This is a genomic window from Pseudomonas sp. A (assembly GCF_056270345.1).
In genome coordinates this window covers 1865444-1923114 of the sequence record NZ_CM149873.1, presented here as the reverse complement: position 1 = coordinate 1923114, position 57671 = coordinate 1865444, and the positions used below count along the sequence as shown (strand labels likewise).

Below are 57671 nucleotides of genomic sequence, written 5' to 3'. Positions count from 1 at the left end.
TGCGCACCCAGCTGTCGGCGGCCCGCTACGGGCTTATGCACCAGCTGGCCTCGGTGTTCGTGCTGATCATCCTGCTGGTCTCGGTGCCCGCCAGCTTCACCCAGCTGTTCAACACCGACTGGGCCAGCGTGGTGTTCGGCGACTCGACCATGCTCGACCTGCTGCTCGAGGACCGCGCCTTCCTGCGCCTGATCCTCTACGTGCTGCTGACCTGGGCGTGCCTGTCGTCCCTGGGCCGACGCGGCCTGGCACCGGTGCTCACACCGGTCAACGACTTCATCGCGCGCTACCGCTGGCAGGCCCTGCTGCTGCTCGGGCTGATCGCCACCTACCGCATGTCCGACACGGTGATGGGCGTGATGGCCAACGTGTTCTATATCGACATGGGCTTCACCAAGGACCAGATCGCCAGCGTCAGCAAGATCTTCGGCCTGATCATGACCCTGGTCGGCGCCGGTGCCGGTGGCCTGCTGATCGTGCGTTTCGGCATCCTGCCGATCCTGTTCATCGGCGGCGCGGCCTCGGCGGCGACCAACATCCTGTTCCTGATGCTGGCCGACATGGGCCCGAACCTGGAAATGCTGGTGGTGACCATTTCGCTGGACAACTTCAGCTCGGGGCTGGCCACGTCGGCCTTCGTCGCCTACCTGTCGAGCCTGACCAACCTGAAGTTCTCGGCCACCCAGTACGCCCTGCTGAGCTCGATCATGCTGTTGCTGCCGCGCCTGATCGGTGGCTATTCCGGGGTGATGGTGGAGAAGTTCGGCTACCACGACTTCTTCCTGATCACCGCGCTGCTCGGCGTGCCGACGCTGGTGCTGATCGCCCTGCACTGGCGGCAGGAGGTTGGTCGGGGAAAGCCGGTGCCGGTGAATAACTCGACCGCCGAGCAACCCTGACCTGTAGGAGCGGCCTTGTGCCGCGAAAGGGCCGCATAGCGGCCCCGGCATTCAGAGCGTCCACATGACTATTGCAGGGGGCGCGCTGCGCCCCTTTCGCGGCGCAAGGCCGCTCCTACAGGACTCGGGTTTACTGAGTGACAGCCCCTTCCCCCGAACGCCTGCCCACCACGAACCACAATGGCCACAACGCCAGTGCCCCCGCCACGCCCGCCGCCACGGCAAAGTGCATCAGGCTCGCACCCGCGCCGAGCATCGCCAACACCGCGCCGCCCAGCCCCAGCAAGGCGATGGTGATCATCCCCAGCATCGCCGATACCAGGCCCTTGCTCTGTTCGCTGGAGAACAGCGTCATGCGGTACAGCACGGCGTTGGCCACGCCCAGGCCCAGCGCGTACAGCGACATGCCGGCCACCACGCTGGGAACCGTCGGCCAATACCAGGTCGCCGCGACCATCAGCGACAGCCCCGCCAGGTATGGCCACAGGGCCCCGCGCACCAGTGCCGGCAGCGGGTAGCGATCGGCGATGCGGTTGATGATCAGGTTGCCCATGATCAGCCCGCCGAACACCGGCAGCTGCCACAGCGCGTATTCCAGGGTGCTCAGGCTTTCGTCATGGATCAGCAACACTGGCGACAGGCCGATCCAGCCAATCAGCGGCAGCCCCACCAACCCCAGCGCCGCACTGCCGGCCACGAAGCGCCGATTGCCCAGCAACTGGCCGTAGCCAGCCAGCAACGGCAGCAGGTGGATGGGCGTAAACGGCAGGCGCGAACCGTCGCGCCGCTCCACGCCAAGGGTTTCCGGCATCAGCCGGTAGAGCAGCAACCAGCACAGCACCGCGCCTGCGGCAAACGCCACGAACAGCCAGCGCCAGTCCAGCCACTGCAGCATCAAGGTACCCACCAGCGGGCCGAGCAGCGGCGACAGCAGGGCGATATTGGCCAGCAGGGCCATCATGCGCACCGCATCGGCCTCGCTGAACGCCTCATTGAGCGCCGGATAGCTGACCGTGACCACGAAGCCCAGACCGATGCCCTGCAGCAGGCGCAGCAGGTTGAACAGGCCGATGTCCTGCGCCCAGAAGGTTGCAAGGCAGGCCAGGCCGAAGAAGATGCAGCCGACCAGCAGCAAGGGGCGCCGGCCATAGCGATCCGCCAGCGGGCCGATCAGCCATTGCAGCAGCACCCCGCCCAGCAGGTAGAGGTTTAGGGCGTGGGGAATGTATTCGGGACTGGCCTGAAGATCGCCAACCACCACCGGCATGGCGGGCATGACCGCGTCGCTGGCGAGGTAGGTCAGCAGTTCGAACAGCGCCAGGGTCAGACCGAACAGCAAGGCGCGCAAGGGAGTGATATACAGCAAAGGTTTCATGGCGGACATCGGGTTTGTAGGCAGGATCAAGGTATATGCCAGAAATGACAGTACCCGGCTGTGAACAAGTGTAAGGGTCTTGAAAAGCATCGCGGGGCAAGCCCGCTCCCACAAGACCGTTGCTGGCGATGTGGGAGCGGGCTTGCCCCGCGATAGGAAGCGACGCGGCGTTACTGGACCGCCGCCTCCTGCACCACGCGGATCACCCGCTGCGGAAACGGAATGTCGATGCCTTCGGCCTTGAGACGGTCGCGGGCATGCTCGTTGAGCATGAACAGCACGTCCCAGTAGTCGGCAGTCTTGACCCAGATACGCAGCGACACGGTGATCGAGCTGTCACCCAGGGTCGAGATCACCGCCTGTGGCGCCGGATCCTGCAGCACGCGCGGGTCCTGGGCCAGCTCCAGCAGCACGTTGCGCGCCTTCTGCAGGTCGGCGTCGTAGTCCACGCCCACGTCGAACACCACCTTGCGGGTCGGCTGGCGGTTGGTGTTGGTGATGATGCCGTTGGACAGGCTGCCGTTGGGCATGATCACGGTCTTGTTGTCACCGGTGCGCAGCACGGTGTGGAAGATCTGGATGCTGTCCACGGTGCCACTGACACCTTGCGCCTCGATCCAGTCACCGATGCGGAACGGACGGAACATCAGGATCAGCACGCCGCCGGCGAAGTTCGCCAGGCTCCCCTGCAGGGCCAGGCCGATGGCCAGGCCCGCGGCACCGATGGCGGCGACGAACGAAGTGGTCTCGATGCCGATCATCGAGGCCACGCTGACCATCAGCAGCACCTTCAGCACGATGTTGGCCAGGGTGCTGATGAAGCCCTGCAGCGCCGCATCGGCACGCAGGCCGACCAGCTTGCCCAGGCGGGCGCTGAGCTTGTTGATGATCCACCAGCCGATGGCCAGAGTCAGCAGCGCCAGCAACAGGCGGCTGCCGTACTCCATGATCAAGGGGAGCCAGGTTTGCGATTGGCGGACCAGCTGATCGACTTCAGCGTTCAAATCCATGTTTATCTCCTGATGCCGAACGGCAAGTACACAATGAGGCGGGCAACGCAAAGCAAGCGGCCCGGACCCCGATGGACATCACTGCGCCATCAAGGTTCCGGGCCGCCGCGGATCAGTCGCGGAAGTTGTTGAACTGCAGCGGCATGTCGAATTCCTTGGCGCGCAAGGCAGCAATGGCCTCTTGCAGATCATCACGCTTCTTGCCGGTAACACGTACCTGCTCGCCCTGAATGGCGGCCTGGACCTTGAGCTTGGCGTCCTTGATGTGAGCGACGATCTTCTTCGCCAGCTCCTTGTCGATGCCTTCGCGGAACTTGGCTTCCTGCTTCATTTCCTTACCGGAGGCATAGGCGTCCTTGGCTTCCAGGCATTTGACGTCGATCTTGCGCTTGACCAGCGCCAAGCGCAGGATCTCGATCATCGCCTCGAGCTGGAACTCGGCCTCGGCAGTCAGCAGTACGGTCTGCTCCTTCTCCTTGAACTCGAAGCTGCCCTTGCCTTTGAGGTCGTAACGGCGGTCGAGCTCCTTGATGGCGTTTTCGACGGCGTTCTGCACTTCGTGCTTGTCCAGTTCCGATACCACGTCGAACGAAGGCATGGTTGTTCTCCATAAAAAAAAGCGCGCTCGGCCTGAAGATGGAGCGCGTCGGGTTTGATGGTTAAAATGCGGACTCATTATAACGGGTTGCGAAACGCAGATGAGCAGCACCTGGCATATTCTCGGCGCCGGCAGCCTCGGCAGCCTCTGGGCCTGTCGCCTGGCCCGCGCCGGCAAGGCGGTCCGCCTGATCCTGCGCGACCAACAGCGTCTGGCCGCCTATGAGCACGGCGGTGGGCTGACCCTGGTCGAACAGAACGGCGCCCACCACTACGCGATCCCCGCGGAGACTGCCGACGCCCGCGGCCCGATCCATCGCCTGCTGGTCGCCTGCAAGGCCTACGACGCCGCGCCCGCCGTGGCCCGTCTGGCCCCGCGGCTGGCCAACGGCGCCGAGCTGGTGCTGTTGCAGAACGGCCTGGGCAGCCAGGACGAAGTCGCCGACCAGGTGCCCCACGCCCGCTGCATCTTCGCCTCCAGCACCGAGGGCGCGTTCCGCGAGGCCGACTGGCAGGTGCGCTTCGCCGGCCACGGCTTCAACTGGCTGGGCGACCCGGCCAATCCCAACGTCCCGTCCTGGTTCACAGACCTGCACGACGCCGGCATCCCGGCCCAATGGGCGCTCGACATCCCTACCCGCCTGTGGCGCAAGCTAGCGCTCAACTGCGCGATCAATCCGCTCACCGTACTGCACGACTGCCAGAACGGCGGCCTGCTTGGCCACCTGGCCGAAGTCGACCAACTGTGCGACGAACTGGCCGACCTGCTGCGCCGCTGCGGCCAGCCCGAGGCCGCCAACGACCTGCACGAGGAAGTGCAGCGGGTGATCATCGCCACTGCGGCCAACTACTCTTCCATGTACCAGGACGTTCGCCATGGCCGGCGCACCGAGGTCCACTACCTGCTCGGCCACGCCTGCCGCGCCGCCGCACGGCATGGCGCCAGCGTGCCGCATCTGGAAAAGTTGCGCCGGCGCCTGGCGGTAAACCTCGAGGCGCGCGGTTTGCGCAGCGACTGACGCCCCTTATCCACAGGACAGGACACCTCTTCACCCATGACCTTGCGTCAACGCCTGGAAAACCTCCCGGTCGGGCAGAAACTGCTGGCGGCCCTGCTGGTGCTGCTGGTGACCATCCTGCTGGTGGCCAACCTTGCCTTCATCAGCGCCGCCTACTGGATCACCCAGGAGAGCATGGCGCCCCAGGCCCTGCAGACCATCGGCCGGCTGGTCTCCAACCCGCAGCTGTCCGCGCGCGCCGGCGACTCGACACAGAACGCCACGGCGCTGCTCAAGGAGCTCGACAGCTACTCGCCGTTGCGCGCCGCCGCAATCTATGGCGGCGACGGGCAGATGCTGGCCCAGCTGCAGCACGGCGACCCGCTGACCCTGCCCAAGCGCTACCGCAACATCGATGGCTGGCGCCTGATGGAGTTTCGCAGCACCCAGCTGATCCGCCTGCCGCGCAGCGCCGCCCCGCCCGCGCACCTGCTGCTGGTGGCCAGCAGCGAGCTGCCCACCGCGTTCTACACCGGCACGCTCTCCGCCAGCCTGGCCATCCTGGTGTTCAGCATACTGCTGTGGCTGGTCATCGCCCGGCAGATCAAGCGCCTGATCACCGTGCCGATCAATCGCCTCGAAGAGCTGACCCGCCAGGTTACTCGCGAGGAGAGCTATGCCCTGCGCGCCAAACGCGGCAACGATGACGAGATCGGCAGCCTGGCCGAGGCGTTCAACACCATGCTGTCGCGCATCGAGGCCCGCGAGCAGCAGCTCAAGCGCACCCGCGACGAGTTCCAGGACGCCTACGACCAGGCCCAGGGCCTGGCCGAGGAAACCCGTCACACCAACCGCAAGCTGGAACTTGAAGTCCAGGTGCGCAGCAAGATCGAGAAAAAACTCACGGGCTTTCAGAACTACCTGAACAGCATCATCGACTCCATGCCCTCGGCACTGATTGCCCTCGACGAGCAGCTCTACGTCACCCAGTGGAACCACGAGGCCACGGTGCTCTCCGGCACACCGCTGGACGAAGCGCTGAACCAGCCGGTGTTCCTCGCCTTCGAGCCGCTCAAGCCCTTCCTGCCGCAGCTCAAGGAGAGCGTGGAGAAACACCGGGTGGCCAAGATCGAGCGGGTCACCTGGCCCAAGGGCGAGGACCTGCGCCACTATGCCCTGACCTTCTACCCGCTGATGGGTGGCGCTGGACGTGGCGTGGTGATCCGCATCGACGACATCACCCAGCGCCTGTCCCTGGAAGAGATGATGGTGCAGTCGGAAAAGATGCTCTCGGTCGGCGGCCTGGCCGCGGGCATGGCCCACGAGATCAACAACCCGCTGGGCGCCATCCTGCACAATGTGCAGAACATTCGCCGGCGCCTGTCGCCAGACCTGCCGCGCAACCAGGAACAGGCCGACGAGCTGGGCATCGACCTGCCGGCCGTCAACCGCTATCTGGAGAGCCGCGAAGTGCCGCAACTGCTCGACGGCATCCAGCAGGCTGGCGCCCGGGCGGCCAAGATCGTCACCCACATGCTCAGCTTCAGCCGCCGCAGCAACCGCCAGTTGGCCCCCTGCGAACTGCCGGCGCTAATCGACCAGGCCGTGGAAATTGCCGGCAACGACTTCGACCTGGCCATCGGCTTCGACTTCAAGGGCCAGGCCATCGTCCGCCAGTTCGACCCGCAACTGGGCCCGGTGCCCTGCACCGCCAACGAGCTGGAGCAAGTGCTGCTCAACCTGCTGAAGAACGCCGCCCAGGCCATCCACCAACGCCCGCAGCCCAGCGAACCTGGGCGCATCATCCTGCGCACGCGGCTCAACCCACCGTGGGCGGAGATCCAGGTCGAGGACAATGGCGTTGGCATGCCCGAGACGGTGCGCAAGCGCACCTTCGAGCCGTTCTTCACCACCAAGGAGATTGGCCAGGGCACCGGCCTGGGCCTGTCGGTGTCGTACTTCATCATCACCAACAACCACAAGGGGCAGATGGAGGTGCAGTCCACCCCCGGCCAGGGCACCTGCTTCACCCTGCGCCTGCCCCTGAGCCCGGCCCAGCCGAGCACCACCCAGACGGAGACATGACATGGGCTATCGCCTGTCGAAGATCTACACCCGCACCGGCGACAAAGGCGAAACCGGCCTGGGCGACGGGCGCCGGGTGCCCAAGGACCATCCGCGGATCGAGGCGATCGGTGAGGTGGACAGCCTCAACAGCCAGTTGGGCGTGCTGCTGGCCGGGCTGGCCGAGGCCGAGCTTGGCGAGTTGATCGAGGTACTGGCGCCTTGTCAGCACCGTTTGTTCGACCTTGGCGGGGAGCTGGCGATGCCCAGCTACCAGGCGTTGAACTCTGCCGAGGTGGAGCGCCTGGAGGCGGCCATCGACCGCTGGAACGAAGAGTTGGGGCCGCTGAAGAACTTCATCCTGCCCGGGGGTTCGATGCTGGTGGCCCAGGCCCATGTCTGCCGCAGCGCGGCGCGGGCGGCGGAACGGCGTTGCCAGCAGCTGAATGCGCTGGAACCGCTGGAGGGGGTGGGGCTGGCCTATATCAACCGGGTGTCGGATCTGCTGTTCGTCGCGGCCCGGATCATTGGGCGGCGCCAGGGAGTGAATGAAGTGCTGTGGCAAGCGGCCGAGAAGCCCGCCTGAACGCATCGCGGGGCAAGCCCGCTCCCACGCCAGATTGTGGACTGGCGTGGGAGCGGGCTTGCCCCGCGATGGCCTGATGTATCAGATCTCAGGCCAGAACGCCCGAATCCCCGCAACACCCTGCGCCCCAACCTCCCAGGCCCGCTCACGCTCGCTCGGCCCGACCCCGCCCAGCAGAAACACCGGATGGCTGATCCCGCCGATCATCCGCTGCGCCTCGTCCCACCCCAGCGGCACCGCCTCCGGATGAGTCTGGGTCGCCTGCACCGGCGACAGGGTGACAAAGTCCACCCCCATCTGCTCGGCCAGCGCCAACTCCTCAGCGCTGTGACAGGACGCCGCCAGCCAACGCTCCTTCGGGAATGGCCGCCCCTTGGCGGCATACTTGCGCAACTGCGCGGCGGTCAGGTGCCAGCCCGCTGACGGGAAGTCGCCCAGCCATTCCAGCGGCCCCTTGAGCATCAACTGGGCTTTGCCAGCACACAGGCCGACCGCATCCACCGCGACGTCGCGGTACTTGGGGTCGTACATGTCCGGCGCACGCAGCTGGATCAGCTTGATGCCGCTGGCCACGGCCTTCTGGATACCCTTGAGCAGCTCAGGCACCTCCAAACCGTCCGGGGTGATCAGGTACTGGTCGGGCAAGCGCGCCGCAGCGACGATCGGCTTGTTGGCCTCGGGGAACTCATACTGGCCAAGGTCACGCGGCGCCACCCAGGCCAGGGGCTGCCCCTCGGCGCCATGGGGCTCGCCGGTAAAGACGTGCACTTCACGCACATCCAGCAGCACTTGCTTGTCCGGATAGTCGTGGCTGACCTTGATCAACGGCCGCGAAGTCGCGACCTCGATACCCAGTTCCTCACGCAACTCACGGGCCAGCGCCGCCTCGACGCCCTCACCCTCCTCCACCTTGCCGCCGGGGAACTCCCACAGGCCGCCCTGGTGCTGGGTATCGGCGCGGCGGGCAATCAGGATCCGCCCGTCGGCGCCACGAATGACCGCTGCGACTACATGAATCCGTTTCACCCTTCACGCTCCGCCAGGCCAGCTTGTTGCCAGGCCTGGAAGGCCGGCCATTGGTAGATGGTCTCGATGTAGGCAGTCGCTTCGGCCGGCACCGCAGCACGGTAGGTACGCAGGCGTACGGCCACCGGCGCGAAGAAGGCGTCGGCCAGGGTCGGCCGGCCGAACAGGAACGGGCCGTTGTCCTTGGCGACCACGCGGCATTCGTTCCACAGGGCAACGATGCGGTCGATATCGACCTGCACGTCCAGCGGCACCTCATCCAGCGCCTGGGCACGAGACAGGTCGAACGGCATGGCGCCACGCAGGGCGAAGAAGCCGCTGTGCATCTGCGCGCAGGCCGAACGGGCCTGGGCACGGGCGGCGATGTCCTCGGGCCACAGGCGGGCCTCGGGGTGGCGTTCGTTGAGGTATTCGGCGATGGCCAGGGAGTCGGCGATCACGCCGTGCTCGCTCTGCAGCAGCGGCACCTTGGCGGTGGCCGAGAAGGCCAGCAGGCGCTGGCGGGTGTCAGGCTGGTTGAGCTTGACCAGGGTTTCTTCGTAGGGGACGCCGGCCAGCTCGAGGGCCAGGGCGCCGCGTAGCGACCAGGAGGAATACAGCTTGTCGCCGATGATCAGGTGATAGCTCATGATTGGGCTCCAGCGGAATCGGGATATTGGGGCTGCCTTGCAGCCCTTTCGCGGCACAAGGCCGCTCCTACAGGAGATCGCGTTCCCTTGTAGGAGCGGCCTTGTGCCGCGAAAGGGCCGCAAAGCGGCCCCTATGCATCAGGTCCGGTATTCGGCGTTGATCTTCACGTACTCGTGGGACAGGTCGGTGGTCCAGATGGTTTCGCTGCACTGGCCACGACCCAGCTCGATGCGGATGGTGATCTCCTCCTGGGCCATTACCTTGGAGCCCTGCTCCTCGGTGTAGCTCGGGCTGCGCCCACCCTGGCTGGCGATGCACACGCTGTCCAGGTACACATCGATCAGGCTCACGTCCAACGCCGGCACGCCGGCACGACCGACTGCGGCGAGGATACGGCCCCAGTTGGGGTCGGAGGCGAACAGCGCGGTCTTGATCAGCGGCGAGTGGGCCACGGCGTAGCCGACGTCCAGGCACTCCTGGTGGTTGCCACCGCCGTTGACCTGCACGGTGACGAACTTGGTGGCGCCTTCGCCGTCACGGACGATGGCCTGGGCCACCTCCATGCACACCTCGAACACCGCCTTTTTCAGCGCTTCGAACAGTGCGCCGCTGGCCTCGGTCACTTCCGGCACATCGGCCTTGCCGGTGGCAATCAGCATGCAGCAGTCGTTGGTCGAGGTGTCGCCGTCGATGGTGATGCGGTTGAACGACTTGTTGGCGCCGTCGAGCATCAGGTCCTTGAGCACCGCCGGGGCGACCTTGGCGTCGGTGGCGATGTAGCCGAGCATGGTGGCCATGTTCGGGCGAATCATGCCCGCGCCCTTGCTGATGCCGGTGACGGTGATGGTCTTGCCGTCGTACTGGAACTGGCGGCTGGCGCCCTTGGGCAGGGTGTCGGTGGTCATGATGCCGGTGGCGGCTTCGGCCCAGTGGTTTTCCGACAGGTTGTCCAGGGCGGCCTGCAGCGCGCCTTCGATCTTCTCGACCGGCAGCGGCTCGCCGATCACGCCGGTGGAGAACGGCAACACGGACTCCGCCGGCACGCCGGCAAGCTCCGCCAGCTTGGCGCAGGTGCGCTCGGCGGCGGCCAGACCCGGCGCGCCGGTCCCGGCGTTGGCGTTGCCGGTGTTGGTCAGCAGATAACGCACGGTGCCCTGCACACGCTGCTTGGAGAGGATCACCGGGGCCGCGCAAAAGGCGTTGAGGGTGAACACGCCGGCGACGCTGGAGCCTTCGGCGCAGCGCATCACCACCACATCCTTGCGCCCTGGGCGCTTGATGCCCGCCGAGGCGATACCGAGTTCGAAACCGGGAACCGGGTGCAGGGTGGGCAGGGGACCAAGACCAACAGCCATTAGAGCGCTCCTAGAAAATTGTGGGGAATTAGGGGGCGCTTTGCGCCCCTTTCGCGGCACAAGGCCGCTCCTACAGGGGTGTTGCGATTCCTGTAGGAGCGGCCTTGTGCCGCGAAGGGCTGCAAGGCAGCCCCGGGATCTCAAGCCAGTGGCGAATTCAGATCATTCAATCTGACCATGGCAATGCTTGAATTTCTTGCCCGAACCACACCAGCACGGCTCGTTGCGGCCCAGCTTCATGTCGTTGCGAACCGGTGCAGAGGCCACCGCGACTTCAGCGCCCTCCTCGGCCAGCTGCTCACCTTCCAGGCCCGGCGCTGCGGCATGCTGGAACTGCATGCGGCTGGCCAGTTCCTCGGCCTCGCGGCGCAGGCGCGCCTCTTCCTCGGCCGGGTCTTCGCGGCGTACCTGGACGTGCGACAGCACGCGGATGGTGTCGCGCTTGATCGACTCCAGCAGTTCCTGGAACAGGGTGAACGACTCGCGCTTGTACTCCTGCTTCGGGTTCTTCTGCGCATAGCCACGCAGGTGGATACCGTGGCGCAGGTGGTCCATGGTCGACAGATGGTCTTTCCACAGGTCATCCAGCACGCGCAGCAGGATCTGCTTCTCGAAGGTGCGCAGGGCGTCGATGCCGGCCTGGTCTTCCTTCTCGTTGTAGGCGTCGGTGATTTCCTTGATCAGCCGCTCGCGCAGGGTCTCCTCGTAGAGGTGATCGTCCTCGTCGAGCCACTGCTGGATCGGCAGCTTGATGGCGAAGTCGCTGGAAAGCGAAGCTTCCAGGCCGGCCACGTCCCACTGCTCGGGCAGCGATTGCGGCGGGATGTGCTGGCTGATGGTGGCATCGAGCACTTCCTGGCGGAACTCGGCGATGGTGTCGCCGATGTTCTCGGCGGCCAGCAGGCTGTTGCGCATGTGGTAGATCACCTTGCGCTGCTCGTTGGCCACGTCATCGTATTCGAGCAGTTGCTTGCGGATGTCGAAGTTGCGGCCTTCGACCTTGCGCTGCGCCTTCTCGATGGCGTTGGTCACCATGCGGTGCTCGATGGCCTCGCCGGACTGCATCCCCAGGGCCTTCATGAAGTTCTTCACCCGGTCGGAGGCGAAGATGCGCATCAGGCTGTCTTCCAGCGACAGGTAGAAGCGGCTGGAACCGGCATCGCCCTGACGGCCGGCACGGCCACGCAGCTGGTTGTCGATGCGGCGCGACTCGTGGCGCTCGGAGGCGATCACGTGCAGGCCACCGGCTTCCAGCACCTGCTGGTGACGCTTCTGCCAGTCGGCCTTGATCTGGGCGATCTGCTCGGTGGTCGGGTTGTCCAGGGCGGCCACTTCGGCCTCCCAGTTGCCGCCCAGCAGGATGTCGGTACCACGACCGGCCATGTTGGTGGCGATGGTCAGCGCGCCCGGAGCACCGGCTTGCGCGATGATCTCGGCTTCTTTCTCGTGGTACTTGGCGTTCAGGACCTTGTGGTCGATACCTTCCTTCTTGAGCAGGTTGGACATGTGCTCGGAGGTTTCGATGGTCGCGGTACCGACCAGGACCGGACGGCCATGGGCCATGCTTTCCTTGATGTCGGCGATGATCGCGGCGTACTTCTCGTCGGCGGTCAGGTACACCAGGTCGTTGAAGTCCTTGCGGGCCAACGGCTTGTTCGGTGGGATGACCATCACGTTGAGGTTGTAGATCTGGGCGAACTCGAACGCCTCGGTGTCGGCGGTACCGGTCATGCCGGACAGCTTGCTGTAGAGACGGAAGTAGTTCTGGAAGGTGGTCGAGGCCAGGGTCTGGCTCTCGGCCTGGATGTTCAGGTTTTCCTTGGCCTCGATGGCCTGGTGCAGGCCTTCGGACAGGCGGCGGCCCGGCATGGTACGGCCGGTGTGCTCGTCGATCAGGAGGATCTGGCCTTCCTGGACGATGTACTCGACGTTGCGGTGGAACAGCTTGTGCGCGCGCAGGCCGGCGTAGACGTGGGTCAGCAGGCTCAGGTTGTGCGCCGAATACAGGCTCTCGCCCTCGGCCAGCAGGCCGGACTGGGTCAGCATGTCCTCGATGAACTGGTGGCCGGCCTCGTTCAGTTCGACCTGGCGGCTCTTCTCGTCGATGCTGTAGTGGCCCTCTTGGGTCACCTGGCCTTCGACTTCCTCGATGTGCTGGGTCAGACGCGGGATCAGGCGGTTGATCTCGATGTACAGCTTGGAGCTGTCCTCGGCCTGGCCGGAGATGATCAGCGGGGTGCGCGCCTCGTCGATGAGGATCGAGTCGACTTCGTCGATCACGGCGAAGTTCAGCTCACGCTGGAACTTCTCGTCCTGGCTGAACGCCATGTTGTCGCGCAGGTAGTCGAAACCGAATTCGTTGTTGGTGCCGTAGGTGATGTCGGCGGCATAGGCGGCACGCTTTTCTTCCGGCGGCTGGAAGGCCGAGACGATGCCGACGTTGAGGCCGAGGAACTCGTACAGCGGACGCATCCAGTTGGCGTCGCGGCGGGCCAGGTAGTCGTTGACGGTGACCACGTGCACGCCCTTGCCGGACAGCGCGTTGAGGTACACGGCCAGGGTACCGACCAAGGTCTTGCCTTCACCGGTACGCATTTCTGCGATCATGCCTTCGTGCAAGGTCATGCCGCCGATCAGCTGGACATCGAAGTGACGCATGCCCATCACGCGCTTGCCGGCCTCGCGGGCCACGGCGAAGGCTTCGGGCAGCAGCTGGTCGAGAGTCTCGCCTTTGGCCAGACGCTCCTTGAACTCTGCGGTCTTGCCCCGCAGCTGCTCGTCGGAGAGGGCCACCATCTTCTCTTCGAAGGCATTGACGGTGCTCACCGTCTTGAGCATGCGTTTGATTTCACGCTCGTTCTTGCTTCCAAAAAGTTTTTTTAACAAAGGCGCAAACATATCGGCAGGATCTTCCACACGTAGGGATGGAGGGCGGCCCCGTGAGTCGCCCGTGCAGCCCTGAGGCCGCATGCGAACGAGCATTCTACCCGGAAACGATGGTGAGGAAAGTGGTGGATTTCCACGATGCTGGCACAGCGCTTTTAGGGGGCCTGACTAACATAGGGGCTTTTTGCGCAAGTTCAAGGTGCGCGAAGATGAAACGTATCGCGAATGACTTGCATCAAGATCCGGCGACCGCTCGCGGGGCAAGCCCGCTCCCACGCCCCGCCACACGCTGGCGTGAGAGCGGGCTTGCCCCGCGATGAATGCCCAACTGGTAGACTGTCGATCCTGTAACCCTCTGCAGACCTCCATGGCCTACAAACCCACCCCTGCCCGCCCCCCCGCCGACCTGTTGCGCAAGGCACGGCCACTGCGCCTGCTGCTCAACCAGGCCGAACGCCTCGAGCACCTGCAGCGCCTGCTGGAGAGCCAGCTGCAACCGGCCGCCCGCGAGCACTGCCACGTGGCCTCCTGGAAGGAAGGGACGTTGTTGCTGGTGGTAACCGACGGCCATTGGGCCACCCGTCTGCGCTACCAGCAGAAGCGCCTGCAACGCCAGCTGCAAGCCATGGAGGCGTTCGCCAACCTGAGCCGCATCCAGTTCAAGGTGCAACCACCGCTGGTAGCAGCAAAACACGAAGGTCACGGGCCTGAACTGTCGGAATCTGCCGCAGACAGCATCCTAGGTTCGGCCGAAGGCATCAGCGATCCGAAGTTGCGCGCAGCGCTGGAGCGCCTGGCGGCGCATGCGCAGGTAAAGGATAAGAGCTGAAAGGTCCTGTATATTTCTACATTGCCCACGCGGTCTTTTGCAGAGCAGGTTTGGTGCTGAAAACTCCAGATCCGCATTGTGCCTACAGATCATAAGTAACAGCCCCTAACCAAGCTGCTCAAAGTAATTCATTTTTCCGTTTTCCTCGAGGTTCATTCCTGGAGGGCATCGCGCCACAGTGCAGAATGGCCCCGATCAGGCACCCCCAACCTACGACGGGGTTCACGCTCAAGAAATCCGGATGATATCCAAAGAACAGAAAATAAGAACGATCAATCACGCGCATATAATATGTTATAAAAAACATGTTATAGAAAAAGCATAGGAAAAACAGGCCATAGCCAAGTCGCGCACCCGAACATTTGAAGCGCAGTGCATAAGCACTCCACACCCCCAAAACGACAGCCGAGACAAAGACCAGAGCCATCATCGTTTGCCAAACTCTATCAGCACCTGTTCCCCCGTCAGCATATCAATGCCAACTTCGAACATTATCGCGCCCTTACCCATTTCCTTATAGGCCCTGACCTTATCCGCCTGAACATATCTAAAAAGTCGCCAAGCCCCCTCTTTCAGAACCATACGGCTCAGTCCAAAGCCTGACAAGGCGATATCAGCAGACCCATAGGCGACATTACCATGTGAAGCGCGCCCTCCGGACAATTCCGCAAACTTTTGATAGCCTCTGCGAATGGGACCTACCGTGTCGTTTCGCCTACTGATAACATTCCTGCCATTCTCATAGACATTATTGACACCATGCAGTATCAGAGGTATGCCTCCTGCAACACAGCCAACACCCAGTGACAGCTTACAAACTGCCAAGCCGGTACCTACCTGTAACACCCCAGCAGCAACTCCCGCCACAAGCTTTAAATACTCATCAACTTGCGCATAAAGCTCTCTATGTTCACGTCTCAGCGCAATTGACCCTTGCTCAGCAGTAAGCTCTCCCCTTCGAACACCCTCCACAACAGCCTTGGAGCTGGATGAGACCTCTTGGATGAACTGCACCCTCAAACCGTCATCACTTATGTATCGAGCACCAATCTCACATGCATAACTGTTAAGTCTGCCAGCCAGATGGCTTACCTCCCAGAGCTCGCGTTCCCCCGAAGAGCCGTCTCTCCGCGCCCTGTTCAATCTCCTCCCCCCCAGTTTGCATAGCCGCTAGTACCAGAGATCAAATGTTGCCAACATATAGAGCTATAGCGAATGGCAAGGTACTCCTGCGGATCCTGATCATTGAGCAAGACCGAGTGCGGCATTTCTATACGCTGATCAACAAGTAGCCCACCAGTGAGCTCAATGTGAAGAAATCGCTCTTGCTTTCCACTAGCGTTTATCCGATAAAAATTAATCTTGCAGTCTACAATTTCACGACTGACCAGTGCTTCCGCGAGCAACGGGGTAGATTTATCGAGATGCTTAGTAATTAAAACGGGACGATGTGTCGCCCGATCAGTGTTATCTATATTCGAGAGATTGTGCGAAAACGAGAGCACCATGATTTCATCTGTATGCCCAGCCTGATACCGATTGCCAAGAGAGTCCTGAGTTGAGCATCCTGCCGAAAGCAGCCCTCGGAACCGCCCCTTGATAGCCATATATCCGTGATAAGCCATTCGCAAACTCCTTGTAGATGGACCTCACTAGACTGCACAGCCATATGTTTAATGTATGTAGGATGCGTCCGAAATAGCCAAAACAACATGATTCAAACTATGTCCGCAACGAGACGCATACAACATTTGTAAAACAGCGCACCCTCTGCAGCCGACGGCCTATGGAACTCCAACTGACACACTGTAGTTTTCACGAAGCATAAAAAAGGCCACCCGAAGGTGGCCTTAATCACACTAGAGAGAGTGTTCGAACTTACACGGCCGCAACAGGGCGCATGTACGAGATCGGTGCCGTGCTGGCATCTTCGAAGGTGACCACTTCCCAAGCGTCGGTTTCGGCGATCAGCTTGCGCAGCAGCTGGTTGTTCAGCGCGTGTCCGGACTTGTAGCCCTTGAACTCGCCGATCAGGCTGTTGCCCAGCAGATAAAGGTCGCCGATGGCGTCGAGGATCTTGTGCTTGACGAATTCGTCATCGGAACGAAGGCCGTCTTCGTTAAGCACGCCGGTCTCGTCGACCACGATGGCGTTCTCCACGCTGCCGCCCAACGCAAGGTTGTGCTTGCGCAGGTACTCGATGTCACGCATGAAGCCGAACGTGCGGGCACGGCTGACTTCCTTGACGAACGAGGTGCTGGAGAAATCGACGACCGCGCTCTGGGTCTGGCCCTTGAGGACCGGGTGATCGAAGTCGATCTCGAAGCTCACCTTGAACCCGTCGAAAGGCAGGAAAGTGGCGCGCTTGTCGCCCTCTTCCACTGTCACTTCGCGCAGGATGCGGATGAACTTCTTGGCTGCGTCCTGTTCTTCCAGGCCGGCCGATTGGATCAGGAATACGAAGGGTCCGGCGCTGCCATCCATGATCGGCACTTCCGAGGCGGAGAGCTCGACGTAGGCGTTATCGATGCCCAGGCCCGCCATGGCGGAGAGCAGGTGCTCGACCGTATCGACTTTGACGTCACCGTTGACCAATGTCGTGGACATGGTGGTCTCACCGACGTTGGCCGCGCGCGCCGGGATTTCGACCACAGGGTCGAGGTCGGCGCGACGGAAGACGATGCCGGTGTCGACAGGCGCAGGCTTGAGGGTCAGGTAGACCTTCTCCCCGGAGTGCAGGCCGACACCTGTGGCACGGATGGTATTCTTCAGGGTGCGTTGTCTAATCATGGCATTGGCCGCTTCAGCGCAAATTGCGAACAGGTATCAACAAAGGCTGGGGATGATAACAGACCCGGCCTTTGCTGAACACCAATCACCCTAATACCCCTGATAAATTCCATTAATCGGCCTGACGACGCAGGAACGCCGGGATATCCAGGTAGTCCAGATCATCCTGAGGGTTGAGTTTAGCTGCCGCCGCGGCACCCGCGTGGGCCTGGTTGCGCATCACGGTCGGACGCTCCAGGTCACGGTAGTTGACCGCCGATTGCTCCTGGCGAACCGGGGCCGGGTTGGAGGACTCATACACCTGCTGGGCAGTCTGCAGGGTGTTGTCGACCACCTTGACCGGTTTCTCGATACGCGCGCCCAGGCCAGTGGCCACCACGGTCACGTGCAGCTCGTCGCGCATGTCCGGATCGATCACGGTGCCGACCTTGACCATCGCGTGGTCGGAGGCGAAGGCCTCGATGATGCTACCCACGTCGGAGTACTCGCCCAGCGACAGGTCGGGACCTGCGGTGATGTTCACCAGGATGCCGCGGGCACCCTGCAGGTTGACGTCCTCGAGCAGCGGGTTGCGGATCGCCGCCTCGGTGGCTTCGCGAGCACGGTTCGGGCCGCTGGCGCAACCGGTACCCATCATCGCCATGCCCATCTCGCCCATCACGGTGCGCACGTCGGCAAAGTCGACGTTGATCATGCCCGGACGCTTGATGATGTCGGAGATACCGCGAACGGCACCGGCCAGCACGTCGTCGGCCTTGGCGAAGGCGGACAGCAGGCTTGCATCCTTGCCCAGGATGGTCAGCAGCTTCTCGTTGGGGATGGTGATCAGCGAGTCGACGCTCTCAGCCAGCATGCGGATGCCTTCGTCGGCGATCTGCATGCGCTTGCGGCCCTCGAACGGGAACGGACGGGTCACCACCGCAACGGTGAGGATGCCCATTTCCTTGGCCACTTCGGCGATGATCGGCGCCGCGCCGGTACCGGTACCGCCGCCCATGCCGGTGGTGATGAACACCATGTTGGTGCCCTGCAGCACCTCGGCGATGCGCTCACGGTCTTCCAGCGCGGCCTGACGACCGACTTCCGGATTGGCACCGGCACCCAGGCCCTTGGTCACACCCGTGCCCAGTTGCAGGATGGTGCGTGCGCCGATGTTTTTCAGCGCCTGAGCATCGGTGTTGGCGCAGATGAATTCCACGCCTTCGATGCTGCTCTTGACCATGTGGTTGACGGCGTTGCCGCCGCCACCGCCAACGCCGATCACCTTGATGACCGGACTTTGCGGGACGTTGTCTACGAGCTCGAACATTTTCCCTCTCCTTACAGTTCTCTAGTTGTCGCGCCTACCACTACTGCTTTGAAACTTAGAAGTTGCTCTGGACCCAACGCTTGAGTCGTTCAAGCACAGGGCCCTTCGGTTCATCGCCATAGCTGTTGTTGCTGCTGTTGCTGTTGCTGATACCGGTCAGGGACGGGTCCTCGGACTGCTTCTGCAGGCCGTAGGTGAGCAGGCCCACGCCGGTGGAATAGATCGGGTTGCGCACCACGTCGCTCAGGCCCCGAACGCTGTGCGGCACGCCCAGGCGTACCGGCATGTGGAAGATCTCCTCGGCCAGTTCCACGGCGCCTTCCATCTTCGCGGTGCCGCCGGTGAGGACGATGCCGGCCGGCACCAGGTCCTCGAAACCGCTGCGACGCAGTTCGGCCTGGATCAGGGTGAACAGCTCGTCGTAACGCGGCTCCACCACTTCGGCCAGGGCCTGGCGCGACAGCTCGCGCGGCGGGCGGTCGCCGACGCTCGGCACCTTGATGGTCTCGCCGGCACCGGCCAGCTTGGCCAGGGCGCAGGCGTAGCGGATCTTGATTTCCTCGGCGTACTGCGTGGGGGTGCGCAGGGCCATGGCGATATCGTTGGTGACCTGATCGCCGGCGATCGGGATCACCGCGGTGTGACGGATCGCGCCTTCGGTGAAGATGGCGATGTCGGTGGTGCCGCCGCCGATGTCCACCAGGCATACGCCCAGCTCTTTCTCGTCGTCGGTCAGCACCGAGTAGGCCGAGGCCAGCTGCTCGAGGATGATGTCGTCGATTTCCAGGCCGCAGCGGCGCACGCACTTCTCGATGTTCTGCGCCGCGTTGACCGCGCAGGTGACCACATGGACCTTGGCTTCCAGGCGCACGCCCGACATGCCCAGGGGCTCGCGCACGCCTTCCTGGTTGTCGATCACGTAGTCCTGCGGCAGGGTGTGCAGCACCCGCTGGTCGGCCGGAATGGCCACGGCCTGGGCGGCATCGAGCACGCGCTCGAGGTCGGCGGTGCTGACTTCGCGGTCGCGGATGGCGACGATGCCGTGGGAGTTCAGGCTGCGGATGTGGTTGCCGGCCACGCCGACGAACGCCGAGTGGATGCGGCAGCCGGCCATCAGCTGGGCCTCTTCCACCGCACGCTGGATCGACTGCACGGTCGACTCGATGTTCACCACCACGCCCTTCTTCAGGCCACGCGATGGGTGGGTGCCGATGCCCACGATCTCCAGGGTACCGTCCTCGCCGACTTCACCCACCAGCGCCACCACCTTGGAGGTGCCGATATCCAGCCCGACGATCATTTTGCCGCTATGCGCGTTTGCCATGGTCCTGCCTCTCTCTAATTCTTCGCAACGGCGGGTTGGGCCGTCGTCGGTGCATTCGGTTCCCGCCAACCAACGGCAAGTCCGTTGGAATAACGCAGATCGATGCGGGCGATATTGGTGATCTGGTCTTTAAGCGATTTGTCGTAAATGGCAATGAAACGGCGCATCTTCTCCACCAGATGGTCGCGCCCCAGCAGCAGCTCGACGCCCGGCCCGGCGCTGCCCGCACCGGTGGTCAGGAACCAGCTGCCTCGCTCGCGCAGCTCCAGGCGAGCGATGGAAAAGCCCATGGGGCGCAGCATCTGGCTCAATACCTGATACTGCTGCATGACTTGTTGCTGAGCGCGCTGCGGCCCGAACAGCTGCGGCAGGTGCTCGTAGTTGGCCAGCTCGCGCGGGGTGAAGGCCTGGCCCTGGTTGTTGAGCAAGGCCTCGTCGCCCCAGCGCGCCACCGGCAACTGTTCTTCCAGGCGGATCACCACCTCGTCCGGCCACACCCGACGCACTTCGGCGTGAGCGATCCAGGGCATCTGCTCCAGTTCAACGCGCATCGCCGCCAGGTCGACGGTGAAGAAGCTCGCCGCCACATAGGGGGCGATCCGCTGCTGCACCGACTGCTGGCTGATGTAGCTGAGGTCGCCCTGCACGTCGATCTTGGTGATCGGCCGGTCGGCGTACGGCATCAGGCGGATGGCGCCCTCATAGGCGCCAAAGCCCGCAGCCACCAGCAATACCGGCCACAGCAGGCGCTTGAGCCCGCCGAAGCTTGGCCGTGGCAGGCGCGCCGATACGGGCTCGTCGGCCACCAGTCGGCTGGCACCACGCGGCACCGGCTTGCTGCGGCCGGTAACGGGTGGTTGCTGACGTATCATCGCGCCTTGCATGGCTGGTTAACCTCGCTTCGCTACGCAGTCGGCCAGGATCGCCAGCACCAACTGCTGGAAGTCCAGGCCGGCGGCGCGGGCCGCCATGGGCACCAGGCTATGGTCGGTCATGCCCGGTGCGGTGTTGACCTCGAGCAGCCAGAACCGGCCCTGCTCGTCCTGCATCACGTCCAGACGGCCCCAGCCCTCGATGCCAACGGCATCGCAGGCGCGCGCGGTCAGGTCGATCAGTTCTTGTTCCTTGGCACTGTCCAGGCCGCACGGAATGCGATACTGGGTGTCATTGGCGATGTACTTGGCGTCGTAGTCGTAGAACACGTGCGGGGTGCCCAAAGCGATCGGCGGCAGCACCTGGCCACGCAATACGGCGATGGTGAACTCCGGGCCGTGGATCCACTGCTCGACCAGTACTTGCGAATCGTATTTGGCTGCGTCTTTCCAGGCGGCGACCAGCTCCTGCTCGCTGTTCACCTTGGCCATGCCGATGCTCGAACCTTCATGGGCAGGTTTGACGATCAACGGGAAGCCCAGTTCCTTGCCGGCGGCAATACAGTCGCTTTCGCTTGCCAGCACCGCGTGACGCGGGGTCGGGATGCCCAGGCTCTGCCACACCTGCTTGGTGCGCAGCTTGTCCATGGCCAGCGCCGAGGCGAGGATGCCGCTGCCGGTGTAGGGAATCCCCAGGCACTCGAGCAGGCCCTGCATGCTGCCATCCTCACCACCACGACCGTGGAGGATGATGAAGGCGCGGTCGATCTTCTCGCGTTGCAGGCGATCCAGCAGGTCGTCACCGACGTCGATGCCAACCACGTCGACACCGGCGCTGGTCAGCGCCTCGATCACCGCAGCGCCGGACTTGAGCGAGACCTCGCGCTCGGCGCTCTTGCCGCCGTACAGCACGGCGACGCGGCCGAAGGCCTTGACGTCGAGGGTGGAATGCAGCGTGTCGTAGGCGCTGGTCATTTCGACTTCTCCTGCTTGGCGCCAGCGAACAGCGGGCTTTTCATCAGTTGCGGGGCCAGGCCGCCGACATCACCGGCACCCTGGCAGATCAGGATGTCGCCGGCGCGCAGCAGCGGCTTGACCAGCGGCGCAAGCTCGGCGCCGCGCTCGATGTAGATCGGGTCGAGCTTGCCGCGCTGGCGGATGCTGTGGCACAGCTGGCGGCTGTCGGCGCCGGGGATCGGCTCTTCGCCGGCCGGGTAGACCTCCATCAGCAGCAGCACGTTGGCATCGCCCAGCACCTGCACGAAATCGTCGTACAGGTCGCGGGTGCGGCTGTAGCGGTGCGGCTGGTAGACGATCACCAGGCGACGGCTCGGCCAGCCGCCCCGCACGGCCTTGATCACCGCGGCGACTTCGGTCGGGTGGTGGCCGTAGTCGTCGACCAGCATCACGCTGCCGCCGTCGACCGGCAGCTCGCCGTACACCTGGAAGCGTCGGCCGACGCCCTGGAAGCCCGACAGGCCCTGGACGATGGCTTGGTCGCTGATGCCTTCGTCGGTGGCGATGGCGATGGTGGCCAGGGCGTTGAGCACGTTGTGGTTGCCCGGCATGTTCACCGACACCTCCAGCGGCTCGCAGTCACGGCGCAGCACGGTGAAGTGGGTCTGCATGCCCTGCTGGCGCACGTTGATGGCGCGGATGTCGGCCTCTTCGCTGAAGCCATAGGTGACGGTCGGACGCTTGACCTGCGGCAGGATCTCGCGCACCACCGGGTCGTCCAGGCACATCACCGCCAGCCCATAGAACGGTAGGTTGTGCAGGAACTCGACGAAGGTCTTCTTCAGCTTGTTGAAGTCGCCCTCGTAGGTGGCCATGTGGTCGGCGTCGATGTTGGTGACCACGGCGACCATCGGCTGCAGGTGCAGGAAGCTGGCGTCGCTCTCGTCGGCCTCGGCGATCAGGTAGCGGCTGGTGCCCAGCTGCGCGTTGGTGCCGGCTGCGGTCAGGCGACCGCCGATGACGAAGGTCGGGTCCAGGCCGCCGGCGGCGAACACCGAGGCCAGCAGGCTGGTGGTGGTGGTCTTGCCGTGGGTGCCGGCAACGGCAACGCCGTGGCGGTAGCGCATCAGCTCGGCGAGCATCTCGGCGCGCGGCACTACGGGAATACGGCGTTCCAGGGCGGTGGCGACTTCCGGGTTGGCCGGGTTGATCGCGCTCGACACCACCAGCACGTCGGCGTTGGCAGCGTTCTCGGCGCGGTGGCCGACGAAGATCTGCGCGCCGAACGACTGCAGGCGCTGGGTAACCGGCGACTCTTTCAGGTCGGAACCGGACACTTCATAGCCCAGGTTCAGCAGCACTTCGGCGATACCGCACATGCCCACGCCGCCGATGCCGACGAAGTGGATGCGACGGATACGGCCCATCTTCGGGTGGGGCATGGCTTTCTGGCTCTCAACCATGGGCCACCTCCAGGCAGATATCGACCACGGCGCTGGTTGCAGCAGGTTTGGCCAGGCGGCGGGCGGTGCCGGCCATGACGTTGAGTTTCTCGGGTTGCATCAGCACCTCGTTCAGGCGTTCAGCGAGCTGCGCTGCGCCAGTAGTCGCTTGTGGCATCAGGAAGGCGGCGCCTTCGCGAGCCAGGTATTGGGCGTTGTGGGTCTGGTGGTCGTCGATGGCATGGGGCAAGGGCACCAGCATCGAGGGCAGGCCCGCCGCCGCCAGTTCGCTGACGGTCAGGGCGCCGGCCCGGCACACCACCATATCGGCCCAGCCATAGGCATGGGCCATGTCCTTGATGAACGGTTCCACCTGGGCCTCGACACCCGCCTCGTGATAACGCTCGGCGGTGACGGGCGCGTGGTTTTTCCCGGCCTGGTGGAACACCTCGGGGCGCAGGTTCGCCGGCACTTCGGACAGGGCCTTAGGCAACAATTTGTTCAATGGTTCCGCACCCAGGCTGCCACCCATGACCAGCAGGCGCGCACGGCGCTCGGCCAGCGGCGCGCGCGCCGCGTCCATGAACAGCTCAGGGCGCACCGGATTGCCGGTGGTGCGCAACTTGTCGCTGGCGGCGAAGGTCTGCGGGAAGGCTTCGCAGACACGCGCGGCCAACGGCAGCAGCAGGCGATTGGTGGTGCCGGCGCGGGCATTCTGCTCATGGATCACCAACGGCACCCCGCACCACCGGGCGGCAACACCGCCGGGGCCGGTCACATAGCCACCGAAACCGACCACGCAGACAGGCTTGAGCTGACGCACGATGCGCCGCGCCTGCAGCACGGCCTTGATCAAGGTGAACGGCGCCTTGAGCAGCGACAGCTTACCCTTGCCACGCAGGCCGGTGACCTGGATCAGGTGTAGCGGCAGGCCGGCCTGGGGCACCAGTTCGTTCTCGATGCCACGCGGGGTGCCCAGCCAGTGCACGTTGTAACCGCGGGCCTGGAACTCACGGGCACAGGCCAGGGCCGGGAACACGTGGCCCCCGGTACCGCCCGCCATGATCAGCACGTTCTTGCCGTCAGCGGCCATGATTGGTCTCCTCGGCAAAATCGCTCTCGTTGAATTCGTGTTCCTCGCTGCCCAGATGCGTGCGGCTCTCCCATTCGATCCGCAACAGCAACCCCACACAGGCGCAGCAGATCACCAGCGAGCTGCCGCCGTAGCTGAGGAACGGCAGGGTCAGGCCCTTGGTCGGCAGCAGGCCGACGTTCACGCCGATGTTGATCAGGAACTGGCCGATCCACAGGAACGACAGGCCAAAGGCCATGTAGGCGGCGAAGAACTGCTTGGCCTTTTCGGCCCACAGGCCGATGTACAGCGCGCGCACGGTAATGAAAACGAACAGCGCGATGGTCAGCAGCGAGCCGATCACGCCGAGCTCTTCGGCCAGTACCGAGAACACGAAGTCGGTATGCGCCTCGGGCAGGTAGAACTGCTTCTGCACGCTGTTGCCCAGGCCCACGCCCAGCCACTCACCGCGGCCGAAGGCGATCAACGCCTGGGTCAGCTGGTAGCCGGAACCGAACTGGTCGGACCAGGGGTCGGTGAAGGTGATCAGGCGTGCCATGCGGTACGGCTGGGCCTGGACCAGCACCACTACCGAAATGACCGCCAGCACCACCATCAGCGAGAAGCGGAACAACCCTACCCCGCCGAGGAACAGCATGGCCGCCGCAGCGCCCATCATCACCACCGTGGCGCCGAAGTCCGGCTCCATCAGCAGCAGGCCGGCCATCGGCAGCAGCACGATGAACGGCTTGAAGAAGCCCATCCAGCTCTCGCGCACCTCGGTCTGCCGGCGCACCAGGTAACCGGCGAGGTAGATGACCACGAAGACCTTGGCGATCTCCGACGGCTGGACGTTGAAGAAGCTGAAACCGATCCAGCGCATCGAACCGTTCACTTCGCGGCCAATACCCGGTACCAGTACCAGCACCAGCAGGCCGAAGGCACCGATCAGCATGAGGAAGCCCATGCGCTGCCAGGTGGCGATCGGCACCAGCATCGTCATCAGCCCGGCGCCGAGGCCAATGGTGACGTACACCAGGTGGCGGAACATGTGGTACAGCGGGTTGCCCGACTGCACCGCGGCCACTTCCGAGGAGGCCGAAGTGATCATCACCAGGCCCAGGCCGAGCAGCGCCAGGCAACCGGCCAGCAGCGGGAAGTCGAGGTCGATGCCACGGCCGCTGATCAGCGGCGACGGGTACGGCTTGAGGATGCCGAAGATCATGCCAACCCCTCCGCCGCCTGGGCGAACAGGCGCCCGCGTTCTTCGAAATTCCTGAACATGTCGAGGCTGGCGCAGGCCGGCGACAGCAAGACCGCGTCACCTGCCTGGGCCAGTTCGGCGCAACGCTGCACGGCCTCGTCGAGGGTCTTGACCCGTACTTGAGGAACAGCATCGCCCAGGGTTTCGGCCAGACGCTCAGCGTCACGGCCGAGCAGCACCACAGCGCGGCAGTGTTGTGCCACCGGTGCGCGCAAGGCGGCGAAGTCGGCGCCCTTGCCGTCGCCACCGGCGATCAGCACCAGTTGGCCGTCGATATCGGCGCCCAGCCCCTCGATGGCGGCCAGCGCGGCACCGACGTTGGTGGCCTTGGAATCGTCGTACCAGTTCACGCCGTTGCGCTCGCGCACCCATTGGCAGCGATGGGCCAGGCCCTTGAACTCGCGCAGGGCGTCGAGCATCGGCGCGAACGGCAAGCCGACAGCGTGGCCCAGGGCCAGCGCGGCCAGCGCGTTGCTCTGGTTGTGGGCGCCACGGATCCTCAGCTCACGTACCGGCATGAGCGTCTGGAATTCGAACGCCAGGTACTTCTCGCCATCCACCTCGCGCAGGCCAAAGGCCTTGAAGTCCGGCGCGTTCAGGCCAAAGGTCCAGCTCGGCCGGCCTTCGACCGGCAACGGACGGCTCAGGGCATCCTGGCGGTTCACCACCACCTGGCGGGCACCGCGGAAAATCCGGTGCTTGGCCAGGTGATAGGCCGGCAGGCCGCTGTAGCGATCCATGTGGTCTTCGCTGATGTTCAGCACGGTGGCCACTTCGGCGTTGAGCTGGTCGGTGGTCTCCAGCTGGAAGCTCGACAGCTCCAGCACGTACAGCTCGACGTCGTCGGCCAGCAGGTCGAGGGCGGGCGTGCCGAGGTTGCCGCCGACTGCCACACGTTTGCCTGCCTTGGCGGCCATCTCGCCGACCAGGGTGGTCACGGTGCTCTTGGCGTTGGAGCCGCTGATGGCGATGATCGGCGCCTTGGCGTGGCGGGCGAACAGCTCGATGTCGCCGGACAGCTTCACACCGCGCGCGGCGGCCTGCTGCAGGGCAGGCGTGGCCAGGGCCAGGCCGGGGCTCACATACAGCTCGTTGGCCCGGCACAGGAAGTCCACGTCCAGCTCGCCACAGCGCACTTCCACCTGCGGGTATTCACGGCGCAGGGTGTCCAGTTCCGGCGGTTGCTCGCGGGTGTCGGCGACCGCAAAGGCAATGCCCCGGTTCGCCAGGAAGCGAACCAGGGACATGCCGCTCTTGCCGAGGCCGACAACGATGCGGAATTGGTCGGAAGCGATCAGTGGCACGCTCGTTTACCTCAGTTTCAGGGTGGCAAGGCCAATCAGCACCAGAATCACGGTGATGATCCAGAAGCGGACGATCACCCGTGGCTCGGGCCAACCCTTGAGTTCAAAGTGGTGATGGATCGGCGCCATGCGAAACACGCGCTTGCCGGTGAGCTTGAACGACGCCACCTGGATGACCACCGACAGGGTTTCCATCACGAACACGCCGCCCATGATGAACAGGACGATCTCCTGGCGGACGATCACCGCGATGGTGCCCAGGGCCGCGCCCAGTGCCAGTGCGCCGACGTCGCCCATGAATACCTGGGCCGGGTAGGTGTTGAACCAGAGGAAGCCCAGGCCGGCACCGATCAGCGCACCGCAGAACACGATCAGCTCGCCCGCGCCCGGCACGTACGGGATCAGCAGGTATTCGGCGAACTTCACGTTGCCCGACAGGTAGCAGAAGATGCCCAGGGCACCGCCGACCATCACCGTCGGCATGATCGCCAGGCCATCGAGGCCGTCGGTCAGGTTGACCGCGTTGCTCGAGCCGACGATGACGAAATAGGTCAGCACGATGAACCCGGCACCCAGCGGAATCGCCAGGTCCTTGAGCATCGGGATGATCAGCGTGGTCTCGACGCTGGTCGGCGCGGTCTTGTACAGGAAGATCGCCGCGGCCAGGCCGAACACCGACTGCCAGAAATACTTCCAGCGGCTCGGCAGGCCGCGGGAATTCTTCTCGATCACCTTGCGGTAGTCGTCGACCCAGCCGATGGCGCCGAACGCCAGGGTGACGATCAGCACCACCCATACGTAGCGGTTGGTCAGGTCGGCCCACAGCAGGGTGCTGATGGCGATGGCCGACAGGATCAGCGCGCCGCCCATGGTCGGGGTGCCGGATTTGGACAGGTGCGATTGCGGGCCGTCGTTGCGCACGGCCTGACCGATCTGGCGGATCTGCAGGGTACGGATCATCCACGGGCCCAACCACAGGGCCAGGGACAACGCGGTCAGCACACCCAGGATCCCGCGCAGGGTCAGGTACTGGAAGACCGCGAAGCCCTTGTGGAACTGTTGCAGATACTCAGCCAACAGCAGCAGCATTAATGTTTCTCCCCGCTGGCACCACACAGTGCGGCCACGACGTTTTCCATCGCAGCGCTGCGCGAGCCCTTGATCAAGATAGTGGTGTCGCTGGCATTCTCGGTGCCAACGGCAGCGATAAGCTCAGCTTTAGTAGCGAAATGGCGGGCATTGGCGCCGAACGCCTTGACCGCATGGGCCATGTTGGTACCCACCGCGTACAGCGCGTCGACCTTGCCGCGTGCGTAGTCACCCACCTGGCGGTGACCTTCCTCGGCCCATTGCCCCAGTTCGCCGATATCCCCGAGCACCAGGACGGTGCGTCCGGAAAAGCCGGCGAGTATATCAATGGCGGCGCACATCGAGGTGGGATTTGCGTTGTAGCTGTCGTCGATGACCCGCACGCCGCTGGGCGCGATCTGCGCCACGGTGCGGCCCTTGACCGGTTGCACGGCAGCGAGGCCGGCGGCGATGCCACTCAGGCTCAGACCAACGGCATGGGCGGCGGCGGCGGCGGCCAGGGCGTTGCTGACGTTGTGGGTGCCGAGCAGGTTCAGTTGCACCGGAACGCTGCCAGTCGGGCCGTGCAGGGTGAACGACGGGCAGCCACGAGCGTCGCGCCCGATATCACTGGCGTGGAAGTCCGCCTGCGGGTTGTCCAGGGCGAAACTGAAGATGCGGTGAGCGCCCGCCCGCTTGCGCCAGATCTCGAACGCCTTGTCGGCCAGGTTGAGGATGGCCGTGCCGCCCTCGCCCAGGCCTTCGAGGATTTCGCCCTTGGCTTCGACGATCTTCTCCGGGCCGCCGAACTCACCGACATGGGCGGTACCGGCGTTATTGATGATGACCACTTGCGGCTGGGTCAGGCCAACGGTGTAGCGAATCTCGCCAATGCGCGAGGCGCCCAGCTCGATCACCGCGGCGCTGTGCTCCGGAGCGATCTCCAGCAGGGTCAAAGGTGCGCCAAGGTCGTTGTTCAGGTTGCCACGGGTGGCATGCACCGGCCCGCGGGTGCGCAGGATCGCGGCGAGCATTTCCTTGACCGTGGTCTTGCCGCTGGAGCCGGTGATGGCCACCACCGGCTTGTCGAAGGCGGCACGGTTCAGGGCGCCGAGCTGACCAAGGGCGACACGGCAATCGGCGACCAGCAGCTGTGGCAGGTCGACATCGCTGACTTTACGCTCGACCAGCGCGGCGACGGCGCCTTTGGCCTTCACGTCGGCCAGATAGTCGTGGCCATCGAAGCGCGGCCCGGTCAGGGCGACGAACAGCTGGCCGGCAGCGACGGTGCGGCTGTCGATGCTCACTCCGCTGAAGCTGGCGTCGGCGCCTGCCAGGCGCGCACCCAGGGCAGCGGTCAGCTGGCTGAGGATCATCGGCTTAAGCATGTGGCGCCTCCCAGGCTGCAAGTGCCTTGTCGGCTTCGACCAGGTCGGAGAAGTCATGGCGCTTGCCGTTGATCTCCTGGTAATCCTCGTGTCCCTTGCCTGCCAAGACGATCACGTCGTCGGCACTGGCACTGGCGATCAGTTGGGCAATGGCCGCGCCACGGCCGGCGACGAACGCGACGGCCGCAGGCGTGGCGAAACCGGGGCGAATATCGTCAAAGATCCGCAGGGGGTCTTCGCTACGCGGGTTGTCGTCGGTGACCAGCACACGGTCGGCCAGGCGCTCGGCCACTTCGGCCATCAGCGGACGCTTGCCGGCGTCACGATCGCCACCGCAGCCGAACAGGCACAGCAGCTTGCCGTGAGCGTGCGGACGTAGCGCTTCGAGTACTTTTTCCAAGGCATCCGGGGTGTGAGCGTAATCGACCACCACCAACGGCTTGTCACCGCCACCCAGGCGCTGCATGCGGCCGACCGGCCCGTGCAGTTGCGGGGTGACCTTGAGAATTTCATCCAGCGGGTAGTCCAGCGCCATCAGCGTGGCTACCGCCGCCAGCATGTTGCTCAGATTGAAACGCCCCAGCAGACGGCTGCGCAGGACATGCTCGCCCTGTGGGGTGACGATCACGGCGCGCACGCCATCATCGTTGAAGGCAGACTCTTTGCAGAACAGCGTCGCCGCCGAATCCTGCAGGCTGTAGCTGATCAGGCGCGATGTGGCTGGAGCATCTGCCAGGCGACGTCCAAAGTCATCATCCAGGTTGACCACCCGGGCGCGCAGGCTTGGCCAGGCGAACAGCTTGGCCTTGGCGGCCTCGTAGGCCTCCATGCTGCCGTGGTAGTCCAGGTGGTCGCGGGACAGGTTGGTCATCACCGCGATATCGAAGTCCAGCGCGGCCACCCGACCCTGTTCGAGGGCATGGGAGGAAACCTCCATGGCCACGGCCTTGGCGCCGCCCTTTTTCAGGTCGTTCAAGGTCGATTGCACGGCAATCGGGTCCGGCGTGGTCAGGCGACCACTCTGCAGCTCGCCATAGAAGCCAGTGCCAAGCGTGCCGATCAGGCCACAACGCCGGCCAAGGGCATCAAGCGCCTGGCCCAGCAGCTGGGTCACGCTGGTCTTGCCGTTGGTACCGGTCACGCCGACCAGGTCGAGCTGACGGCTCGGCTCGCCATAGAAGCGCCCGGCAATCTGCGACAACTGGCCGATCAGGCCCTTGACCGGAATCAGCGGCGCATCGGTGAGCGGCAGCACGCTGGCGCCCTGCTCTTCATAGGCCACCGCGGCGGCGCCACGGGCCAGGGCATCGGCGATGTGCGCGCGACCATCGACCTTGGCCCCCGGCACGGCCAGGAACAGGTCGCCCGGACGCACGGCGCGGCTGTCCAGGGTCAGCTCGCGGATCAACGGATCGCGGCTGGCATGGGCAAACAGTTTGCTCAATGGCATCGTCATCAACCTCGCCCTCCCTTGGCGGGTACTGCGCTGGCTTGCTGCGTCGAGGGCGGCAGGTTGTCCGGCGGTACATTCATCAGGCGCAGGGTGCCCGACATCACTTTGCTGAATACGGGGGCCGAGACCAGGCCGCCGAAGTAGCCGCCCTTGCTCGGCTCGTCGATGACCACGACGATGGCGTAGCGCGGGTCGCTCATCGGGCCGAAGCCAGCGAACAGCGAGCGATAGGCGTTCTCGGTGTAGCCCTTGGAGCCGACGGTGGCCTTGCGCGCGGTACCCGACTTGCCCCCCACGTGGTAGAACGGCACCTGGGCGCGGAATACCCCGCGCGGCGCCTCGATCACCTGCTGCAGCATGGCCTGCACGGTTTCGGCGGTTTCCTTGGGGATCGCCTGCACGGCTTCCGGCGCCTTGTCGACCTTGAGGATCGACAGCGGCACCATCTTGCCGTCGTTGGCCAGCGCGGCGTAGGCATGCACCAGTTGCAGGGCGGTCACCGACACGCCGTAACCGTACGACAGGGTCGCGGTCTCGGCCTTGCGCCACTCGCGGTGGTTGGGCAGGTTGCCGACGCGCTCGCCCGGGAAACCGAGGCCGGTGTACTGGCCCAGACCGACCTGGGACATCACCCGGTAGATGGCCTCGCCACCGATATCGAAGGCGATCTTGCTCATGCCGACGTTGGACGAGTTGATCAGGATGCCGGTCAGGTCGAGGATCGGGCCCTCGCTCCTGGACACGTCCTTGATGGTGTAGCGACCAATTTGCAGGCTGCCCGGATACACCTCGACCTTGTCGGTGGGTTTCCAGCGGCCGCTCTGCAGCGCCGCGCTCATGGAGATCGGCTTGACCGTCGAGCCCGGCTCGAAGACGTCGATGATCGCCCGGTTGCGCATGGCCGCCGGGAACATGCTGCGGCGGTTGTTCGGGTTGTAGGTCGGCTGGTTGACCATGGCCAGGACCTCGCCGGTCTTGACGTCCATGATCACCAGGCTGCCAGCCTTGGCTTCCTGTTCGGCGATGGCGTTGCGCAGTTCGCGGGTGGCCAGGTATTGCAGGCGCAGGTCTATCGACAACGCCAAGGTCTTGCCGGCCTTGGCGTTCTTGGTTACCTGGATGTCCTTGATCAGCCGGCCGCGCCGGTCCTTGATCACCTGCCGCTTGCCGGGCACTCCGGCGAGCCATTCGTCATAGGCCAGCTCGACGCCTTCACGACCATGGTCGTCCAGGTCGGTGAAGCCGACCATGTGCGCGGTGACATCGCCGGCCGGATAGAAGCGGCGGAACTCTTCCAGGCCGTAGACGCCCGGCACCTTCAGGTCGAGCACGTGCTGGCCCTGCTCCGGGGTCAGGCCGCGGACCAGGTAGATGAATTCCTTGCTGGCCTGCTGGGTGAGGCGCTCGGTCAGCTGCTGCGGGTTCTGCCCGAGCGCGGCGGCCAGCTGCGGCCAGCGTTCCTTGGCTGCCTGCATCTCCTTGGGGTTGGCCCACAGGGTGGTGACCGGGGTACTGACGGCCAGCGGCTCGCCATTGCGATCGGTGATCAGGCCACGGTGCGCGGGAATGGGGATATGACGCAGGCTGCGGGCATCGCCCTGGCCCTTGAGGAAGTCACGGTCGACCACCTGCAGGTCGATGATGCGCCAGCAGATGGCACCGACCATCAGCGCCAGCAAGCCGATCACCACCCTGAACCGCCAGGGGTAGAGTGCACCCTCGAGCTTCATCATGGCGCCACCATCCGCACTTCGTCAGCGGCGGGCACGCGCATCTTGAGCTGCTCGGAGGCCAGGCTCTCGATACGGCTGGACGCGGTCCAGGTGCTTTGCTCGAGGATCAGCCGACCCCACTCGGCCTGGGCCTTGTCGCGCTCGCTCAACTCGCCATACAGGGTGTTGAGCAACTGGCGGTTCCAGTGGGCGCTGTAGGAGACGGCAATGGCCGAAATCAGGACGGCGACGAACAGCAGAAGCATCAGGAAGCTTCCGCCTGGCAAAGGTTTGGCAAACAGCCGGCTCACCGCAACTTCTCCGCCACCCGCATCACGGCGCTGCGCGATCGCGGGTTGGCCTTGAGCTCGGCTTCGGAGGCGAACTGCGCCTTGCCGATGAGCTTGATCTTCGGCTCGAAGGTCTTGTGCTGCACCGGCAGGTTGCGCGGCAGGTTGTCCGCCTCGCCCTTGGCCAGCTTGCGCATGAACAGCTTGACGATGCGATCCTCGAGGGAATGGAAGCTGATCACCGCCAGGCGGCCACCGACCTCCAGCGCGTCGATCGCGGCTTCGAGGCCGGTCTCCAGGTCGCCCAGTTCGTTGTTGACGTGGATGCGCAGCCCCTGGAAGGCACGGGTGGCCGGGTTCTTGCCCTTCTCCCAGGCCGGGTTGGCGACCTTGAGCACCTCGGCCAGATCGCCGGTGCGGGTGAACGGCTGCTGCTCGCGGCGCAGCACCACGGCACGGGCCATGCGCTTGGCGAAGCGCTCCTCGCCGTATTCCTTGAACACGCGGGCGATTTCTTCCTCTGGCGCGGTGGCGATGAACTCGGCGGCGCTGACGCCCTGGTCCGGGTTCATGCGCATGTCCAGCGGGCCGTCGTTGAGGAAGCTGAAGCCGCGCTCGGGGTCATCGAGCTGCGGCGAAGACACGCCCAGGTCGAGCAGGATGCCGCCGACCTTGCCGTCCAGTCCGCGCTCGGCCACCTCGGCGCCCAGCTCGGCAAAGCTGCGCTGCACAATGACAAAGCGGCCGTCTTCGGCCGCCAGCGCTTGCCCGGTGGCAATCGCCTGTGGATCCTTGTCGAACCCCAGCAGTCGCCCTTGCGACCCGAGCTTGCTGAGGATCAGCCGACTGTGGCCGCCGCGCCCGAAGGTGCCGTCCAGATAGCAACCGTCGGCGCGCAGGGCCAAGGCCTCGACGGCTTCGTCGAGGAGGACGGTGATGTGGTTGAAGCCGCTATCTATGGTCACAGGATCAGGTCACGCAAATCATCGGGCATGGCGCCCGGTTGTTGAATAGCTGCAAGGTCGGCTGCCGAAACCGCGTTCCAGGCATCCTCATCCCACAGCTGGAATTTGTTCAGCTGCCCCACCAGCATCGCCTTCTTGTCCAGCTTGGCGTACTCACGCAGGCGCGGCGGCACCAGGAAACGCCCGCTGCCATCGAGCTCCAGGTCAACCGCGTTCCCGATCAGCAAACGCTGCAGGCGACGGTTTTCCTCACGCAACGACGGCAAGGCGCGCAACTTGGCTTCTATCTGTTCCCACTCATCGAGGGGATAAACACACAAGCAGGGGTCAACGGCGTCGATGGTCACGATCAGTTGACCATTGCAACGCGAATCGAGCTCGTCACGGTACCGGCTCGGCATGGCGAGACGACCCTTGGCATCGAGGCTGACGGCGTTGGCTCCGCGGAACACGGCTGCGATTCCCCACAATGTTAGCTTTTTTGTGTCAGAAAACCCACTTCATCCCACTTTCTGCCACTTGCGCACACTATAGGAATCCGCCCGCCACACCGTCAAGGCACGTTCATAAGGAAATCCCTTACAGGACGGCGATTTAGCTCAACAAAGGAAGGTGGAAGGATTGCCGGAGAAGAAAACTGACGGGAAAAATCAAACACACTCAAGCGGATAGAGTGCGAAGTTAAAGTGATTTATTAAGAGTAAGAATTTTTCGGTATTACCAGGACGCTTCTGCTATCGATTCAAGCAGGGAAGGAAGAGGTGGAGAGTCGATCTGTAAGCCGGGTTTTGTCGAGGACAGTCATTCCTCTACGACGGCCATCACTGGACGCCTCTAGCAACCTACCCGGTTCCGACGCGGGCCACGCCGTATGGAACCCTATTTGGTCTTGCTCCGAGTGGGGTTTACCTAGCCACGAACTGTTGCCAGTCGCGCGGTGCGCTCTTACCGCACCTTTTCACCCTTACCGGCGCCGAAGCGCTTAGGCGGTTGTTTTCTGTGGCACTTTCCGTAGGCTCGCGCCTCCCAGGCGTTACCTGGCACTCTGCCCTATGGAGCCCGGACTTTCCTCCCCCGCCTCTTGCAGAACAAAAGACGGCAGCGACTGTCCGATCGACTCTCCGCCGACAAGGTTACCGGGAGGCGCGCCCAAGAACAAGCGATGTGACAAATAATGCCGTTACGCCACTATCGGCAGCATCCTTGAGATCGAGCGCCGCCCGCGCGGCGCATCGCGGATGAATCCGCTCCTACATTTGTCGCAACGTGACCATGCCTGATAGGCCATGGTTGTAAGCCTTGTGTGCTCGACGCGGTTTTTTCGGTGGGCATTGTTGCCGCCCCACTCCTCTCAAGACCTGCGCCAAGGCTGGCAACCATGGCCTGACAGGTTCGGTACGTTGCAACAGATGTAGGAGCGGATTCATCCGCGATGCGCCGCGCGGGCGGCGCTCGGTCTCACAGGCGCTGCAACCCCAACGTCGAGCACCTCGAAGGCTATTAATCGGCCTTCTGTTTCTCCAGCGCCAACTGATAGAGCAGGTTCTTGCGTACCCCGGTAATCTCGGCCGCCAATGCCGCGGCCTTCTTCAACGGCAGCTCGGCCAGCAGCAAGTCCAGCACGCGCTGGGCCAGGGCGCTGATCGCCTGCTCGCCCTCCGGCGCACTCCAGCCGGCCACCAGCACCACGCACTCGCCGCGCTGCTGGTTGCTATCGTCCTGCACGAACGCGCGCAGCTCGGCCAGGGGCAGCCCCTTCAGGGTCTCGAAGGTCTTGGTGATCTCGCGGGCCAATAGCGCCGGACGCTCGCCGCCGAACACCGCCTCCATGTCTTGCAGGCATTCGAGGATGCGATGCGGCGCCTCATAGAAGATCAGCGTGCGCGGCTCTTCCCTGACCTGCTCCAGGCGCGCCTTGCGCCCGGCGGCCTTGGCCGGCAGGAACCCCTCGAAGATGAAGCGGTCCGACGGCAGCCCCGCCGCCGACAGCGCGGCGATCAGCGCGCAGGCGCCGGGCACCGGCACCACCTGCACCCCGGCGGCACGCGCCTGGCGCACCAGATGATAACCCGGGTCGGAAATCAGCGGCGTGCCGGCATCGGACACCAGCGCCACATCGTCGCCGGCCAGCAGGCGGGTGATGAAACGCCCGCCTTCATCGCGCTCGTTGTGCTCATGGCAGGCCGCCAGCGGCGTGTCGATGCCGAAATGCTGCAGCAGGCGCACCGAGTGACGGGTGTCCTCGGCGGCGATCAGGCTCACGTCGGCCAGCACCTTCAGCGCCCGGGCGCTCATGTCGTCGAGGTTGCCGATGGGCGTGGCGACGACGTAAAGCTTGCCCAACGTGGATTTCGAAACCCCTGCAACATCAGTCACTGCGCACACCTGCTTTCCGGATCAAAGGTCGTCATTGTAGCCCGAGCGCCGGTAACAGGGCGCAAAGAACTTCACCCCCGGCCCCCCCAGCGGCCACCTATAGTGAAGGATCAGTGTCGACGAGATCGCGCCCCGCCCCCCGCTTGGGTACAATTGCCGGCCAACTTGATCGAGTAACAGGACCTTTACATGATCGCTTGTCTGCGGCTGCTCACAGCCCTCTGCCTCGCTGCCCTGCTGGCAGCCTGCGCCAGCTCGCCCTCATCCAGCCTGGGCGAACTGCCGCGCACCCCGGACGCCAGCATCGAGCAACTGCTCGAGAAGGCGGCCTCCAGCAAGTCCGCCGAGGACGCGGCCCTGCTGCGCCTGAGCGCCGCGGACCTGGCATACAAGCAGAAGGACTTCCCGCGCGCGGCCCGGATCCTCGAGCAGGTCCCGCTGGAACCGCTCAAGCCCGCCCAGCAGGTGTTCGCCTCGACCCTGGCCGCGGAACTGGCCATGAGCCGCAACCAGCCCAAGGCCGCCCTGACCGCCCTCGGCCACCCGAGCCTGCAGCGCGTCGGCGAACTGCCGGCCGAGCAGCAGGTTCGCACCTACAGCGTCCACGCCGCCGCCCTCGAAGCCGACGGCCAGGCCCTGGCCGCCGCCCAGCAGCGCGTACTGCTGGCACCGCTGCTCAGCGAGCAGGCCGCCGCCGCCAACAACGACGCGACCTGGGCCCTGGTCGCCTCGCTGCCCGCCGAACAGCTGCAGCAGCCCGCCGCCAACGAGACCCTGGCCAGCTGGACCAGCCTGGCCCTCGCCGTGAAGCGCGCCGGCACCCTGGAGCAGCAACAGGCCGCCATCGACAGCTGGCGCCAGCAACACCCCGAGCACCCGGCGGCCCGGCAACTGCCGACCGCCCTGGTCAAGCTCAAGGAACTGGCCAGCCAGCCGTTGACCAAGATCGCCCTGCTGCTGCCCCAGGAAGGCCCGCTGGCCGGCGTCGCCCGCGCCCTGCGCGACGGCTTCATGGCCGCCCACTTCCAGGCCCAGCAAGGTGGCCAGCCGGCCCCGGCGGTGCAGGTGTTCGACAGCTCGCGCATCACCTCGCTCGATGACTTCTACCGCCAGGCCCAGGCCGCCGGTGTGCAACTGGTGGTCGGCCCGCTGGAAAAACCGCTGGTCAAGAAGCTCGCCGCCTACCCGCAACTGCCCATCACCACCCTGGCCCTGAACTACGCTGACGCCGGCCAGAAAGCCCCGCCGCAACTGTTCCAGTTCGGTCTGGCCGCCGAGGACGAAGCCCGCGAAGTCGCCCGCCGCGCCCGCGCCGACGGCATGGTTCGCGCCGTGGCCCTGGTGCCGAGCGGTGAATGGGGCGACCGCGTGCTCGCCGCCTTCCGTCAGGACTGGGAAGGCAATGGCGGCACCCTGATCAGTGCCCAACGTATTGCCCAGCCAGTCGCCCTCGCCCAGCAGATCGCCGACCTGTTCCAGCTGCGCCAGAGCGAAGGCCGCGCCAAGAGCCTGCAGAGCACCGTCGGCGGTAACATCGCCGCCCAGCCTTCGCGCCGCCAGGACATCGATTTCATCTTCCTCGCCTCGACGCCGCAGCAGGCCCAGCAGATCAAGCCGACGCTGAACTTCCAGTACGCCGGCGACGTGCCGGTCTACGCCACCTCCAACCTGTACAGCGCCAGCGGCGACGTCAACCAGTACAACGACATGAACGGCATCCGCTTCTGCGAAACGCCGTGGCTGCTGGACACCAGCAACAGCCTGCGCCAGCAGGTCGTGCAGCAGTGGCCGCAGGCCGCCGGCAGCCTCGGCCGCCTGTACGCCATGGGCGTCGACGCCTACAGCCTGGCGCCGCGCCTGGGCCAGCTCAAGGCACTGCCGGACAACCGCGTCGAAGGCCTGTCCGGCAGCCTGAGCATGAATGCCAACCAGCGCGTCGAACGCCAGCTGCCGTGGGCCGAGTTCGCCGGCGGCCAGGTCAAGCGCCTGCCGGACACGCCGCGCTGATGCCTGGCGCATCGCCCAGCCATGCCGGCCAGGCCGCCGAGGACCATGCCCTTGACTACCTTCAAGGGCAAGGCCTGCGGCTGCTGGCGCGCAATTGGCGATGCAAGCGGGGCGAGCTCGATCTGGTCATGCTCGATGCCGATACAGTAGTATTCGTCGAAGTCCGCTACCGGTTGCATGCGGAGTTCGGCGGAGCGCTCGCCAGTATCGATGGGCGCAAGCAGCAGCGACTGGCGCTGGCCGCCAACCTCTTCCTGCAGCAAACGCCCCACTGGGCCACCCACCCCTGCCGTTTCGACGTAGTCGCCCTGCAGGGCCAGGGGCATGCGGGGCAACCGCTTCATTGGCTGAAAAACGCCTTCGAATGCTGAACCCAATTCGATTTTCTAGCTCTATGTTTCGCGGGCTGGTCACTGTTGCGCGTAGCAAAGGCCACCGCCCCTCTTAAGGTCACCCAGATGGACATGCAATCCCGAATCCGCCGACTGTTCCAGAACAGCATCGACACCAAGCAACAGGCAATGGACATCCTGGCACCCTACATCGAGCAGGCCAGCCTGGTCATGGTCAACACCCTGCTCAACGACGGCAAGATGCTCGCCTGCGGCAACGGCGGCTCGGCCGGTGATGCCCAGCATTTCTCTTCGGAGCTGCTCAACCGCTTCGAGCGCGAGCGCCCGAGCCTGCCGGCCATCGCCCTGACCACCGACAGCTCCACGCTCACCTCGATCGCCAACGACTACAGCTACAACGAAATCTTCTCCAAGCAGATCCGCGCCCTGGGCCAGCCCGGCGACGTTCTGCTGGCGATCTCCACCAGCGGCAACTCGGCCAACGTGATCCAGGCGATCCAGGCCGCCCATGACCGCGAAATGATCGTCGTTGCCCTGACCGGGCGCGACGGCGGCGGCATGGCCTCGCTGCTGCTGCCCGAGGACGTGGAAATCCGCGTACCCTCGACCGTGACCGCACGCATCCAGGAAGTCCACCTGCTGGCGATCCACTGTCTGTGCGACCTGATCGACAGCCAACTGTTCGGGAGTGAAGAATGATCTCCAAGCGTCTTGGCCTGATGGCCCTAACCCTGTGCCTGGGTGTTTCCGGCTGCAGTTCCGTGCTGACCTCGACCCGCAACTCGCCGATCGAGGATGACCGCGGCACCCGCACCATCGGCAGCAAGATCGACGATTCGCTGATCGAGACCAAGGTCTCGGTCAACATCGCCAAGGCCAACCCTGAGCTGGACAAGGGCTCGCACATCGTCGTCAGCAGCTACAACGGCGTGGTGCTGCTCGCCGGCCAGACCCCGCGCGCCGACCTCAAGTCCCTTGCCGAGCAGACCGCCGGCCAGGTGCAGCGGGTCAAGAAGGTGCATAACGAGCTGCAAGTGATTCAGCCCTCTTCGATCCTGGCGCGCAACAACGACGCCTGGCTGACCACCAAGATCAAGACCCAGATGCTGACCGACGAAAGCGTTCCCAGCTCGCGCATCAAGGTGATCACCGAGAACGGTATTGTCTACCTGCTCGGCCTGGTCCGGCAGCAGGAGGCCAACGCCGCCACCAACGTGGTGCAGGGCGTGTCGGGCGTGCAGAAGATCGTCAAGTTGTTCGAATACATCGACTGACAACCCTTCGGCGAGCGTCATGACGCTCGCCTTTTCCCTCTGATCCAGGAAGTACCCCATGAAAAAGCTGCTGCTGCCCGCCCTGCTGATCGGCGCCTTCGCCACCCTGGCCGGCTGCTCCACCCCGAGCGTGATCACCCTCAACGATGGTCGCGAACTGCAGACTACCGACACTCCGCACTTCGACCGCAACTCCGGCTTCTACGAGTTCAAGCAACTGGACGGCAAGCCGACCCGCATCAACAAGGACCAGGTGCAGAGCATCAAGGACCTGTAATTGCGAAATGGCGGTTCAGCCAGGCCAAGCAAAACGCCCGATGCACAGCATCGGGCGTTTTGTTTTTCAGGGCCTCAGAACGCCCAGTCCAGGGTCAGGCCGACCCCGTGGCTCTTGTCGCGGCTACCCAGCAGTCCGTTGTAATCGAGGTTGACCCGGGCCTGACGCCCCAGGCTGATCCCCGCCCGTGCGCCGACCACCGCCGCATCACGGTCCAGAGACAGCGCCTGGACCTTGTAGGTATCGCTCTGACCGGCAAAGGCCAGGTGCTGGTCGGATCCGGTGGAGCTCAGGTTGTGCTGCCAGCCCAGGGTCGCGGAAAGTTCCACCGCCTGGCCGCTGGACAACTGCAGCTGCTTGCCGGCGCGCATGCCCAGGGTCGAGAGCCAGGCATCGCGGTTATCCCGTCCACCCTTGAGCGCGGCAGCGCCACCATGCTCCTTGAAGCTGTCGCTGGCGATATGCACATAGGCCAGGTTGGCGAACGGCTCCAGCGCCATGCCCGGCACCGCGACTTTCCAGGCGGCCTCGCCGAACACCTGGGTGCTCTGCGCATCGCGCTTGCTCTTCTGGCGATCACTGACCTCGTTGTACTGCAGCTCGCGCTTGGTCTCGATGCGGTGCCAGCTGTGGCTGCCGCCCAGGCTCAGGCGCACCTGCTCCAGTTCCTTACCGGCATAGGCACCCAGGTGGTAGCTGTCGACGCTGGCCGAGGAATGACGACCATCGCCCATGCTCAGCGAGCTGTCGCTGTAGCCGGTGAAGACGCCGACGCGGGTGTCCTCGCTCATCTGTCCATCAACCCCCAGCAGCATGCCGCCAATCGAACTGCTGTAGCGCGCATGCCCGGAATCACCGTCGGCCTTGCCCCAGGCCCCCAGGGCCTTGACCCACAGGCCGTTGCCCTGGCCGTCCAAGGCCGGAGCGGCGGCGACACCCTGCTGGCGGGTACGCTCGCCCACGGCGTCGCGCAATTGGCGACTGTCGTTGAGCAGCAGGTTACCCACCGCCGGGTGGATTTCACCGGACAGCTGATCGAACGCCTGCCGGGCGCTGCCGGCATCGGCCGACAACAGCAGGCTCTCGTAGACCGGGTTGCCCGCACCGAGCCGATCGGCAGCCGCGGCCACCGAACGCTGGTTGGCGGTCAAGCCGACACTGGCGAAGCTGGCGCTACGTTGCACCGCCAGCTGCACCCCGGTGCCGGTATAGGCCAAGCCACCACCGAGGAACAGCAGGTTGGACTGCACAGCGGCAAAACCGCCCTGCACGCCGCCTGCGGCCTGCAGGATGTCGAACTGACGCCCCACCAGGCTGGTTGCCTGCCGGGACTGCAGCGAAACACCGGGGTTCCGCAGATCCAGGGCCAGGTTCGCACCGTTTACCGAAACCGTGCCATCGCTGACCAGGCGGTCGCTGCCAGTAGCATCAACCTCCACGGCATAGGTCGAGCCCGGCTGGAAGGTCACGTCGGAGGCCACGCGCAAGGTGCCGATTGAGTTGCCCGGCGCCACCACGCCACCACGGTTGACCACCAGCGCACCGATCCGGCCATTGCCACCCAGCACGCCGCCGTCATTGACGGTCACCGTCGATTGCAGCGAGCCATTGACCGCCAGCCGCCCCTGGTTGACCAGGGTCGGCCCGGCATAGGTGTTGTTGCCGCTGAGCACCAGGGTACCGATACCCTGCTTGGTCAGGCCGCCATGGCCGGAGATATCGTTGCTCCACAGGTCCAGCACGCAGCTAAGGTCGTTGCAGCGTCGCTGGGTCGGCCTGCCGGCATCCACCACGGCGCCGACACCCGGCAGATCGACCACGAACTGGCTCGGGCCGTAGCCACCGGCGATGCGGAACTCCTCGGGGATGTCCTGCTCGGTGACCAACATGCCCGGACCGCGGATACCCTTGTCCAGGTTGATCATGCCCCAACCGTACAAGGCATCGATGCCGGGCGCGCCCATGTCGGTGGCGGTGGTGCGCAGCACGCTGGCGATCTGAGCGCCGCTCATGTAGGGGAAGCGCTCCATCAGCACCGCCGCCGCGCCAGCGGCATGGGGCGCGGCCATGGACGTGCCGTTCTTGTTGGCGTAGCCCTGGGTCAGGTCTTCCAGGCTGGTGCCACCGATCACCGCGCTGTAGATCCGGGTACCGGGAGCCGAGACGCAGAAGCTTGCGGTATAGCCGCAGCGGGAAGAGAACGTACTGACCAGATAGGGGTTTGCGCTGCTGGTGTCGGGGTTCTGCTGCAGCGCCGCGACGGTCAGCCAGTTGGGCGCGATCTCCGGGACAAAATAGCCCAGCCCGGCAATTGCATCGGGGTTGTTCAGGTTGTAGTCGTTGCCGGCGGCGAAGATAGTCAGGACTCCGCTGCGGGCTGCAGCGATGGCCCCGTCGTAGGCGCCGCCGGGCAAGGTGCCCAGCAGCGGCTGGATCTGCGCGAACTGTGCCCGGGCATCGTCCACGGTGAAATGCGGGAAGTCCGGATTGCGCCCGCCCTTGGCGAAGCGGTCGGTGATGCCGATGCCCCAGCTGTTGTTGATGATCCGCGCGCCGCTGGCCACCAGGCTGTCCCAGCCGGCCTTGTACACCGCGCCATCGTTGCCCAGGACGATGCCGTCCTCGGGACCGGGGTCGCCGTTGTCGGCACTGATGATCTGCGCAGCGTAGGCCACGCCGTGCATCGACTCGCCGTCACGGTTGCCGGCGGCGATCCCGCCGACGTGGGTACCGTGGGAGCCGAGCTTGCCATCCGAGCCCATCGACGGGCTGCCGTCATAGCGGAACGCATCACCGGCCTTCACCGGAATATAGGGGTCGGTGTACTGGCGGATGCCGCTGGTGACCAGGGTCACGATCTTGTCCTTGCCGGCGAACTCGGGGTGCGGGGCGTATACCGGCTGGTCGAAGATCCCCAGTTTCACCCCCTTGCCGCTATAGCCGGCGGCATAGGCGCTGTCGGCGTGGATTGCCCCCAGCCCCCAGTCGGCCTTGAACTCGCTGCTGCGCCAGCTGCTGGCGTCACCCAGCCGGCCACTCTCCACATAGGGCGCGGCCTGGGCCGTGCCCATCAACGCCACCCAACCCACCAATGCCCGCCCCAGTGGGGCCAGGGCCCAGCCCTGCGCGAGTGCGCTGTCATCCTTTCTGACTTGCTTCACTACAACCTTCCTTAGTTTTGTTTTGGTTTAGTACCGCGTTGGTCACACTCCGTGTTGCAACGCCTGGCCCAACTCGCGCCAGGGCGTTTCAGAACCGCCATTGCAGGTTGAGTCCCGCGCCATGCTGTTGTTCGCGACTGGCCAGGCGCCCCTGATAGTCCAGGCTCAGGTCCAGGTCGCGGGTCAACCCCACCCGCGCCTGCAGCCCCACCAGCGCGGCATCGCGCAAGGCCGGCGCAGTCTCCACCCGGAACGGCAGGTCGCTGCCGGCGAAAGCCAGGTGTTCGCGATCCTGGGTGCCGCTCAGGCGATGCTGCCAGCCCAGGCTTGCCGCCAGTTGCAGGTCCTGTTGCGGGCCTATCTGCCATTGCTGGCGCCCACGCAGGCCCAAGGTGCTGAGCCAGGCGTCGCGCTGCTCGTCACCGGCATGCAGCGCCGCGGCATCGCCTTTCTCGTGGAAGCCGTCGCGTTCCAGGTGCTGGTAGGTCAGGTTGGCGAAAGGTTCCAACTGCACCGCTGGCAACGCCAGGCGATAGGCCGCCTCGGCGAACACCTGCTGGCTGCGGGCATCGACCCGTGCGCGCTGACGACCGGACACCTCGCCATAGGCCAGGTCGCGCCGGACCTCGGCACGGTGCCAGCTGTGGCTTGCGCCCAGGCTCAGGCGCAGCTGGTCCAGGTCGTGGCGGACATAGGCGCCCAGGTGATAGCTGTCGACCGTGGCCCGGGAATGGCTGCCGCCCATGCCCAGGGAGCTGTCGCTATAGCCTGCGGCCAGGCCGGCCCGGGTCTGCTCGTCAAGGTCATGGTCCACGCCCAGCAGCAGGCCGCCCAGGGAACTGGTATAGGACTCGCTGCCCTGCACGCCCTCGATGCGTCCCCAACTGCCCAGGCCCTTGAGCCAGAGCTGGGTCGAGCCCGACTCGCTGGCATTTGCTCCAGACGCACCAGCGCTCAAGGCTCGGTCTTGCACGCGCTCACCCAGGGCATCGCGCAAGACCGAGCCCTGGCTGAGCAGCATCGAGTCCAGCGCCGGGTAGATCTCCCCGGCCAGCTGGCGCAGGCCGTCCCGGGCCTGGTCCGCCGAGGTCGAAAGCAGCAGGCTTTCATACACGGGATTGCCTGGACCCAACCGTTCCACGGCGCCGCCGCTGGCGCGCTGGTTAGGCGTGGCGCTGACGCTGGCGAACGTCGTGGCGCTGCGCGTCACGTCCAGTTGCACGCCGTTGGCCGAATAATCGAGGAAGGTCCCCAGGAACAGGTAGTCGGGCTCGACCTGGGCGAAGCGCCCGTTGACGCCACCCGCGGCCTGCAGGATGTCGAACTGGCGCCCCACCAGGCTGGATACCGGGCCGCCGGCCAACAGGTTGGGCCGCGCCTGGGGCTCCAGGCTGAGATTGGCGCCGACGACACTGGCCTGGCCAGCAACGACGAGCCGGTCGCTGCCCGTGGGCGACAGCTCCACCCGATAGGTCGAGCCCGGCTGCAAGTCCAGGTTGCCAGCGACATTCAAGGTGCCGATGGAGTTACCCGGGGCCACCACGCCCCCGGCGCTGGCGGTCAGGGCGCCGACCCGCCCATTGCCGCCCAGGGTACCGCCTGCGTTGACCGTCACCGCCGATTGCAGACTGCCGTTGACCGCCAGCAAGCCGCCATCGACGCGGGTCGGGCCGCGGTAGCTGCTGTCCCCCGTGAGTTCGAGCCAGCCAGCCCCGGACTTGACCAGGCTACCTTGGTAAACCCGCTGCGCGGCAGCCGCGTCGCGGGCCATGCCCAGGGCATAGTCGCTGCGATCCTGCTGGCTGGCGCCCGCTGCCAGGCCGTGCTCCCAGCCGCGATCCTTGAGGGTCTGCTGCCAGGCCTGGCGCTCTGCGGCATCCTCGGTTTGACGCTGTATCAAGGCCTGGTCGGAGATGCCGTTGCTCCAGGTATCGCCCTGCCCGCGCCCCAGGTTGACGTCGAATTCACCCAGCAACTGCCCGGGCCCGTGCAACGCCCGGCCCAGGTCCGGGACGCCCCAGCCGACCCGGTCGCTGGGCCCCTGGGTCGGCGAACCATCGAGCTGGCGCGAGGTGGTCAGCAGCACTTGCAGGGCCTGCTGGTTGTTCAGGTAGGGATAGCGCTCCATGACCAGGGCCAAGGCTCCAGTGGCATGGGGCGCGGCCATCGAGGTGCCGTTGTAGGTGGCGTAGCCGCCACCGGGCACGGTGCTGCTGATCGCCGCGCCCGGGGTCGCCAGACACCAGTACTTGGCAATGCCGCACTGGTTGTATTTCTGCTGGTTGTTCTTGTCCAGACCCGACACCGCCAGCCAGTGACCTTCCAGCTCCGGCTGGAAGTACGGCAGCGCCGAGCGCACGCTGGCGTTGGCATAGCCGCTGTTGCCGGCGCTGAATACGTTGATCACGCCGCGGCGCGCCACGTCGCCGGCGGCGTCGAGCCAGGTGTCCTGCTGAAAATGCTGGGCGTAGGCCGCGCGCAAGCCGTCCAGGGTTTGGTAGCTGACATCCTTGGGCTGGCTGCCCCAGCTGTTGTTGATGGCCCGCACACCGGCGTCCACCAGGGCATCGTAGACCGCCTTGAAATACTTGGGGTCAGGGCCGGGACCGAACAAAAACTTGTCGTCGTGGTTGGTGTTGCCCACGTAGACCTGGGCATTGAAGGCCACGCCATGCATGCCAGCGCCATCACGGGCCGCACCCATGGTGCCGGTGACATGGGTGCCATGGCTGTCGTTGGCGCCATTGAGCACCCCGGACACGCTGAACGGAGTGCCGTCCAGATACTGGCCGGTGGCGGTAACCGAGTGAAAACGTCCGGGACTGGCTTCGGGATGGGCGGCATCGAACCCCGAGTCCAGGGCGCCGATGCTGACCCCGGCGCCGGTGATGCCGGCGGCATAGGCTTGGCTCGCCTGCATGCGCTCCAGGCCCCAGTCCTGCTGGTACTCGGCCGACCGCCAGCTGGCGGGGTCGCCCGGGCGACCGGTTTCCTGGTAGGCCGCCGCAGCAGACAGCGGCAGTCCGGTGGCGAACGCCAGGCACAGGGTACCCGTCAGCGCCTTGAGCTGATCACATCTCACATCCATGTCGATGACTTCTCTTGTTTTTGTTGTCGGGTCGCCCGTCCTGGGTCGACCGGTGTGTCGCTGCATTACCTGGCCGCAAGGCCCCATCGAGCCAGAGGCGGTTTCCCGCCCCTGGCCAGGTTACTTCGGCCTCAGGCCAGAAGGCGGCCTTCGGCTGCAAGTCGTGAGCTTCTGAAATTGGTTACGATAAGTCAATCGGCGATGATAAATAGCCAACAGCTGTCACAAAACACAGGCATGCGCTCCATGAGGCTCGCGCAGCGGCCGTGATCTTCTTGCTGCGTAGTTACTTGACCACCTTCAGGCTTGGACGGCCACTCGGGCGCGGCGGCTCGGGCGGACCTTGGTCATCCGGCTCAACGGCGTCGTCTTCAAGGTCGTCCTCATCCTCGAGCGGTGGCTCCAGCTCGAAGACCATACCCTGACCGTTCTCCCGGGCGTAGATCCCGAGGATGGCGCCGACCGGCACAAAGAGCGAGTGCGCCACGCCGCCGAAGCGGCCTTCGAAGCTCACCGCCTCGTTGTCCATGTGCAGGCTGCGCACGGCACTGGGAGAAATGTTCAGGACGATCTGGCCATCGCTGGCGAAACCCTGGGGCACCTGGACCGCCGGATACTCGGCATTGACCAGCATATGCGGCGTGCAATCGTTGTCGACGATCCACTCGTACAGCGCACGAACCAGATAGGGGCGACTGGAGTTCATCAACGGTTCCTCTTAAACCTTGCGCATTTCACGTTCGGCAGCGGACAGGCTCGCCTGGAAAGGCTCGCGGGCGAACTGTCGCTCCATGTAATCCAGCAGCGGCTTGGCCTGCCGCGGCAATTCGATACCCATCACCGGCAAGCGCCAGAGTATGGGCAGTAGACAGCAATCGACCAGGCTTTGCTCCTCGCTCATGAAGCAGGCCATCTCGCCGAACAACGGGGCCACGCCGGTCAGGCTCTCGCGCAGCTCCTTGCGCGCCTGGGTGCGTGCCGCCTCGCTGCTGCGCGTATCGAGCACGGTGTCGGCCAGGGCGCACCAGTCACGCTGGATGCGGTGCATCAGCAAGCGGCTGTTGCCCCGGGCCACCGGGTAGACCGGCATCAGCGGCGGGTGCGGGTAACGCTCCTCGAGGTACTCCATCACCACGGTCGACTCGTACAGCGCCAGGTCGCGATCGACCAGGGTCGGCAAGCTGCCGTAAGGGTTCACTTCAATCAGCTTGGGCGGCAGGCGATTGGCGTCGACATCGATGATCTGCACCGTGACGCCTTTCTCCGCGAGCACCAGGCGGACCCGATGAGAGTAATGATCAGCGGGGTCGGAATAGCAGGCTAACCTGTTGGTTGCGCCCATGTAGCGCCTCCTCGCACGGGATGCTTGTAAAACTTCAAATGAAAACGCGCCCGGGGCGCCCCAGCAATATCGCTGGAGCCCCCCGGGCGCGTTCAACTACCAGAAACTACTGCGTGATCAGTGCACGTCCTTCCAGTATTCGCGCTTGAGCAAGTAGGCGAACACGAAGAAGAAAGCCAGGTACAGCAACACGTAGGTACCGATGCGCTGGCTTTCCAGTTTGACCGGGTTGGCCGAATAGGCCAGGAAGGTCACCAGGTTCTTGACCTTCTCGTCGAACTGCTCGGCCGTCAGGGTACCGGATTTCTCCTCCACGGTCAGCTGGTCGCATGCTTCATGGGTCAGCGGACTGCCAGTCAGCGGGTCGAACTGCTTCTTGCCATCGACTTCGGTCTGCACCTGCTTGCAACCGATCACCTGGTTGCCCTGCAGGCCCACCAGCACGTTGGGCATGCCGACGTTGGGGAAGACCTTGTTGTTCACCCCGTATGGTCGCGACTTGTCCTCGTAGAAGCTGCGCAGGTAGGTGTACAGCCAGTCGTTGCCACGCACCCGGGCGACCAGGGTCAGGTCGGGCGGCGCGGCGCCGAACCAGGTCTTGGCATCGTTGGGCTGCATGCCGATCTTCATGTGGTCGCCGATCTTGGCGCCGGTGAACACCAGGTTCTCGAGCATCAGCTCATGGGGAATCCCCAGGTCGTCGGCCACGCGCTCATAGCGTTGGAACTTGGCGCTGTGGCAGCCCATGCAATAGTTGGCGAAGGTGCGCGCGCCATCCTGCATCGCGGCCTTGTCGGTCAGGTCGATATCGACCTTGTCCAGCTCCAGGCCATGTTCGGCGGCGAACGACAGGCTAGGCATCAGTGCCAGCAAGCATACTGCAATCAACTTTTTCATCAGCCAGTCACCCTTTCCGGAACCGGTTTGGTCTTCTCGAGCCTTGTGTAGAACGGCATCAGCAGGAAGTAGGCGAAGTACAGCACCGTGCACACCTGCGACAGCAAGGTACGTCCCGGGGTTGGCGCCAGTACGCCCAGCACGCCAAGGATGACGAAGGACACGCAGAACACCAGCAACCAGATCTTGCTCAGCCAGCCCTTGTAGCGCATGGAGCGCACGGGGCTGCGGTCCAGCCAGGGCAACACGAACAGCACGGCGATCGCCGCACCCATGGCGATGACCCCGAACAACTTGTCGGGCACCGCACGGAGGATCGCGTAGAACGGCGTGAAGTACCACACAGGCGCGATGTGCTCAGGGGTCTTGAAGGCGTTGGCCTGTTCGAAGTTCGGTTTTTCCAGGAAGTAGCCACCCATTTCCGGGAAGAAGAACACCACCGCGCAGAACACGAAGAGGAACACCACCACACCGGCGATATCCTTGACGGTGTAGTACGGGTGGAACGGGATGCCATCCAGCGGAATGCCGTTCTCGTCCTTGTTCTTCTTGATATCCACACCATCGGGGTTGTTCGAACCCACTTCGTGCAGTGCCAGGATGTGCAGCACCACCAGGCCGAGGATCACGATCGGCAGGGCCACCACATGCAGGGCGAAGAAGCGGTTCAAGGTGATGCCGGAGATCAGGTAGTCACCACGGATCCACTGGGTCAGGTCGTCACCGATGACCGGGATCGCGCCGAACAGCGAGATGATCACCTGGGCCCCCCAGTAGGACATCTGGCCCCACGGCAGCAGGTAGCCCATGAAGGCCTCGGCCATCAGCGCCAGGTAGATCAGCATGCCGAACAGCCAGACCAGCTCGCGCGGCTTCTGGTAGGAGCCGTAGAGCAGCCCGCGGAACATGTGCAGGTAGACCACGATGAAGAACGCCGAGGCACCGGTGGAGTGCAGGTAGCGCAGGATCCAGCCGTACTCGACGTCGCGCATGATGTACTCGACCGAGGCGAAGGCCTCTTCCGCCGAGGGGGTGAAACTCATGGTCAGCCACACGCCGGTGACGATCTGGTTGACCAGCACCAGCAGTGCCAGGGAGCCGAAGAAGTACAGGAAGTTGAAGTTCTTGGGCGCGTAATACTTGCTCAGGTGGTCTTCCCACATCTTCGTCGCGGGGAAGCGCGCATCGATCCACTCCATGAACTTGCTCATCATGCGTTCTCCTGATCGACGCCGATGACGATGATTTCGTCCGACTCGTACGAGTGCGGTGGCACTGGCAGGTTAAGAGGCGCCGGCTGGGACTTGTAGACGCGCCCGGCGAGGTCGTAGTGCGAGCCGTGGCACGGGCAGAAATAGCCACCGACCCATTTCGGGCCCAGGTCGGCGGGAGCGACTTCAGGACGGAACGTCGGCGAGCAGCCCAGGTGCGTGCACAGGCCGACCAGGATGAGGATCTCGGGCTTGATCGAGCGAACTTGCGGATCGACGTAGGTCGGCTGCACCGACGCCTTGGATTCGGGGTCGGACAGCTCGCCGGTGATCTTTTTCAGATTTCCGAGGATCTCTTCCGTTCGCCGCACGATGAATACAGGTTGACCGCGCCACTCGGCCACCATCTGCTGGCCGGGCTCGACCTTGGCGATATTGACCTTCACCGGTGCCCCTGCGGCTTTCGCCTTGGCACTGGGAAACCATGACCCCACGAACGGTACCGCTGCCCCCACTGCCCCCGCTGCCCCGACCACGGATGTCGCGGCTACGAGGAAGCGGCGCCGGCCTGCGTTGACGCCGTCATTGCTCATTCAGTCCTCTCCCATCAGCTTGCTTGGCCTGTTCTAACAGGCATCTACTTAGGTACGTCTGTGGCACTAAAAATTGGCCGCAATGGTAAGGAACAAATCCACACGCTGACAAGGTGATTACCCGCTGGTCGGGCCACTACCCTCGCTTTGCTTGATCTGCGTCTATGCGACAAACGGCCACGGACTAGCAAACAGGTTAGTTGAAGACATAAAAAAAGCCCGGTTCCAAAAAGGAACCGGGCTTTTTTCGACTGCCGAAGCGGTATTAACGCTTGGAGTACTGAGGACGCTTACGCGCTTTACGCAGACCCACTTTCTTACGCTCGACTTCACGAGCGTCGCGGGTGACGAAGCCAGCACGACGCAGGGCGCCACGCAGGGTTTCGTCGTATTCCATCAGGGCGCGGGTGATGCCGTGGCGGATTGCACCGGCTTGACCGCTGACACCACCACCGGAAACGGTGACGTAGATGTCGAACTTCTCAACGGTCTCGGTCAGTTCCAGCGGCTGGCGAACAACCATGCGAGCGGTTTCGCGGCCGAAGAACACGTCCAGAGAACGGTTGTTGATGGAAATGTTGCCAGTGCCCGGACGCAGGAATACACGTGCGGTTGCGGTCTTGCGACGGCCAGTGCCGTAGTTTTGAGTCGCCGACATAATGAACTATCCCGTTAGATCTTCAGTTCTTGAGGCTGCTGAGCAGTGTGTGGGTGAGCTGCACCCGCGTACACTTTCAGCTTGCGGTACATGTCGCGACCCAGCGGGTTCTTCGGCAGCATGCCTTTGACCGCGGTTTCGATAACACGCTCAGGGGCCTTGGCGATCAACTTCTCGAAGTTGATTTCCTTGATACCGCCCGGGAAGCCGGAGTGGGAGTAGTACATCTTGTCGGAAGACTTGGCACCAGTCACACGGATTTGCTCGGCGTTGATGACGACGATGTAGTCGCCGGTGTCAACGTGAGGGGTGTATTCTGGCTTGTGCTTGCCACGCAGGCGGCTAGCGATTTCGGTAGCCAGACGACCCAGGGTCTGACCAGCGGCGTCGACTACGAACCACTCGCGCTTTACTGTTTCCGGTTTAGCAGTAAAAGTTTTCATTCTCTAAAGCCTCAGAGGCCGCCCAGCGAAAAATAGACGGCGAATCTTACTGGATAGTGCACAGCTTGCCAAGGGCAAGCGCGCAGCCGAACGCTGACGCTTTTGGGGGCTCGGGTCGGGCACGCCAATGTTCGACAAGGGTTCCCCTTTGTGGTGGTGCATCACTTCCGCCACACGGAGAGGTGCCGAATTATCCAGATTGCAGGAAAAATTTCAACCTGCTTTTATGGGTCTCTTTGCCATGGAGCGTCTTCCCGATGGATTACCGCAAGCTCGGTCGTACCGACCTCAACGTCAGCGCCCTGTGCCTGGGCACCATGACCTGGGGCGAGCAGAACACTCAGGACCAGGCTTTCGCCCAGATCGCCCTGGCCAAGACCCACGGCATCAACTTCATCGACACCGCCGAGATGTACCCGGTGCCACCGCGCCCGGAAACCTACGCCGCCACCGAACGCATCATCGGCAACTGGTTCGCCGCCAACGGCGACCGTGACGACTGGATCCTGGCCAGCAAGGTCGCCGGCCCCGGCAACGGCATCAGCCATATCCGCGACGGCCAGCTCAGGCACAACCGCCAGCACATCGTCGCCGCCCTGGACGAAAGCCTGAAGCGCCTGCAGACCGACCGCATCGACCTGTACCAGCTGCACTGGCCCGAGCGCAGCACCAACTTCTTCGGCAAGCTCGGCTACCAGCACCTGCCCCAGGACATCTTCACCCCCCTGGAGGAAACCCTGGAGGTCCTCGACGACCAGGTGCGCGCCGGCAAGATCCGCCACATCGGCCTGTCCAACGAAACCCCGTGGGGCACCCTGAAGTTCCTGCACCTGGCCGAAACCCGCGGTTGGCCACGGGCGGTGTCGATCCAGAACCCCTACAACCTGCTCAACCGCAGCTTCGAGGTGGGCCTGGCGGAGGTGGCGATCCGCGAGCAGTGCGGCCTGCTGGCCTATTCGCCGCTGGCCTTCGGCATGCTCTCGGGCAAGTACCAGGACGGCGCCCGCCCGGCAAACGCCCGCCTGACCCTGTACATCCGCTTCGCCCGCTACTCCAACCCGCAGACCGTGGCCGCCTGCGACCGCTACGTGCAGCTGGCTCGCGATCACGGGCTGGACCCGGCGCAGATGGCGCTGGCGTTCGTGACGCGCCAGCCGTTCGTAACCAGCAACATCATCGGCGCCACCAGCCTCGAGCAGTTACGCAGCAATATCGACAGCCAGGCGCTGAGCCTGGGCGATGAGCTGCTGGCGGCGATCGAGGCGGTGCATCAGGAGCAGCCGAACCCGGCGCCTTGAGCGAATACCCCATCGCGGGGCAGGCGTGGGAGCGGGCTTGCCCCGCGATGGAGATCGTACTTTGGCGGGGTAGACACAATCGCCAAAAAATAAGACGATCCAGCCGGTGATTGACCACTCTACCCTATAAGAACAATGACAATGATGTTTACCCAACCCTCCGCGTCCTTGCGGCGCGTCAGCATCCTGGCCGTGGATAAAGTGTTCGCTTCGACACTGATGCAGGCCAAGGATTTCTTCCACCTGGCCAGCCTGCGCTACAGCAAACAGCTGGGCCTGGGCCTGCAGCCGATGTTCGAGATCGGCCTGGTGAGCCCGGACGGCCTGCCCGTGGACAGCTTCAGCAACGTGCAGCTGCCGGTCGACAGTGGCCTGAACGACGCCGACGTGATCATCCTGCCAGCGTTCTGGGACGATTTCGACAACCTGCTGCAACGCTATCCCCAGGTCCTGCCCTGGTTGCGCGAGCAACATGCCCGTGGCGCGGTGCTGTGCGCCGAGGCGAGCGGCGTGTTCTGGCTGGCCGAGTCCGGGCTGCTCGATGGCAAGGAGGCGACCACCTACTGGCGCTTCTTCGCCAGCTTCACCGAACGATTCCCGAAGATTCGCCTGAACCAGGACAAGCACCTGACCGACGCCGACAACCTGTACTGCGCCGGCGGCACCACCTCGGCCTGCGACCTGTACATCTACCTGATCGAGCGGTTCTGCGGCGCCAACGTGGCTCGCGCCGTCGCCCGCGACATCCTCTACGAGGTGCAGCGCAGCTACACCCCGGGGCGCATGGGCTTCGGCGGCCAGAAGCTGCACCAGGACCTGATCATCCTGCAGATCCAGCACTGGCTCGAGGAACACTTCGCCGACAAGTTCCGCTTCGAGGACGTGGCGCGCAACCACGGCATGAGCATCCGCAACTTCATGCGCCGCTTCCAGAGCGCCACCGGCGACAAGCCCCTGCACTACCTGCAGCGCCTGCGCATCGAGACGGCCAAGGGCCTGCTGTCGAGCACGCGCAAGAGCATCAAGACCATCAGCTATGAGGTAGGGTACGACGACGCGAGCTTCTTCGCCCGGCTGTTCCGCCAGCATACGGAGTTGTCGCCGAACCAGTATCGGCAGCAGTTCATGCAGGAGGCTTGAACCTTCTATCGTGGGAGCGGGCTTGCCCCGCGATGGCGCCAGATCAGACAAAAGGGCTGTTTGATCTGGCGCCATCGCGGGGCAAGCCCGCTCCCACGACAGGAATGGCTTATGGCTTGTGCGCCCGCGACAGGAACTCGTGGGACTGCATCTCCAGCAACCGGCTCAGGGTCCGCTGGAACTCGAAGCTCAGGCGCCCGCCGGTGTACAGGTCCTTGAGCTCCACCTCGGCCGAGATGATCAGCTTGACGTTACGGTCGTAGAACTCGTCGACCATGTTGATGAAGCGTCGGGCGATGTCGTCGGTGGTCACGCCCATCTGCTCGACGTTGCTCAGCAGCACCGCGTGGAAGATCTTGCCCAGCTCGATGTAGTCGTTCTGGCTGCGCGGCCCGTCGCACAGGGCGCGGAAGTCGAACCAGGCGACGTCGTCGCAGGTGCGCAGGGCGTGGATCTCGCGGTTTTCGATCATCAGCACGTCGTTCTCGACGGCCTGGGTGCACTCCGGGGTCAGCGCCTTGAAGCTCGCGCGCAGGCTCTCATGGGCGGCGGCGTCGAGCGGGAAGTGGAACAGCTCGGCCTGTTCCAGGTGGCGCAGGCGGTAGTCCACGCCGCTGTCGACGTTCACCACGTCGGTGTACTGCTTGATCATGGCGATGGCCGGCAGGAAGCGTGCGCGCTGCAGGCCGTCCTTGTACAGGCCGTCGGGGACGATGTTGGAGGTGGCCACCAGCGACACGCCGTTCTTGAACAGCTCTTCCATCAGCGTGCCGAGGATCATCGCATCGGTGATGTCGGAGACGAAGAACTCGTCGAAGCAGATCACCTTGGCCTCTTCGCTGAAGCGCTTGGCGATGATGGTCAGCGGGTTCTTCTCGCCCTTGAGGGTCTTCATTTCCTCGTGGACGCGCTTCATGAAGCGGTGGAAGTGCGTGCGCATCTTCTGCTTGAACGGCAGCGCTTCATAGAAGGTGTCGACCAGGTAGGTCTTGCCTCGCCCTACCCCGCCCCAGAAGTACAGGCCCTTGACCGGCGTCTGTTCCTTCTTGCCGAACAGCTTGCCGAACACACCCGGCTTGTTGTTCTGCGCGCGCACCAGGTCGTCGTACAGGCGCTGCAGGTGACGCACCGCAGTTTCCTGCGCCGCGTCATGGAAGAAGTCGGGACGTTTCAGATCTGCTTGATATCGTTCTAGGGGCGTCATGATTTCGTTAGCGAGGCAACAAAAAACGGGCCGTCACTGTAGCGACCGGCCCGCCTGATGGCAATGATACATGCGACCACTTGACTCATTACCTGCAATCAACAAGCGCACAACGCCCCCTGTAGGAGCGGCCTTGCGCCGCGAAAGGGCTGCGCAGCGGCCCCGGGATCTCCGTTTCATGCAGAACTGCCGGGGCCGCTTCGCGCCCCTTTCGCGGCACAAGGCCGCTCCTACAGGGGAAGCGCTCAGTCCTGCTGTGGCGCCAGGGCCTCGCGCAGGCTCGCGATGGCCGCGTCACGGGCCTCGGCGGCCTCGAATTGCGGCCCGTCGGCAACCTGCTCGCCTTCCAGCCACAGACTGAAGCTCAGGCCCTCGACCCGTACATCGGCCTCGCCACCTTGCTGCAGTTGCTTGCTCACCGCACCGGCGCTTTTGCCATCGGCAAAGCTGCGCGACAGCAGCAGTTGCTCGCCATCGGCGGCCAGCAGGCGGAAGCGGAAGCTGCCGTCTTCATCACGGAAGCTGACGAAGCGGGCGGTCTTGGCGGCCTTTTTCTTCACTTCGGTGTTTGCCTGGACTGTCGTGCGGAACGAACGCAGGCCAACCGACTCGCGCAGCTGCTCAAGGAACGGCGTGGCGATCTTGCGGGCCTTGGCGGCGCCGGCGAGGAGAATGTCCTCCAGGTCCGAAGGGCGCGAGATCAGTTGATGGTAGTGTTCGCGCTTTTCGGCCAACTGGCCGTCGAGCAGTTGGAACAGGCGCTGCTTGGCCTCGCCCCAGCCCAGGCCCTGCAGCAGCTCTTCCCGGAACGTGGCACATTGCGCCGGCGTGGAGAAAGCCTGGAACAGGGTGAACAGGTGCGAATTGTCCGGATCCTTGGCCTCGCCCGGCGCCTTGGAGTCGGTGACGATGCGCGAGATGGCGTCCTTCATGTCCTTGGCGCTGGTGAACAGCGGGATGGTGTTGTCGTAGCTCTTGGACATCTTGCGACCGTCCAGGCCCGGCAGGGTGGCGACGCTCTCCTCGATCACCGCCTCCGGCAGGGCGAAGAAGTCCTTGCCCTGGCCGAACAAGTGGTTGAAGCGCTGGCCGATGTCGCGGGCCATCTCCACGTGCTGGATCTGGTCGCGGCCGACCGGCACCTTGTTGGCGTTGAACATCAGGATGTCGGCGGCCATCAGCACCGGGTAGCTGAACAGGCCCATGGTCACGCCGGCATCCTGGTCTTCGCCGGCTTCGACGTTCTTGTCCACCGAGGCCTTGTAGGCGTGGGCGCGGTTGAGCAGGCCCTTGGCGGCGACACAGGTCAGCAGCCAGGTCAGCTCGGGGATCTCGGGGATGTCCGACTGGCGGTAGAAGGTCACCTTGTCCGGATCCAGGCCGCCGGCCAGCCAGGTGGCGGCGATTTCCAGGCGCGAGCGCTGGATGCGCTGCGGGTCGTCGCACTTGATCAGGGCGTGGTAGTCGGCCAGGAAGTAGAACGAGTCGACGCCGGGCTGCTGGCTGGCGAGGATGGCCGGGCGGATGGCGCCGGCGTAGTTGCCCAGGTGCGGGGTGCCGGTGGTGGTGATACCGGTGAGGATGCGCGTGGTCATGGGTGTTCGCTTATTCAGGCTTGGCTCAGTTCGAAAGGCGCGGCAGCAGCAGATCCTTCAGATCGGTCAGCTTGCCATGGAAGAAGTGTCCGCATTCTGCCACTTTCAGCAGCTCATGGGGGCGCGACAGGTCATTCGACCAGTCGTAGACCAACTGCGGGTCGACCACTTCGTCGGTGTCCGGCTGCACCACCGTGAGGGCGACGCGTTCGGGCAGCGGGAACTGCTCGGTCAGGCGCATCACCGCCGGGGCGATCATGAACAGGTGTTGCAGTGCCACGCCCCCGGCCTCCAGGCGCCCGGCCAGGCTGGCGGCGACGAAACCACCGAAGGAGAACCCCATCAGCACCAGCGGCAGTTCGGGGTGCTGCTCGCGCAGCCAGGCGGCAGCGGCCTCGGCATCGGTCACTTCACCGGCGCCCATGTCGTGGCTGCCGGCGCTCTGGCCGACGCCCCGATAATTGAAACGCAGGGTGATGTAACCGGCGTCGCGGGCGGTGCGTTGCAGGGTCGAGACCACCTTGTTGAGCATGGTGCCGCCCTGGACCGGATTGGGGTGGCAGATCAGCACCGCGCCGCGGGCGCCGGCCACGTCCAGGTACAAGGCTTCCAGCTGGCCGCAGGGGCCATCGATGAACAAGGGTGTTTCGCGGATAAGCAAGGCACTACTCCGTGACCTCGAGGAGGGTCGACTCGTCTAGCTGAGGAATTCTGTTCTGATTTGCGATCGCTCGCGGTATACAGCGCAGGTCTGAGCCGTTAACGTAAAGCAAAGCCGTTTATAGAGGAAGGACTCGTGGAACACTCGCTCCTTGTTTGGTTGCTGCCGACCCTGGCCCTGGTTGTCGGCGTCGGCGTCGGTTTCGCGCTGGCCCGCCTGCTGCCCAACGCGGCACCGAGCAACACCCAACGCCAGCTGGATGACATCCAGCAGCGCTTCGACAATTACCAGAATGAAGTGGTGACCCACTTCAACAGCACCGCCTCGCTGGTCAAGAAGCTGACCCAGAGCTATCAGGACGTCCAGGATCACCTGGCCGACGGCGCCAACCGCCTGGCCCTGGATGAACTGACCCGCCAGCGCCTGCTGGCCGCGCTGCACTCGGAAGCCGCGCAAGGCCCGCGTGATCGCCTGACGCCGCCGAAGGACACCGCCGAGGTGCCGCGCGACTACGCACCGAAGACCCCGAACTCGCCGGGCATGCTCGACGAGAGCTACGGGCTCAAGCGCTGAGTCGATGACATGAAGAAGGCCTCGAAAGAGGCCTTTTTTGTGGGTGATTGGTCCA

At 64.4% G+C, this 57671-nt stretch carries 51 protein-coding genes and 1 other RNA gene (1 of these 52 cut by a window edge); 13 read left to right on the top strand and 39 right to left on the bottom strand.

Features of this window, described 5'->3' with window-relative positions:
* A protein-coding gene (locus tag AC0MAZ_RS08715; RefSeq protein ID WP_203647893.1) for an AmpG family muropeptide MFS transporter crosses the window boundary here: on the top strand, positions 1-899 show its 3' portion. The gene continues 649 nt to the left of window position 1, outside the view; the window shows 899 of its 1548 coding nt (coding positions 650-1548); the start codon falls outside the window, past its left edge; the stop codon is at positions 897-899.
* Between the two features lie 130 nt (positions 900-1029).
* Here the strand turns inward: AC0MAZ_RS08715 and AC0MAZ_RS08710 are convergent, their stop codons facing one another.
* The 3 genes from AC0MAZ_RS08710 to AC0MAZ_RS08700 form a co-directional block, all read right to left on the bottom strand.
* Complete coding sequence (locus AC0MAZ_RS08710; protein WP_475860873.1) at positions 1030-2274, bottom strand: MFS transporter; 1245 nt, start codon at positions 2272-2274, stop codon at positions 1030-1032.
* Between the two features lie 170 nt (positions 2275-2444).
* Entirely contained in the window at positions 2445-3284 is an 840-nt protein-coding gene (locus AC0MAZ_RS08705; protein WP_203647895.1) for a mechanosensitive ion channel family protein, read from the bottom strand.
* Positions 3285-3396: 112 nt separating this feature from the next.
* Complete coding sequence (locus tag AC0MAZ_RS08700) at positions 3397-3882, bottom strand: YajQ family cyclic di-GMP-binding protein (RefSeq protein ID WP_203647896.1); 486 nt, start codon at positions 3880-3882, stop codon at positions 3397-3399.
* Between the two features lie 100 nt (positions 3883-3982).
* Here AC0MAZ_RS08700 and AC0MAZ_RS08695 point away from each other — a divergent pair, with 100 nt between their 5' ends.
* From AC0MAZ_RS08695 to AC0MAZ_RS08685, 3 genes are read left to right on the top strand one after another with little or no spacing between them, the layout of a single operon-like run.
* A complete protein-coding gene (locus AC0MAZ_RS08695) occupies positions 3983-4900 on the top strand; it encodes a putative 2-dehydropantoate 2-reductase (protein ID WP_203647897.1) in 918 nt (305 codons plus the stop codon).
* A 36-nt stretch (positions 4901-4936) separates the two neighbouring features.
* Positions 4937-6964: a sensor histidine kinase gene (locus tag AC0MAZ_RS08690; RefSeq protein ID WP_234563062.1), complete on the top strand. Its 2028-nt coding sequence runs from the start codon at positions 4937-4939 to the stop codon at positions 6962-6964.
* A 1-nt stretch (position 6965) separates the two neighbouring features.
* On the top strand, positions 6966-7529 hold the full coding sequence (locus AC0MAZ_RS08685; protein WP_475860872.1) for a cob(I)yrinic acid a,c-diamide adenosyltransferase: 564 nt from the start codon (positions 6966-6968) through the stop codon (positions 7527-7529).
* An 81-nt stretch (positions 7530-7610) separates the two neighbouring features.
* On the opposite strand, the gene AC0MAZ_RS08680 is transcribed toward AC0MAZ_RS08685, so the two are convergent.
* From AC0MAZ_RS08680 to secA, 4 genes are all read right to left on the bottom strand, one after another.
* Positions 7611-8555: a Nudix family hydrolase gene (locus tag AC0MAZ_RS08680; protein WP_475860871.1), complete on the bottom strand. Its 945-nt coding sequence runs from the start codon at positions 8553-8555 to the stop codon at positions 7611-7613.
* The gene (locus AC0MAZ_RS08675; RefSeq protein ID WP_475860870.1) at positions 8552-9184 is read right to left on the bottom strand and encodes a glutathione S-transferase family protein; all 633 of its coding nucleotides are present in this window, start codon (positions 9182-9184) and stop codon (positions 8552-8554) included. The genes AC0MAZ_RS08680 and AC0MAZ_RS08675 overlap by 4 nt, the downstream gene beginning before the upstream one ends.
* A gap of 138 nt (positions 9185-9322) precedes the next feature.
* Positions 9323-10540: a bifunctional glutamate N-acetyltransferase/amino-acid acetyltransferase ArgJ gene (gene argJ / locus AC0MAZ_RS08670; RefSeq protein WP_475860869.1), complete on the bottom strand. Its 1218-nt coding sequence runs from the start codon at positions 10538-10540 to the stop codon at positions 9323-9325.
* A gap of 162 nt (positions 10541-10702) precedes the next feature.
* A complete protein-coding gene (gene secA, locus AC0MAZ_RS08665; RefSeq protein ID WP_475860868.1) occupies positions 10703-13438 on the bottom strand; it encodes a preprotein translocase subunit SecA in 2736 nt (911 codons plus the stop codon).
* A gap of 355 nt (positions 13439-13793) precedes the next feature.
* Here secA and AC0MAZ_RS08660 point away from each other — a divergent pair, with 355 nt between their 5' ends.
* The gene (locus AC0MAZ_RS08660) at positions 13794-14255 is read left to right on the top strand and encodes a DUF721 domain-containing protein (RefSeq protein ID WP_186731947.1); all 462 of its coding nucleotides are present in this window, start codon (positions 13794-13796) and stop codon (positions 14253-14255) included.
* 426 nt (positions 14256-14681) lie between these two features.
* On the opposite strand, the gene AC0MAZ_RS08655 is transcribed toward AC0MAZ_RS08660, so the two are convergent.
* From AC0MAZ_RS08655 to rsmI, 20 genes are all read right to left on the bottom strand, one after another.
* Entirely contained in the window at positions 14682-15269 is a 588-nt protein-coding gene (locus AC0MAZ_RS08655; protein ID WP_475860867.1) for a DUF4225 domain-containing protein, read from the bottom strand.
* Positions 15270-15394: 125 nt separating this feature from the next.
* Entirely contained in the window at positions 15395-15880 is a 486-nt protein-coding gene (locus AC0MAZ_RS08650) for an Hcp family type VI secretion system effector (RefSeq protein WP_186731945.1), read from the bottom strand.
* 253 nt (positions 15881-16133) lie between these two features.
* Positions 16134-17045, bottom strand: coding sequence for a UDP-3-O-acyl-N-acetylglucosamine deacetylase (lpxC, locus tag AC0MAZ_RS08645; RefSeq protein ID WP_028689733.1), 912 nt, complete (start codon positions 17043-17045; stop codon positions 16134-16136).
* Positions 17046-17157: 112 nt separating this feature from the next.
* A complete protein-coding gene (gene ftsZ / locus AC0MAZ_RS08640; protein WP_054894013.1) occupies positions 17158-18354 on the bottom strand; it encodes a cell division protein FtsZ in 1197 nt (398 codons plus the stop codon).
* Between the two features lie 55 nt (positions 18355-18409).
* The gene (gene ftsA, locus AC0MAZ_RS08635; RefSeq protein ID WP_028689735.1) at positions 18410-19678 is read right to left on the bottom strand and encodes a cell division protein FtsA; all 1269 of its coding nucleotides are present in this window, start codon (positions 19676-19678) and stop codon (positions 18410-18412) included.
* Between the two features lie 14 nt (positions 19679-19692).
* The gene (locus AC0MAZ_RS08630) at positions 19693-20562 is read right to left on the bottom strand and encodes a cell division protein FtsQ/DivIB (protein ID WP_110736708.1); all 870 of its coding nucleotides are present in this window, start codon (positions 20560-20562) and stop codon (positions 19693-19695) included.
* Between the two features lie 6 nt (positions 20563-20568).
* Positions 20569-21525, bottom strand: a complete 957-nt coding sequence (locus tag AC0MAZ_RS08625; protein WP_475860866.1) for a D-alanine--D-alanine ligase — start codon at positions 21523-21525, stop codon at positions 20569-20571.
* Positions 21522-22970 (bottom strand): UDP-N-acetylmuramate--L-alanine ligase, encoded by a 1449-nt coding sequence (murC, locus tag AC0MAZ_RS08620; RefSeq protein WP_475860865.1) that lies wholly within the window; start codon positions 22968-22970, stop codon positions 21522-21524. Before murC ends, AC0MAZ_RS08625 begins: the two co-directional genes overlap by 4 nt.
* On the bottom strand, positions 22963-24042 hold the full coding sequence (gene murG, locus AC0MAZ_RS08615) for an undecaprenyldiphospho-muramoylpentapeptide beta-N-acetylglucosaminyltransferase (RefSeq protein ID WP_475860864.1): 1080 nt from the start codon (positions 24040-24042) through the stop codon (positions 22963-22965). The genes murC and murG overlap by 8 nt, the downstream gene beginning before the upstream one ends.
* Positions 24032-25246: a putative lipid II flippase FtsW gene (ftsW, locus tag AC0MAZ_RS08610; protein ID WP_475860863.1), complete on the bottom strand. Its 1215-nt coding sequence runs from the start codon at positions 25244-25246 to the stop codon at positions 24032-24034. Before ftsW ends, murG begins: the two co-directional genes overlap by 11 nt.
* A complete protein-coding gene (gene murD, locus AC0MAZ_RS08605; protein WP_475860862.1) occupies positions 25243-26589 on the bottom strand; it encodes a UDP-N-acetylmuramoyl-L-alanine--D-glutamate ligase in 1347 nt (448 codons plus the stop codon). The genes ftsW and murD overlap by 4 nt, the downstream gene beginning before the upstream one ends.
* 6 nt (positions 26590-26595) lie before the next feature.
* Positions 26596-27678, bottom strand: coding sequence for a phospho-N-acetylmuramoyl-pentapeptide-transferase (mraY, locus tag AC0MAZ_RS08600; RefSeq protein WP_028689742.1), 1083 nt, complete (start codon positions 27676-27678; stop codon positions 26596-26598).
* A complete protein-coding gene (locus AC0MAZ_RS08595; protein WP_475860861.1) occupies positions 27678-29045 on the bottom strand; it encodes a UDP-N-acetylmuramoyl-tripeptide--D-alanyl-D-alanine ligase in 1368 nt (455 codons plus the stop codon). The genes mraY and AC0MAZ_RS08595 overlap by 1 nt, the downstream gene beginning before the upstream one ends.
* A complete protein-coding gene (locus AC0MAZ_RS08590; RefSeq protein ID WP_232854671.1) occupies positions 29038-30501 on the bottom strand; it encodes a UDP-N-acetylmuramoyl-L-alanyl-D-glutamate--2,6-diaminopimelate ligase in 1464 nt (487 codons plus the stop codon). The genes AC0MAZ_RS08595 and AC0MAZ_RS08590 overlap by 8 nt, the downstream gene beginning before the upstream one ends.
* Entirely contained in the window at positions 30501-32228 is a 1728-nt protein-coding gene (locus AC0MAZ_RS08585) for a peptidoglycan D,D-transpeptidase FtsI family protein (protein ID WP_162232950.1), read from the bottom strand. Before AC0MAZ_RS08585 ends, AC0MAZ_RS08590 begins: the two co-directional genes overlap by 1 nt.
* Complete coding sequence (gene ftsL, locus AC0MAZ_RS08580; RefSeq protein ID WP_028689746.1) at positions 32228-32521, bottom strand: cell division protein FtsL; 294 nt, start codon at positions 32519-32521, stop codon at positions 32228-32230. The genes AC0MAZ_RS08585 and ftsL overlap by 1 nt, the downstream gene beginning before the upstream one ends.
* The gene (gene rsmH / locus AC0MAZ_RS08575; RefSeq protein ID WP_442964114.1) at positions 32518-33465 is read right to left on the bottom strand and encodes a 16S rRNA (cytosine(1402)-N(4))-methyltransferase RsmH; all 948 of its coding nucleotides are present in this window, start codon (positions 33463-33465) and stop codon (positions 32518-32520) included. The genes ftsL and rsmH overlap by 4 nt, the downstream gene beginning before the upstream one ends.
* Positions 33462-33917, bottom strand: a complete 456-nt coding sequence (gene mraZ / locus AC0MAZ_RS08570) for a division/cell wall cluster transcriptional repressor MraZ (RefSeq protein WP_011535546.1) — start codon at positions 33915-33917, stop codon at positions 33462-33464. Before mraZ ends, rsmH begins: the two co-directional genes overlap by 4 nt.
* 309 nt (positions 33918-34226) lie before the next feature.
* Positions 34227-34586: RNase P RNA component class A (gene rnpB, locus AC0MAZ_RS08565), an RNA gene on the bottom strand.
* 379 nt (positions 34587-34965) lie between these two features.
* Complete coding sequence (gene rsmI / locus AC0MAZ_RS08560) at positions 34966-35760, bottom strand: 16S rRNA (cytidine(1402)-2'-O)-methyltransferase (protein WP_232854778.1); 795 nt, start codon at positions 35758-35760, stop codon at positions 34966-34968.
* 270 nt (positions 35761-36030) lie between these two features.
* Here rsmI and AC0MAZ_RS08555 point away from each other — a divergent pair, with 270 nt between their 5' ends.
* The 5 genes from AC0MAZ_RS08555 (at position 36031) to AC0MAZ_RS08535 (ending at position 39752) form a co-directional block, all read left to right on the top strand.
* Positions 36031-37848, top strand: coding sequence for a penicillin-binding protein activator (locus AC0MAZ_RS08555; protein WP_232854672.1), 1818 nt, complete (start codon positions 36031-36033; stop codon positions 37846-37848).
* The gene (locus tag AC0MAZ_RS08550) at positions 37848-38219 is read left to right on the top strand and encodes a YraN family protein (RefSeq protein WP_203647913.1); all 372 of its coding nucleotides are present in this window, start codon (positions 37848-37850) and stop codon (positions 38217-38219) included. Before AC0MAZ_RS08555 ends, AC0MAZ_RS08550 begins: the two co-directional genes overlap by 1 nt.
* 87 nt (positions 38220-38306) lie before the next feature.
* Positions 38307-38900, top strand: coding sequence for a phosphoheptose isomerase (locus AC0MAZ_RS08545; protein WP_198744430.1), 594 nt, complete (start codon positions 38307-38309; stop codon positions 38898-38900).
* Positions 38897-39475, top strand: coding sequence for a BON domain-containing protein (locus AC0MAZ_RS08540; protein ID WP_050703839.1), 579 nt, complete (start codon positions 38897-38899; stop codon positions 39473-39475). The genes AC0MAZ_RS08545 and AC0MAZ_RS08540 overlap by 4 nt, the downstream gene beginning before the upstream one ends.
* Positions 39476-39533: 58 nt before the next feature.
* Positions 39534-39752: a YgdI/YgdR family lipoprotein gene (locus tag AC0MAZ_RS08535; RefSeq protein WP_028689754.1), complete on the top strand. Its 219-nt coding sequence runs from the start codon at positions 39534-39536 to the stop codon at positions 39750-39752.
* Positions 39753-39826: 74 nt separating this feature from the next.
* Here AC0MAZ_RS08535 and AC0MAZ_RS08530 read toward each other — a convergent pair whose 3' ends face one another.
* The 9 genes from AC0MAZ_RS08530 to rplM form a co-directional block, all read right to left on the bottom strand.
* Positions 39827-42823: an autotransporter outer membrane beta-barrel domain-containing protein gene (locus AC0MAZ_RS08530; RefSeq protein WP_475861399.1), complete on the bottom strand. Its 2997-nt coding sequence runs from the start codon at positions 42821-42823 to the stop codon at positions 39827-39829.
* A 178-nt stretch (positions 42824-43001) separates the two neighbouring features.
* Positions 43002-46001: an autotransporter serine peptidase EprS gene (eprS, locus tag AC0MAZ_RS08525; protein ID WP_475860860.1), complete on the bottom strand. Its 3000-nt coding sequence runs from the start codon at positions 45999-46001 to the stop codon at positions 43002-43004.
* Between the two features lie 286 nt (positions 46002-46287).
* The gene (locus AC0MAZ_RS08520) at positions 46288-46707 is read right to left on the bottom strand and encodes a ClpXP protease specificity-enhancing factor (RefSeq protein WP_203647915.1); all 420 of its coding nucleotides are present in this window, start codon (positions 46705-46707) and stop codon (positions 46288-46290) included.
* A gap of 12 nt (positions 46708-46719) precedes the next feature.
* A complete protein-coding gene (locus AC0MAZ_RS08515) occupies positions 46720-47343 on the bottom strand; it encodes a glutathione S-transferase N-terminal domain-containing protein (RefSeq protein ID WP_234562074.1) in 624 nt (207 codons plus the stop codon).
* A gap of 117 nt (positions 47344-47460) precedes the next feature.
* Positions 47461-48240: a cytochrome c1 gene (locus AC0MAZ_RS08510; protein WP_050703833.1), complete on the bottom strand. Its 780-nt coding sequence runs from the start codon at positions 48238-48240 to the stop codon at positions 47461-47463.
* On the bottom strand, positions 48240-49451 hold the full coding sequence (locus tag AC0MAZ_RS08505; protein WP_203647917.1) for a cytochrome b: 1212 nt from the start codon (positions 49449-49451) through the stop codon (positions 48240-48242). The genes AC0MAZ_RS08510 and AC0MAZ_RS08505 overlap by 1 nt, the downstream gene beginning before the upstream one ends.
* On the bottom strand, positions 49451-50044 hold the full coding sequence (gene petA / locus AC0MAZ_RS08500) for a ubiquinol-cytochrome c reductase iron-sulfur subunit (protein ID WP_023628711.1): 594 nt from the start codon (positions 50042-50044) through the stop codon (positions 49451-49453). Before petA ends, AC0MAZ_RS08505 begins: the two co-directional genes overlap by 1 nt.
* A 265-nt stretch (positions 50045-50309) precedes the next feature.
* Positions 50310-50702 carry a 30S ribosomal protein S9 gene (gene rpsI, locus AC0MAZ_RS08495; protein ID WP_043198013.1) on the bottom strand — a complete coding sequence of 131 codons (393 nt, stop codon included), beginning with the start codon at positions 50700-50702 and terminating at the stop codon, positions 50310-50312.
* A 14-nt stretch (positions 50703-50716) separates the two neighbouring features.
* A complete protein-coding gene (gene rplM / locus AC0MAZ_RS08490; RefSeq protein WP_008097538.1) occupies positions 50717-51145 on the bottom strand; it encodes a 50S ribosomal protein L13 in 429 nt (142 codons plus the stop codon).
* A gap of 257 nt (positions 51146-51402) precedes the next feature.
* On the opposite strand from rplM, the gene AC0MAZ_RS08485 reads away from it, so the two are divergent.
* Positions 51403-52443, top strand: a complete 1041-nt coding sequence (locus AC0MAZ_RS08485) for an NADP(H)-dependent aldo-keto reductase (protein ID WP_475860859.1) — start codon at positions 51403-51405, stop codon at positions 52441-52443.
* A gap of 243 nt (positions 52444-52686) precedes the next feature.
* Positions 52687-53583 carry a GlxA family transcriptional regulator gene (locus AC0MAZ_RS08480; RefSeq protein WP_181427810.1) on the top strand — a complete coding sequence of 299 codons (897 nt, stop codon included), beginning with the start codon at positions 52687-52689 and terminating at the stop codon, positions 53581-53583.
* 109 nt (positions 53584-53692) lie between these two features.
* On the opposite strand, the gene zapE is transcribed toward AC0MAZ_RS08480, so the two are convergent.
* The 3 genes from zapE to AC0MAZ_RS08465 all read right to left on the bottom strand — a co-directional run bounded on the left by zapE (position 53693) and on the right by AC0MAZ_RS08465 (position 57043).
* Positions 53693-54787, bottom strand: coding sequence for a cell division protein ZapE (gene zapE / locus AC0MAZ_RS08475; RefSeq protein ID WP_110736744.1), 1095 nt, complete (start codon positions 54785-54787; stop codon positions 53693-53695).
* A 245-nt stretch (positions 54788-55032) separates the two neighbouring features.
* On the bottom strand, positions 55033-56382 hold the full coding sequence (locus AC0MAZ_RS08470; RefSeq protein ID WP_475860858.1) for a tryptophan--tRNA ligase: 1350 nt from the start codon (positions 56380-56382) through the stop codon (positions 55033-55035).
* 25 nt (positions 56383-56407) lie between these two features.
* On the bottom strand, positions 56408-57043 hold the full coding sequence (locus AC0MAZ_RS08465; RefSeq protein ID WP_475860857.1) for an alpha/beta hydrolase: 636 nt from the start codon (positions 57041-57043) through the stop codon (positions 56408-56410).
* A gap of 135 nt (positions 57044-57178) precedes the next feature.
* On the opposite strand from AC0MAZ_RS08465, the gene AC0MAZ_RS08460 reads away from it, so the two are divergent.
* Entirely contained in the window at positions 57179-57616 is a 438-nt protein-coding gene (locus AC0MAZ_RS08460) for a Z-ring associated ZapG family protein (protein WP_203647922.1), read from the top strand.
* Positions 57617-57671 lie beyond the last annotated feature (55 nt).

Bases quoted from the DNA above. Each gene is read 5' to 3' on its own strand.
- AC0MAZ_RS08585 (WP_162232950.1), bottom strand. From the start codon at position 32,228: ATGAAGCTCGAGGGTGCACTCTACCCCTGGCGGTTCAGGGTGGTGATC.
- AC0MAZ_RS08590 (WP_232854671.1), bottom strand. From the start codon at position 30,501: ATGACGATGCCATTGAGCAAACTGTTTGCCCATGCCAGCCGCGATCCG.
- AC0MAZ_RS08675 (WP_475860870.1), bottom strand. From the start codon at position 9,184: ATGAGCTATCACCTGATCATCGGCGACAAGCTGTATTCCTCCTGGTCG.
- AC0MAZ_RS08660 (WP_186731947.1), top strand. From the start codon at position 13,794: ATGGCCTACAAACCCACCCCTGCCCGCCCCCCCGCCGACCTGTTGCGC.
- AC0MAZ_RS08710 (WP_475860873.1), bottom strand. From the start codon at position 2,274: ATGAAACCTTTGCTGTATATCACTCCCTTGCGCGCCTTGCTGTTCGGT.
- ftsZ (WP_054894013.1), bottom strand. From the start codon at position 18,354: ATGTTCGAGCTCGTAGACAACGTCCCGCAAAGTCCGGTCATCAAGGTG.
- AC0MAZ_RS08505 (WP_203647917.1), bottom strand. From the start codon at position 49,451: ATGAGCAAGTTCATGGAGTGGATCGATGCGCGCTTCCCCGCGACGAAG.
- AC0MAZ_RS08520 (WP_203647915.1), bottom strand. From the start codon at position 46,707: ATGAACTCCAGTCGCCCCTATCTGGTTCGTGCGCTGTACGAGTGGATC.
- AC0MAZ_RS08535 (WP_028689754.1), top strand. From the start codon at position 39,534: ATGAAAAAGCTGCTGCTGCCCGCCCTGCTGATCGGCGCCTTCGCCACC.
- AC0MAZ_RS08515 (WP_234562074.1), bottom strand. From the start codon at position 47,343: ATGGGCGCAACCAACAGGTTAGCCTGCTATTCCGACCCCGCTGATCAT.
- AC0MAZ_RS08630 (WP_110736708.1), bottom strand. From the start codon at position 20,562: ATGCAAGGCGCGATGATACGTCAGCAACCACCCGTTACCGGCCGCAGC.
- eprS (WP_475860860.1), bottom strand. From the start codon at position 46,001: ATGGATGTGAGATGTGATCAGCTCAAGGCGCTGACGGGTACCCTGTGC.
- rpsI (WP_043198013.1), bottom strand. From the start codon at position 50,702: ATGTCGGCGACTCAAAACTACGGCACTGGCCGTCGCAAGACCGCAACC.
- rplM (WP_008097538.1), bottom strand. From the start codon at position 51,145: ATGAAAACTTTTACTGCTAAACCGGAAACAGTAAAGCGCGAGTGGTTC.
- AC0MAZ_RS08690 (WP_234563062.1), top strand. From the start codon at position 4,937: ATGACCTTGCGTCAACGCCTGGAAAACCTCCCGGTCGGGCAGAAACTG.
- secA (WP_475860868.1), bottom strand. From the start codon at position 13,438: ATGTTTGCGCCTTTGTTAAAAAAACTTTTTGGAAGCAAGAACGAGCGT.
- petA (WP_023628711.1), bottom strand. From the start codon at position 50,044: ATGAGCAATGACGGCGTCAACGCAGGCCGGCGCCGCTTCCTCGTAGCC.
- AC0MAZ_RS08595 (WP_475860861.1), bottom strand. From the start codon at position 29,045: ATGCTTAAGCCGATGATCCTCAGCCAGCTGACCGCTGCCCTGGGTGCG.
- AC0MAZ_RS08685 (WP_475860872.1), top strand. From the start codon at position 6,966: ATGGGCTATCGCCTGTCGAAGATCTACACCCGCACCGGCGACAAAGGC.
- AC0MAZ_RS08470 (WP_475860858.1), bottom strand. From the start codon at position 56,382: ATGACCACGCGCATCCTCACCGGTATCACCACCACCGGCACCCCGCAC.
- murC (WP_475860865.1), bottom strand. From the start codon at position 22,970: ATGGTTGAGAGCCAGAAAGCCATGCCCCACCCGAAGATGGGCCGTATC.
- AC0MAZ_RS08550 (WP_203647913.1), top strand. From the start codon at position 37,848: ATGCCTGGCGCATCGCCCAGCCATGCCGGCCAGGCCGCCGAGGACCAT.
- ftsA (WP_028689735.1), bottom strand. From the start codon at position 19,678: ATGGCAAACGCGCATAGCGGCAAAATGATCGTCGGGCTGGATATCGGC.
- AC0MAZ_RS08545 (WP_198744430.1), top strand. From the start codon at position 38,307: ATGGACATGCAATCCCGAATCCGCCGACTGTTCCAGAACAGCATCGAC.
- zapE (WP_110736744.1), bottom strand. From the start codon at position 54,787: ATGACGCCCCTAGAACGATATCAAGCAGATCTGAAACGTCCCGACTTC.
- AC0MAZ_RS08540 (WP_050703839.1), top strand. From the start codon at position 38,897: ATGATCTCCAAGCGTCTTGGCCTGATGGCCCTAACCCTGTGCCTGGGT.
- argJ (WP_475860869.1), bottom strand. From the start codon at position 10,540: ATGGCTGTTGGTCTTGGTCCCCTGCCCACCCTGCACCCGGTTCCCGGT.
- rsmI (WP_232854778.1), bottom strand. From the start codon at position 35,760: ATGAGCGCCCGGGCGCTGAAGGTGCTGGCCGACGTGAGCCTGATCGCC.
- AC0MAZ_RS08650 (WP_186731945.1), bottom strand. From the start codon at position 15,880: ATGGCTTATCACGGATATATGGCTATCAAGGGGCGGTTCCGAGGGCTG.
- ftsW (WP_475860863.1), bottom strand. From the start codon at position 25,246: ATGATCTTCGGCATCCTCAAGCCGTACCCGTCGCCGCTGATCAGCGGC.
- AC0MAZ_RS08555 (WP_232854672.1), top strand. From the start codon at position 36,031: ATGATCGCTTGTCTGCGGCTGCTCACAGCCCTCTGCCTCGCTGCCCTG.
- AC0MAZ_RS08485 (WP_475860859.1), top strand. From the start codon at position 51,403: ATGGATTACCGCAAGCTCGGTCGTACCGACCTCAACGTCAGCGCCCTG.
- murG (WP_475860864.1), bottom strand. From the start codon at position 24,042: ATGGCCGCTGACGGCAAGAACGTGCTGATCATGGCGGGCGGTACCGGG.
- AC0MAZ_RS08530 (WP_475861399.1), bottom strand. From the start codon at position 42,823: ATGGGCACGGCCCAGGCCGCGCCCTATGTGGAGAGTGGCCGGCTGGGT.
- AC0MAZ_RS08625 (WP_475860866.1), bottom strand. From the start codon at position 21,525: ATGACCAGCGCCTACGACACGCTGCATTCCACCCTCGACGTCAAGGCC.
- AC0MAZ_RS08705 (WP_203647895.1), bottom strand. From the start codon at position 3,284: ATGGATTTGAACGCTGAAGTCGATCAGCTGGTCCGCCAATCGCAAACC.
- AC0MAZ_RS08700 (WP_203647896.1), bottom strand. From the start codon at position 3,882: ATGCCTTCGTTCGACGTGGTATCGGAACTGGACAAGCACGAAGTGCAG.
- lpxC (WP_028689733.1), bottom strand. From the start codon at position 17,045: ATGATTAGACAACGCACCCTGAAGAATACCATCCGTGCCACAGGTGTC.
- AC0MAZ_RS08695 (WP_203647897.1), top strand. From the start codon at position 3,983: ATGAGCAGCACCTGGCATATTCTCGGCGCCGGCAGCCTCGGCAGCCTC.
- mraY (WP_028689742.1), bottom strand. From the start codon at position 27,678: ATGCTGCTGCTGTTGGCTGAGTATCTGCAACAGTTCCACAAGGGCTTC.
- AC0MAZ_RS08510 (WP_050703833.1), bottom strand. From the start codon at position 48,240: ATGAAAAAGTTGATTGCAGTATGCTTGCTGGCACTGATGCCTAGCCTG.